Origin of the sequence: Capnocytophaga canis (assembly GCF_000827555.1) — a bacterium.
In the GTDB taxonomy this organism is placed as follows: Bacteria; Bacteroidota; Bacteroidia; order Flavobacteriales; family Flavobacteriaceae; genus Capnocytophaga; species Capnocytophaga canis.
Genome location: NZ_CDOI01000134.1, coordinates 1 through 57,671, shown reverse-complemented (window position 1 = coordinate 57,671; position 57,671 = coordinate 1). Strand labels below are relative to the sequence as shown.

Annotated in this window: 50 protein-coding genes and 3 tRNA genes (1 of these 53 running past the window's edge); 26 read left to right on the top strand and 27 right to left on the bottom strand. The window is 35.9% G+C overall.

Features of this window, described 5'->3' with window-relative positions:
* Together purL and CCAND38_RS04320 are read left to right on the top strand one after the other, a co-directional pair.
* On the top strand, positions 1–90 hold the 3' end of the coding sequence (gene purL / locus CCAND38_RS04325) for a phosphoribosylformylglycinamidine synthase (protein WP_042344023.1). The gene continues 3,573 nt to the left of window position 1, outside the view; 90 of the gene's 3,663 nt are visible here — the last part of the coding sequence; the start codon falls outside the window, past its left edge; its stop codon occupies positions 88–90.
* A gap of 102 nt (positions 91–192) precedes the next feature.
* Positions 193–708, top strand: coding sequence for a DUF4431 domain-containing protein (locus CCAND38_RS04320; protein WP_042007237.1), 516 nt, complete (start codon positions 193–195; stop codon positions 706–708).
* A 293-nt stretch (positions 709–1,001) separates the two neighbouring features.
* Here the strand turns inward: CCAND38_RS04320 and CCAND38_RS04315 are convergent, their stop codons facing one another.
* From CCAND38_RS04315 to CCAND38_RS04270, 10 genes are all read right to left on the bottom strand, one after another.
* Positions 1,002–1,325: a DUF3784 domain-containing protein gene (locus CCAND38_RS04315; RefSeq protein ID WP_052458118.1), complete on the bottom strand. Its 324-nt coding sequence runs from the start codon at positions 1,323–1,325 to the stop codon at positions 1,002–1,004.
* A gap of 64 nt (positions 1,326–1,389) precedes the next feature.
* Entirely contained in the window at positions 1,390–2,580 is a 1,191-nt protein-coding gene (locus tag CCAND38_RS04310) for a glycoside hydrolase family 57 protein (RefSeq protein ID WP_042344022.1), read from the bottom strand.
* A 216-nt stretch (positions 2,581–2,796) separates the two neighbouring features.
* A complete protein-coding gene (locus CCAND38_RS04305) occupies positions 2,797–3,396 on the bottom strand; it encodes a hypothetical protein (RefSeq protein ID WP_156129762.1) in 600 nt (199 codons plus the stop codon).
* Positions 3,397–3,566: 170 nt separating this feature from the next.
* Positions 3,567–4,856 carry a glycosyltransferase family 4 protein gene (locus CCAND38_RS04300; RefSeq protein WP_041999556.1) on the bottom strand — a complete coding sequence of 430 codons (1,290 nt, stop codon included), beginning with the start codon at positions 4,854–4,856 and terminating at the stop codon, positions 3,567–3,569.
* A 109-nt stretch (positions 4,857–4,965) separates the two neighbouring features.
* On the bottom strand, positions 4,966–5,985 hold the full coding sequence (locus tag CCAND38_RS04295; RefSeq protein ID WP_042344020.1) for a PDDEXK nuclease domain-containing protein: 1,020 nt from the start codon (positions 5,983–5,985) through the stop codon (positions 4,966–4,968).
* A 169-nt stretch (positions 5,986–6,154) separates the two neighbouring features.
* Positions 6,155–6,466, bottom strand: a complete 312-nt coding sequence (locus tag CCAND38_RS04290; protein ID WP_013996524.1) for a hypothetical protein — start codon at positions 6,464–6,466, stop codon at positions 6,155–6,157.
* 335 nt (positions 6,467–6,801) lie between these two features.
* Positions 6,802–7,818, bottom strand: coding sequence for a PDDEXK nuclease domain-containing protein (locus CCAND38_RS04285; protein ID WP_042008285.1), 1,017 nt, complete (start codon positions 7,816–7,818; stop codon positions 6,802–6,804).
* A 122-nt stretch (positions 7,819–7,940) separates the two neighbouring features.
* Positions 7,941–9,890, bottom strand: a complete 1,950-nt coding sequence (locus tag CCAND38_RS04280; RefSeq protein ID WP_042344019.1) for a glycogen debranching enzyme N-terminal domain-containing protein — start codon at positions 9,888–9,890, stop codon at positions 7,941–7,943.
* A gap of 16 nt (positions 9,891–9,906) precedes the next feature.
* On the bottom strand, positions 9,907–10,893 hold the full coding sequence (locus CCAND38_RS04275; RefSeq protein WP_042344018.1) for a virulence RhuM family protein/type II toxin-antitoxin system death-on-curing family toxin: 987 nt from the start codon (positions 10,891–10,893) through the stop codon (positions 9,907–9,909).
* Positions 10,894–10,949: 56 nt separating this feature from the next.
* A complete protein-coding gene (locus CCAND38_RS04270) occupies positions 10,950–12,929 on the bottom strand; it encodes an alpha amylase C-terminal domain-containing protein (protein ID WP_042344017.1) in 1,980 nt (659 codons plus the stop codon).
* A 355-nt stretch (positions 12,930–13,284) separates the two neighbouring features.
* On the opposite strand from CCAND38_RS04270, the gene CCAND38_RS04265 reads away from it, so the two are divergent.
* From CCAND38_RS04265 to CCAND38_RS04250, 4 genes are all read left to right on the top strand, one after another.
* Positions 13,285–14,070 (top strand): DUF3108 domain-containing protein, encoded by a 786-nt coding sequence (locus CCAND38_RS04265; protein WP_042008293.1) that lies wholly within the window; start codon positions 13,285–13,287, stop codon positions 14,068–14,070.
* A 119-nt stretch (positions 14,071–14,189) separates the two neighbouring features.
* Positions 14,190–15,002 carry an RHS repeat domain-containing protein gene (locus CCAND38_RS04260; RefSeq protein WP_042344016.1) on the top strand — a complete coding sequence of 271 codons (813 nt, stop codon included), beginning with the start codon at positions 14,190–14,192 and terminating at the stop codon, positions 15,000–15,002.
* A 22-nt stretch (positions 15,003–15,024) separates the two neighbouring features.
* Entirely contained in the window at positions 15,025–15,381 is a 357-nt protein-coding gene (locus tag CCAND38_RS04255; protein ID WP_042008335.1) for an SPOR domain-containing protein, read from the top strand.
* Positions 15,382–15,398: 17 nt separating this feature from the next.
* Positions 15,399–16,838: a sensor histidine kinase gene (locus tag CCAND38_RS04250; protein WP_042344015.1), complete on the top strand. Its 1,440-nt coding sequence runs from the start codon at positions 15,399–15,401 to the stop codon at positions 16,836–16,838.
* 112 nt (positions 16,839–16,950) lie between these two features.
* Here CCAND38_RS04250 and CCAND38_RS04245 read toward each other — a convergent pair whose 3' ends face one another.
* Positions 16,951–17,589 (bottom strand): lysozyme family protein, encoded by a 639-nt coding sequence (locus tag CCAND38_RS04245; RefSeq protein WP_369800751.1) that lies wholly within the window; start codon positions 17,587–17,589, stop codon positions 16,951–16,953.
* Between the two features lie 427 nt (positions 17,590–18,016).
* On the opposite strand from CCAND38_RS04245, the gene CCAND38_RS04240 reads away from it, so the two are divergent.
* From CCAND38_RS04240 to CCAND38_RS04205, 8 genes are all read left to right on the top strand, one after another.
* Positions 18,017–19,960: an OmpA family protein gene (locus CCAND38_RS04240; RefSeq protein ID WP_500681093.1), complete on the top strand. Its 1,944-nt coding sequence runs from the start codon at positions 18,017–18,019 to the stop codon at positions 19,958–19,960.
* A 304-nt stretch (positions 19,961–20,264) separates the two neighbouring features.
* Positions 20,265–22,052, top strand: a complete 1,788-nt coding sequence (argS, locus tag CCAND38_RS04235) for an arginine--tRNA ligase (protein ID WP_042344012.1) — start codon at positions 20,265–20,267, stop codon at positions 22,050–22,052.
* Between the two features lie 121 nt (positions 22,053–22,173).
* Positions 22,174–22,246, top strand: a tRNA-Gly gene (locus CCAND38_RS04230).
* Positions 22,247–22,267: 21 nt separating this feature from the next.
* A tRNA-Leu gene (locus CCAND38_RS04225) sits at positions 22,268–22,353 on the top strand.
* A gap of 388 nt (positions 22,354–22,741) precedes the next feature.
* Positions 22,742–23,164 (top strand): SufE family protein, encoded by a 423-nt coding sequence (locus tag CCAND38_RS04220; RefSeq protein ID WP_042008327.1) that lies wholly within the window; start codon positions 22,742–22,744, stop codon positions 23,162–23,164.
* A 2-nt stretch (positions 23,165–23,166) separates the two neighbouring features.
* Positions 23,167–23,490 (top strand): DUF59 domain-containing protein, encoded by a 324-nt coding sequence (locus CCAND38_RS04215; RefSeq protein ID WP_042344011.1) that lies wholly within the window; start codon positions 23,167–23,169, stop codon positions 23,488–23,490.
* Between the two features lie 3 nt (positions 23,491–23,493).
* The gene (locus CCAND38_RS04210; RefSeq protein WP_042344010.1) at positions 23,494–24,006 is read left to right on the top strand and encodes a DUF2480 family protein; all 513 of its coding nucleotides are present in this window, start codon (positions 23,494–23,496) and stop codon (positions 24,004–24,006) included.
* Positions 24,007–24,033: 27 nt separating this feature from the next.
* Complete coding sequence (locus CCAND38_RS04205) at positions 24,034–24,879, top strand: DUF3078 domain-containing protein (protein ID WP_042005384.1); 846 nt, start codon at positions 24,034–24,036, stop codon at positions 24,877–24,879.
* A 71-nt stretch (positions 24,880–24,950) separates the two neighbouring features.
* Here the strand turns inward: CCAND38_RS04205 and CCAND38_RS04200 are convergent, their stop codons facing one another.
* From CCAND38_RS04200 to CCAND38_RS04190, 3 genes are all read right to left on the bottom strand, one after another.
* Positions 24,951–26,093, bottom strand: coding sequence for an aminotransferase class I/II-fold pyridoxal phosphate-dependent enzyme (locus CCAND38_RS04200; protein WP_042344009.1), 1,143 nt, complete (start codon positions 26,091–26,093; stop codon positions 24,951–24,953).
* Positions 26,094–26,187: 94 nt separating this feature from the next.
* Positions 26,188–26,724 (bottom strand): SanA/YdcF family protein, encoded by a 537-nt coding sequence (locus CCAND38_RS04195; protein ID WP_262481999.1) that lies wholly within the window; start codon positions 26,722–26,724, stop codon positions 26,188–26,190.
* Between the two features lie 289 nt (positions 26,725–27,013).
* Positions 27,014–28,177, bottom strand: a complete 1,164-nt coding sequence (locus tag CCAND38_RS04190; RefSeq protein WP_042005387.1) for a sigma-54-dependent transcriptional regulator — start codon at positions 28,175–28,177, stop codon at positions 27,014–27,016.
* A 209-nt stretch (positions 28,178–28,386) separates the two neighbouring features.
* Between CCAND38_RS04190 and CCAND38_RS04185 the strand changes: the two genes are divergently transcribed.
* From CCAND38_RS04185 to ddpX, 10 genes are all read left to right on the top strand, one after another.
* Positions 28,387–28,848: a septal ring lytic transglycosylase RlpA family protein gene (locus CCAND38_RS04185; protein WP_042344007.1), complete on the top strand. Its 462-nt coding sequence runs from the start codon at positions 28,387–28,389 to the stop codon at positions 28,846–28,848.
* A gap of 92 nt (positions 28,849–28,940) precedes the next feature.
* The gene (locus CCAND38_RS11345; RefSeq protein WP_052458115.1) at positions 28,941–30,794 is read left to right on the top strand and encodes a DUF8457 domain-containing protein; all 1,854 of its coding nucleotides are present in this window, start codon (positions 28,941–28,943) and stop codon (positions 30,792–30,794) included.
* Complete coding sequence (rsmI, locus tag CCAND38_RS04175; RefSeq protein ID WP_042344006.1) at positions 30,791–31,459, top strand: 16S rRNA (cytidine(1402)-2'-O)-methyltransferase; 669 nt, start codon at positions 30,791–30,793, stop codon at positions 31,457–31,459. Before CCAND38_RS11345 ends, rsmI begins: the two co-directional genes overlap by 4 nt.
* A gap of 473 nt (positions 31,460–31,932) precedes the next feature.
* Positions 31,933–32,556 (top strand): cytochrome c nitrite reductase small subunit, encoded by a 624-nt coding sequence (nrfH, locus tag CCAND38_RS04165; protein WP_042005392.1) that lies wholly within the window; start codon positions 31,933–31,935, stop codon positions 32,554–32,556.
* A 20-nt stretch (positions 32,557–32,576) separates the two neighbouring features.
* Positions 32,577–34,049, top strand: a complete 1,473-nt coding sequence (gene nrfA / locus CCAND38_RS04160) for an ammonia-forming cytochrome c nitrite reductase (protein WP_042344004.1) — start codon at positions 32,577–32,579, stop codon at positions 34,047–34,049.
* A 94-nt stretch (positions 34,050–34,143) separates the two neighbouring features.
* Positions 34,144–35,103: a YheT family hydrolase gene (locus tag CCAND38_RS04155; RefSeq protein ID WP_042344003.1), complete on the top strand. Its 960-nt coding sequence runs from the start codon at positions 34,144–34,146 to the stop codon at positions 35,101–35,103.
* Positions 35,104–35,542: 439 nt separating this feature from the next.
* A tRNA-Asp gene (locus CCAND38_RS04150) sits at positions 35,543–35,616 on the top strand.
* 452 nt (positions 35,617–36,068) lie between these two features.
* Complete coding sequence (locus tag CCAND38_RS04145) at positions 36,069–37,418, top strand: lytic transglycosylase domain-containing protein (RefSeq protein ID WP_042005396.1); 1,350 nt, start codon at positions 36,069–36,071, stop codon at positions 37,416–37,418.
* A gap of 61 nt (positions 37,419–37,479) precedes the next feature.
* A complete protein-coding gene (locus CCAND38_RS04140; RefSeq protein WP_042344002.1) occupies positions 37,480–38,592 on the top strand; it encodes a TlpA family protein disulfide reductase in 1,113 nt (370 codons plus the stop codon).
* Positions 38,593–38,872: 280 nt separating this feature from the next.
* Positions 38,873–39,436 carry a D-alanyl-D-alanine dipeptidase gene (gene ddpX / locus CCAND38_RS04135; RefSeq protein WP_042344044.1) on the top strand — a complete coding sequence of 188 codons (564 nt, stop codon included), beginning with the start codon at positions 38,873–38,875 and terminating at the stop codon, positions 39,434–39,436.
* A 326-nt stretch (positions 39,437–39,762) separates the two neighbouring features.
* On the opposite strand, the gene gldC is transcribed toward ddpX, so the two are convergent.
* The 5 genes from gldC to CCAND38_RS04110 form a co-directional block, all read right to left on the bottom strand.
* The gene (gldC, locus tag CCAND38_RS04130; RefSeq protein WP_042344001.1) at positions 39,763–40,089 is read right to left on the bottom strand and encodes a gliding motility protein GldC; all 327 of its coding nucleotides are present in this window, start codon (positions 40,087–40,089) and stop codon (positions 39,763–39,765) included.
* Positions 40,089–41,042 carry a gliding motility lipoprotein GldB gene (gene gldB / locus CCAND38_RS04125; protein ID WP_042344000.1) on the bottom strand — a complete coding sequence of 318 codons (954 nt, stop codon included), beginning with the start codon at positions 41,040–41,042 and terminating at the stop codon, positions 40,089–40,091. Before gldB ends, gldC begins: the two co-directional genes overlap by 1 nt.
* Positions 41,043–41,166: 124 nt before the next feature.
* Positions 41,167–41,661 (bottom strand): hypothetical protein, encoded by a 495-nt coding sequence (locus CCAND38_RS04120; protein ID WP_042343999.1) that lies wholly within the window; start codon positions 41,659–41,661, stop codon positions 41,167–41,169.
* Positions 41,662–41,862: 201 nt separating this feature from the next.
* Positions 41,863–44,166 (bottom strand): TonB-dependent receptor, encoded by a 2,304-nt coding sequence (locus CCAND38_RS04115; protein WP_042343998.1) that lies wholly within the window; start codon positions 44,164–44,166, stop codon positions 41,863–41,865.
* Between the two features lie 197 nt (positions 44,167–44,363).
* A complete protein-coding gene (locus CCAND38_RS04110) occupies positions 44,364–45,062 on the bottom strand; it encodes a DUF4198 domain-containing protein (protein WP_042005419.1) in 699 nt (232 codons plus the stop codon).
* A 408-nt stretch (positions 45,063–45,470) separates the two neighbouring features.
* Between CCAND38_RS04110 and CCAND38_RS04105 the strand changes: the two genes are divergently transcribed.
* Both CCAND38_RS04105 and CCAND38_RS04100 read left to right on the top strand, forming a co-directional pair.
* Positions 45,471–46,862, top strand: coding sequence for an exonuclease domain-containing protein (locus CCAND38_RS04105; protein WP_042343997.1), 1,392 nt, complete (start codon positions 45,471–45,473; stop codon positions 46,860–46,862).
* Entirely contained in the window at positions 46,855–47,379 is a 525-nt protein-coding gene (locus CCAND38_RS04100; protein WP_052458113.1) for a hypothetical protein, read from the top strand. The genes CCAND38_RS04105 and CCAND38_RS04100 overlap by 8 nt, the downstream gene beginning before the upstream one ends.
* A 10-nt stretch (positions 47,380–47,389) precedes the next feature.
* Here the strand turns inward: CCAND38_RS04100 and CCAND38_RS04095 are convergent, their stop codons facing one another.
* The 8 genes from CCAND38_RS04095 to CCAND38_RS04055 form a co-directional block, all read right to left on the bottom strand.
* The gene (locus CCAND38_RS04095; RefSeq protein WP_042343996.1) at positions 47,390–48,421 is read right to left on the bottom strand and encodes an RluA family pseudouridine synthase; all 1,032 of its coding nucleotides are present in this window, start codon (positions 48,419–48,421) and stop codon (positions 47,390–47,392) included.
* Entirely contained in the window at positions 48,421–49,020 is a 600-nt protein-coding gene (locus tag CCAND38_RS04090) for a PASTA domain-containing protein (protein ID WP_042005407.1), read from the bottom strand. The genes CCAND38_RS04095 and CCAND38_RS04090 overlap by 1 nt, the downstream gene beginning before the upstream one ends.
* A 75-nt stretch (positions 49,021–49,095) precedes the next feature.
* The gene (locus tag CCAND38_RS04085; protein WP_042343995.1) at positions 49,096–49,449 is read right to left on the bottom strand and encodes a phage holin family protein; all 354 of its coding nucleotides are present in this window, start codon (positions 49,447–49,449) and stop codon (positions 49,096–49,098) included.
* 59 nt (positions 49,450–49,508) lie between these two features.
* Positions 49,509–50,759, bottom strand: a complete 1,251-nt coding sequence (locus CCAND38_RS04080; protein ID WP_042005409.1) for a hemolysin family protein — start codon at positions 50,757–50,759, stop codon at positions 49,509–49,511.
* A gap of 594 nt (positions 50,760–51,353) precedes the next feature.
* Positions 51,354–55,364, bottom strand: a complete 4,011-nt coding sequence (locus CCAND38_RS04070) for a glycoside hydrolase family 2 TIM barrel-domain containing protein (protein ID WP_156129761.1) — start codon at positions 55,362–55,364, stop codon at positions 51,354–51,356.
* A gap of 101 nt (positions 55,365–55,465) precedes the next feature.
* Positions 55,466–56,752, bottom strand: a complete 1,287-nt coding sequence (locus tag CCAND38_RS04065; RefSeq protein ID WP_042343993.1) for a M56 family metallopeptidase — start codon at positions 56,750–56,752, stop codon at positions 55,466–55,468.
* Positions 56,752–57,123: a BlaI/MecI/CopY family transcriptional regulator gene (locus CCAND38_RS04060; RefSeq protein WP_018278204.1), complete on the bottom strand. Its 372-nt coding sequence runs from the start codon at positions 57,121–57,123 to the stop codon at positions 56,752–56,754. The genes CCAND38_RS04065 and CCAND38_RS04060 overlap by 1 nt, the downstream gene beginning before the upstream one ends.
* Before the next feature lie 165 nt (positions 57,124–57,288).
* A partial coding sequence (locus CCAND38_RS04055) for a pirin family protein (protein WP_042343992.1) occupies positions 57,289–57,671 on the bottom strand: 383 nt, incomplete at its 5' end.

Here is a 57,671-nt window from a genome sequence, read left to right as displayed (position 1 = left end):
CATTACCCCGAAAATCGACACGATGAGGTTTCACCTTGGTTAGAGGCTTTTGTAAATGCACGAAAGTGGATTGAGGAAAGGAGTAAATAATGTTTTAAGGTGCGTAAACACGCACCTTTTTTCATATTTTCAACTTAATAATTATTTTGTAACTTTGTGCTGATTTTCAGCAAAAACTAAAAATATTGTGTTATGAAAAGTAATAATCTAATTTTTCTGGGACTTATCGGACTGGTGCTTTCCTTTGTAGGTTGTAAAGACAACTCGAAGCAACAAGCTACCCAACAGAATGTACAAAGCAATATTGCATCTGATTTTCATAAACCAGATGAAAATATCAAAAAAAATGCGGAAGGTTACAAGGAATATTTCTATGAACCCTCTATATCGGTAATTTCTGGTATTATAAAGATCAAAACATTTTTCGGGCCTCCGGGGTATGGTGAAAGTCCAGAGGTAGATGCAAAGGAGGAGGTATTTATATTAGAACTCAGAAACCCTATAAATCTTGTTGCAGACGAAGAAGATGACGGGTTTAATCCTGCACAAACTAATATTTTAGAAGTTCAATTAACCTCAACTTCCGATATTAAATTTACAAATTATATTGACAAAAACGTCCGTTTGACGGGAAGTTTCTTCGGAGCACATACAGGACATCATTTTACTGATGTTTTGATGGATGTTGCACAAATTAAGAAAGAATAGATTGATTTATAAAAATACTTCAAATAAAGTTGTTTGTCATTTTGTTTTTAGAAGTAAAAATGGAACGTCTAAATTTTATTTTTGTCAGCAAAATAAAATTGCTAATTATTAAATAAAATCTTAATATTCTCAAAAAATAGACAGCGAAAACGTTTATCAGGTAATAAACTTTTGTTAAAGTTGAAATTAACTATTGTGTATTGAAAATTATTTGTACCTTTGCAATGCAATGAGGGTGGTAGCTCATTGCAAAACTTCAAATAATAGTTTTCATAATTTAAAGTTTTGGTTGGTTAATGGAAAAGTCCGGTATTATTATCGGACTTTTTTCCTTTCCAAATAAAATAAGGGTAAATGACAAGAGGGTAAAATATAGTGAAAAGTATACCCCAATGTTCGTTTATAAAATAAAGAATCATTGTTCCACCAATGAACGATGAAATTCCCAAAAACAGATGAAATCTCTTAAAAAATGGAATATAAGTCCTTATATCCACTCTTTTGCATTCTTCTTCTGACATTGTATTGTAGCCTGAAAGGGTTTGTTCAGCATTCTTTTCTGTAACTAAAAAAGCTACGACAATATAGCATAAACTTAAAATAACTATCGCGATCATTAGTATATAAATTTATTGTAAAAAAAAACTGCCATAGCGTTCACAACCACAGCAGTTCATTATATTACTTTTCTTCCAAACGTACCTCAAAATCACTCAAAACGTTCATATAGTTGATAAACGCCTCGTAAGGAGAATCATACGGAGTGAAATACTTATGATAATCCGAAGTAGAGAAGAGTTTAGTCCGCATATGATAAAAATGTTCACTTGCTTGTAATCGTCCGTAATCGTCGGACAATTCTGCGTTCTTTTTCTTCTTTACAATAGACTGAATTCTAAATAATTGGTTGAACGCCTCTTTCTGTAATTCGTTTCCGAGCCACGAAGTAATGTCACGTTCTTCGTCTGTCCACGAAATTGGAAAAGGAACGGGCAAAACATCTTTCGCAGTATGTTTTTTAACAACTTCTTTCGGAAGAAGAAACTGATAATCATCATCTTCCATCATATTTTTTACAAAATACTCCAAAAAGTCGAAAATACCACTTTCTTTGCGATTGTAATGACCGATAACATCGTAATTCATAAACAGATTAAGCACTTCGGTTTCTGCCAAACTATGTTTTACCCACGAAGCATATTTCTCGGAAGTAAGCGGATATTCGCTCCATTGTCTGTCAGAAAATCGAATGGCAATATCATCACTTAATTTGCTGTTTTTCAGTAGTAAATTTAGATTTTCATCTATCGGATTTTTATACACAAAGTTAGGACTTTTCCAACCCAAAACGTGTTTTGCTCCGTCGGTAAGCATCGTTTTGAAACCCAATTTGGCTACTCGCTCTCCGATTTTGTCAGAATAAATCAAAGACGTATTTCGGAAGGTTACGGGCTTCTTCCCAAAAAGACTTTTTACCACATTTACGTGGCGTTTTACTTGTTGTTCAAATTCGTCCGAATCCTCTGAAAGAGAAGCCAATGAATGCGAATAGGTTTCCGCCAAAAATTCCACATTACCAGTTTCAGCAAGTTCTTGAAACGAGCGGATAACCTCAGGAGTGTGCATATTTAATTGGTCGATTGCCGAACCTGAAATCGAAAAGGCAACCTTGAATTTTCCGTCGTATTTTTTGATTAAATCCAACAGCAATGCATTGGTTGGGAGATAGCAATTTTCGGCAAGTTCCTCCAATTCAGAACGATTGGCGTAATTGTCAAAATAATTATGTTTCTTTCCTATATCAAAAAAATGATATTTTCTAAGTCGTTCGGGGTGATGTATTTGGAAATAAATACAGATTGACTTTTTCATAAATAAAGTTGTTTTTTGCTGTTTACACTGATTTTTATGCTAAAAAGTTAGTCTTATCAGATTGGTTTTTGATTTTGTCATTCAACGCTCAAAATTATAAATTTTTAATGATTAAAGCAAGAGATTAACAAAAAAAGAAATTATATTTTACTGAAATAGAAAGCCCAGATCGCATTTCATTGTAATCTGGGCTTTACTATTGACTTTTTAGTTTTTTTAAAAATTATATATTAAAGACAATTTCAATAGATTATAATTTTTCATTATGTATTTTTTGGTTTTATTTCCTACAAAATAATTATTCTGTGAATAAATACCAAAGCTACAATCTTTTCCTAATGGAATTTCTACACCAATTTCTAACGGAAAATCAACGTACCAGTCTGTTTTAGGAGGTTCAAAAGTTACACTGTTGATTTTTTGATGGTATTTTATCGCTTTATTGAACTGAAAACCAGCACTAAGTGTAAATTTTATATTTGTTTGTTCAAAATTCCATACGTATCCTCTTAATTTAAAAGGAATTTCTATGAATGTAGCTTTTACACGACTATAACCATCGGGAAGTAGCGCTCCATTGTTGAAATGAGTAACTCCAACACCAGTTAATATACCTCCTTTTGAAGAGAGTTTGTAAAATAATAAAGTGTTTATATTGTTTACATTTCCTGTGATTTCAAAGGCTTCTCCTTTGAGTTCTGCTGAACCTAATCCAAAAGAGATTTCACCTTTCCACTTCGACTTTTGTAAACTTTCATTCTGACTGTACATTACAGAAAAACAAGACAAAAATAAAATTGCTAAAAAGTATTTCATATGTATTTTATTATTTTAAACCTAAAGTTATCTGAGAAAATGATTTGGATATATTGAAGAGTCTGGAATCGGAATTTAATAATTAAATGTTTTCAACTCTTTTTCGTATGATAAACTACTTATCTTTCTCTCTATCATATCTTGTATATGCATTAATTTTTTATCTTTCCTTATTCCACGAGCTTTTCGTAAATGGTTTTGAGTTTCAAAGAGGCGTTTTCCCATTTGAGCTGATTTACCTCATCATAGCCTTCGCGTGACATATATTCGGCAAGAGTAGGATAGGAGAGGATTCCGTGAATGGCATCTGCCAGGGCGTCAATATCCCAATAATCGACCTTGATGGCGTGGTCTAAAACCTCAGCCACACCCGATTGCTTCGAAATGATAGTAGGCACACCCGAACGCATCGCCTCCAAAGGTGAAATCCCGAAAGGCTCTGAAACCGAAGGCATTACATAAACATCACTATAACGGAACATTCGTTGTACTTCGCCACCTTTTAAGAAACCTGTAAAATGAAATTTCGTTCCGATACCCAATTGTGCCACACGTCGCACCAACGGATTCATCTTCTCGCCACTTCCTGCCATTACAAAACGCACATTGGGAGTCCGTTTGAGTACCTTAGCTGCAGCTTCAACAAAGTATTCCGGACCTTTTTGCAGGGTAATTCTTCCTAAGAAAGTTACGATTTTCTCCTTAACGCCTCGTTCTTCCTTTTCGGTAGTTTCAGCAGAAAAATCAACCGCATTATGCACCGTGATAACCTTTTCCGGATTGATGCCGTACTTCTCCACCACGATGTTACGCGTCCAATTACTCACTGTAACCACAACGTCAGCAGCTTCCATTCCGCGTTTTTCGATATCGTATACCAATGTATTACGGTTGTGTTCGCCACCTCGGTCGTATTCGGTAGCGTGTACGTGAACCACCAATGGTTTTCCCGATAGTTTCTTGGCAACAATTCCTGCACTATACGTGAGCCAATCGTGAGCGTGTATAACATCAAATTGGTGATTTTTAGCCACCGTTCCGGCAACCAACGCATACCGATATACTTCCTCCATCAGGTTGGCACCATACTTACCCGAAAATTGGAATTTATTTCTGAAAGAAATGGTTTCTTTGTTTTCGCCCGTTTTCAGATAGGCTTCGCGTTCACGAGCAAAGGTTTCGGGGTCTAAATACGGAACTAAATTCGAACCGATTTCCATAAAGTTGATGTTCTTCCAAAACTCCTCAATATTTTCCATATTTTGGAGCATTTCCACATCACTTGCGTTTATAATCTGTGCGACGGAACTATCCTCATCACCCCCTGCTTTTGGCATCACGAACAAAACATTTACGTTGTGCTTTGCTAATCCTTTGGCGATTCCATAACAGGCTGTGCCAAGCCCTCCACTGATGTGGGGCGGAAACTCCCAACCGAACATTAGTACTTTTACACTCATATCATTCTTACTTATTTGGCGTTTCTATTTAAAATTTTATTGATTTTGCTAATTTTCTCTATTTTCAAGCTGAATTAATCTGTTTTTTTTTGTTTATGATGAAAGATTTTTATTGTACTTCATCAGGTTTTTCATCTTCTTCATTGATTTCAAAATTTTCAATTTCTTTACGTATTTCATCTAAAAGTTGTTTTTCTGTTGGCAGATACAATTGGTATTTACTTGTTATAATATGCTTTTGATTCTCAGGAAGGGTATATTTTACCACAGCGTCATTTTTGTCGGCACAGAGCAAAATACCAATGGTTGGGTTTTCGTGGCTGAGTTTCTGTGTGCGGTCATAATAATTGACGTACATTTGTAGCTGCCCTATATCCTGATGGGTAAGTTTATCGGTTTTGATTTCGATAATCACAAAACTTTGCAATAAACGATTGTAAAACACTAAATCTACAAAAAACTCATCTCCCTCAATATGAATGCGTTTTTGCCGAGCTACAAACGAAAATCCGTTGCCTAATTCCAACAAAAATTCTTGTAAATGAGAAAGCATTTTAGTTTCTAAATCCTTTTCATAATAGGTACTTTGTTGTTTCAAACCCAAAAACTCCAAAACCATAGGGTCTTTGATTATTTCCTTTGGGTCAGAAGGTTGCCTTTCATTTCGAGCAACGGCAAGTACGCTTTCTTTATCGTTCGAAAGCAAAAGTCTTTCGTACAAAGAAGCGTTTATTTGTCGTTCCAACTGCCGAGAAGTCCAATTATTTTTTGTTGTTTCGGCGATGTAAAACTCTCGTTTATGTTGGTCATCTATTCGCATAAGTATCTTATACTGAGTCCAACTCAATTGTGAATGCAGTGCGTTCACAATTGGGAAAGTTTTGTAAAATTGCCTATATAAGTTCAGTTGTCGAAATGAACAAAGGCTCCCGAAGTCGGGTTCTAACTTGGCAGAAAGCTCCTTAATGAGGTAACTTCCGTAATCTGCTCGTTTTTTACCTTGCTGTTCTTCCTCAAAAATACGTTTACCAATATGCCAATACATCAGCGTACGTGCGTTATTGACTGAGCGTATCGCCTTTTCACGAGCCTGTAAAATAATATCTTTTATATCGGTAAATAGCTTCATTGTTTAATAACTTCATCTTATTGAATTTCAGTGCTATTGCTGAAAATACCTATTACTTGTGATTCATTTCGAAAATATTACAATAGCAACTTCACATCCGCCCTCACATTGATACGTTACAACTACGGAAGGGATGTATCCCCTCCCTACATTGTGCAATCTTTACCGCCTATCGTTTATCCTCGAAACCAAACTCTCGCCAACGTTCTTGCGGTTCGCCCATTTTGATGTATTTTTTCAAAAAGGCATATACCTCTTCCGTTTCGGCAATATGTTTTTCTAACTCGGCGGTTTTTTCTTTGAGTTGAGCTTTAAGTTTTTCCTGTTCTACATTGACCTCCGCTGCTTTTTGGTAGGCAGTGTTTAGTTTGTCACGCATTTGAGCGGTAACACCCACAGGCAAATTTTCACCTCGTTCGGTAAGGGCTTTTACTAATAGTTGTGCCGATGTGATGATTTCGGCAAATGACCTTTTTCTCATCTTAATTTGTCTTTTATATTATAAAAATAGTTATTCTTGTTGATTTTACAATAAAACAGATGTAGAATTAAAATCTTCTTTAGTAGAACTTTTATATTCTAATGAAGAATTAAATAATTCATCAGTAGCATTATATTATCCATAAGAAGAAATATTTTCTTCATCAGAAGATTTTGTTTCTTCACGTGTAGAAGTATTTTCTTCTTATGAAGATAAAGATTCTACGTATTATCTGTTTTATTCTTTATTATTATCATTTATATTTACTTATAAAAAGGTTTTCTTCTGAACATTTATACGCTTTTTCGTAACGTACATATTCACCGATTTCGTTTTTATTTATTCAATAACCCCTTGTTTTCAAACTGCTCACGTGCTTCAATGAAGGCTTCGTGTAATTTTTTTTCCAATTGTTTTTTAGGAGGTAACTCTGTCCAATACTCGGCAACCATAATACCATCTTTATGGATTTCCAAAAGTTCCACTTGTTCCTTGCTATTTTCAGCACACAAAATCAGTCCGATAGGAGCTTCTTCGCCCTCTTGACGTTCGTATTTATTTAACCATTTGAGGTAAAGTTCCATTTGTCCTTTGTGTTTGGCTTGGAATTTACCGATTTTCAGCTCAATGGCAATCAATCGCTTTAATTTTCTATGGAAAAACAAAAGGTCTAAATAGAAATCTTCTCCATCAATAATCATTCGTTTTTGGCGTTCTACAAAGGCAAATCCTCTTCCAAGTTCTAAAATAAAGGACTCTAATTTATGTAAAATAGCCGTTTCAATGTCTTTTTCCAAATAATCACTTCGAAGTCCTAAAAAATCCAATAGATAGGGGTCTTTGAAAGTGTTTATAGGAATAATTTCCGATTGTTGAACCTGTAAATTAGCAATTTGCATTCTCTCAAAGGCTTTGGTAGTGATTTGCTTACGAAGTTCTCGTTTTCCTAAATTTTCAGATACTGCCAACTCAGCATAAAACATTCTTGCTTCGTGATTTTTAAGGGGGATAAGTATCAAAAAATGCGACCAACTCAATTGTCGTGCCAGTGGAACGACAATTTGAAAATCAGGAAATACCTCTGCAAACTGCATCATTCTTCGGATATTTTTTTCCGTAAAATTACGTCCGTATTTAGATTCCAACTCATTGGCAATCATTGGTACAATCCGTTTTCCGTAAGTAGCTCGTTCATTGTTTAATACATCTTCATTGATACGCTTTCCAACCTGCCAAAAGACAAGGGTAAGGGTGCTGTTGGCATAATAAACTATCTGTTGCTGACCGTTTTCTATTAAGACGGAAAGCTCCGAAAGTAAATTTTTGTTCAATGGTTTCGTATCTTTTTTCATTCCTTAATCGTTTATGGATTGTGTTTTATCGTAGGGGCGAAAAATATTTCGCCCTTACTTACATTGTACACATCATTGATTACATTTTATCGTAGAGGCGAAAAATATTCCACCCTTACATTTTACGACTCATAATTCATTGTCAGTTGTTTGGCTCGAAGGATTTCGGCTACATTTCGGGCTTTGGAAATGCAACCTCGCGAACGGAATGGCGGATTTCCATCGTAAATTGCCGAAATGGTACTTACGCCGTGTCCGCTTAATTCTTCCTCGAAATCAGCTAAAATTACTTCTGCATCAGGGATATAGGTTTTTCCGTAAATTTTTAAATGAGCTTCTATATAAAATCCTATAAACCAAGGATGTACCGACCCGTTAAACGTAGCTCGGTCGCGGTCGTACACGTTGCCAATACTTACGCTTTCGTAACTTTTATTTTTAGGTGACAACGAACGTAATCCTCGTGGAGTGAGCAATTCTTGTCTGACAATGTCCAAAACGCGTTTCTTACTTCGCTCATCAAGAGGAGAATATGCCAACGCACAAGGTATCAACTGATTGGGGCGAACATCACGATTTTGATGAGCATAATTCACATAATCTGCCAAGTATTTTTTGTCAGCAATCCAAAAGGTTTGATTGAAATTTTCAGCAATCATCGTAGGCAAATCGCTCCATTCTTTCAGAAAATCTTTATCCTTTGAGGCTTCTGCCAAAGCAATTGCGTAACACACGGCATTGTACCACAACGCATTGACTTCGACCACATAACCGTTTCGCGGAACAATGGCTCCGCCATCAAATTGAGCATCGACCCACGTTAGCGGACGACTAATATCTTCCGACCAAATCAGTCCGTTGTTATCCATTCGTATGGATTTATGCTGTCCATTTTTGTAAGTTTCCAAAATGGTTCGCATCAACTCGCCAAAGTCTTTCCAAAGTTGTTTTGGCGTTTTTTTGGTGTATTTTTCATACTGCTGAATTGTCCAAAAAAACCAAAGTGAAGTGTCGGCATCATATTGACGTTCAGCTACGTGCGTACTTACTGTTTTTTCAAAAAGTCCATTGGAAAAATATTTTTTAACTGATGTAAGTACCTCATCGAACGTCTTTTGAGTGTTTTCTGCCAAAGCAATTCCCGGTAAAGCGATGAACGTATCGCGTGTGTTGCTATTGTACCAATGATAACCTTCTTTCACACGAATTTCTCCTGCTTTCTGAATTAGAAATTGTGTAGCAGAATAGTTAAGGCATTCCTCAAACGAGTTTCGCTCGCGACGCTGATTGATAAGTCGGGTGAATTTCTGTTTGAGTTGTTTGCTGTTGTTTTCCTCCGTACTTGCCGAAAATACAACGCTTTCGCCTTTTTTGATATTCAACTCGAAATAACCAAGCGTGAGTAAATCTTCCGTATAATCGTATCCACGTTCTTTTTCTTTTTTATAAAATATATTACAATTCCAATTCGGTTGGTATTCAAAATCAGTATCTTGGCTTAACTGCAAATGCAAATACGGAAAATCAGGATAAAGTTTGGTTTTGATTCCGCCTTCAATTTTCTCAATATTTTTGTTTGCTAAATCATTGACTTTACTTAACGAATGAATATCACGAAATGCCAATAACGGATTCAACCTCAACTTAGTAGGGGAGTGGGCTTCGAGCAAGGTGTAACGCACCAAAACCTGAGGTTCGTTATGCACCATCAGAATTTCTTTTTTGAGTGTTACACCCCCCACCTGATAGATAACGGTAAAGGCTTTTTCGTAGGAAACATCCACGATATATTTATGTCCGCGAGGTTCGTACGTTTCGGGATATTGATGCACGGCAAAGTTGAAATCGCGTCCGTGTTGAATGATGGTTTCATCAAGTGAAGACAACAAGACGTGATTCTGTCCTCTGAAATTTTCGAGTGGAACTACCAAAAGTCCGTGATATTTTCGTGTATTGCAAAAAACAAGGGTAGAAGAGCTGTATCCGCCCCCGCGATTGGTGCCAAGAAACTCTCTGTCAAGAGAATATTCCAAATTGATTAATTCTTTCTTTTTGAATGTTAAATAACTCATTATCTTATTTTTTTATTCAGACGTTAATGAAATGTTCTGTTAAACGTATTATTAATTCTTTTTGTTCAGGTTTACTTTCAGCAACTAATAAAGCTAAAGCAACCAATGTATTGTCGTTGATTAAGTTTTCCACAGGTTTTTGCAAAAGATGTTGATTGATACGCAAATACCATAAAAACAAAAATGCTCCCGTACGTTTGTTTCCATCAGCAAACGGATGATTTTTTATGATGAAATAGAGTAAATGAGCCGCTCTACTTGCTACATTGGGGTAAAAATATTCCTCACCGAAACCTTGCTCAATGGTAGCCAATGCCGACTCAAGTCCGCTACTGCGTATTTGTCCGAAAAGTTCACTAGCCTCACCCTTTTCAACGAGTGATTTTTTGAGTTGGTCAATGGCTTTTAAAACGTCTTCATACGGCAAAGCGTTCATTTCTTGGTTTTTTAAAGAACTTTTTGGTAGGCTCTGTTGGTCGTAAGCTTGTAATAAACTCCAACTTTTTGCATATTTTTGCACAACTTTCAGTACCGCAACACCTTCATCGTTTATCAAAGTTTGATTTTCCAAAGTGGAACTCAATAGCGAAAGGACCTCATTAAATTCGATACCCCGCTCTTTTAGGCGTTGCTCATTAATGGTATAACCTTGAACCAAGTGTTGTTTTAGGGTTTGTGTCGCCCATTTGCGGAATTGAGTTGCTCTCTTAGAGCTAACTCTATATCCAACAGACAAAATTGCGTCAAGATTATAATGTTTTAACGTTCTCTTAACCTGCCTTTTTCCTTCTTGACGAACTACCGAGAAATCCTCGGTAGTTGAAAATTCATCTAATTCCTCTTCTAAAAAAATATTCTTCAAATGCAAACCGATATTGTCCGTACTTGTATCAAACAAAAAAGACATTTGCGACTGCGTAAGCCACACTGTTTCCTTCTCCAAGGAAACCTGCAATGAAATTTTTTTGTCGTCAGTGGTAAATATTTTTATTTCATTTATCATTTAATTTTGATTATTCATTATCTTTTTAATTGTATAATAACTCTACAATTAAAAAACTACTCATTCATTTTCAAAACAATAGCTAACCTTGACGGAATGTACAAACTTATTAAATTCTTCTCGTGTTTGTACTGCGTAAAATGCTCGACATTTTCATCAATACGATTTTGCCCTCCAAAGTTCGGATTGTCCGAATTTAAAACATAGGTGTATTTTCCTGCTTCTACCTCAAATTCATAATTATTAAACGACTCTGACGGATTGAAATTAAACACAAACAAAAATCCACCTCGTTCAAAAGCTAAAATTTGACGTTCGTTATCACGAACCAAAATATTAGGCATTTCTTCGAGTAAATTATTCTTTTTCACAAAATGAATCATCGCCCTATCAAAATTATTCAAATATTTGAATTTCAGATTTTCATCATCAAGCAAACTCCACAAACGACGCGCGTGATTGTAGCTCCAACTATTTCCTTCACGCGGAAAATCAATCCATTCAGGGTGTCCCCATTCGTTCCCCATAAATGCCAAATAGCCATTTCCTGCTGTGGCAATGGTTACCAAACGAATCATTTTATGCAAAGCGATGGCTCTGTCAATCACCAAATTTTGGTCGAAAACGCTCATTCCTGAATAAATTTCCTTATCCGCCAAACGGAAGAAAATCGTTTTGTCGCCCACTAAGGCTTGGTCGTGGCTTTCGGCGTAACTAATAGTTTTTTCTTCTAAACGTTTGTTAGTCAGTTCGTAATAGATATCGCCCACGTGCCAATCTTCGTCTTTGTAATCTTCCAAAAGTTTAATCCAATAATCGGGAACACCCATATGCATTTTATAATCGAAACCCATTCCGCCTCCTTCAATAGGAAACGCCAAACCCGGAATTCCGCTCATTTCTTCGGCAATGGTGATGGCTTTTGGATGTATTTCGTGAATAAGCTGATTTGCCAAAGTCAGATATGTTATCGCATCAATATCCTGATTTCCATCATAATACAAGGAGTAATTAGTGAAGGCTTTTCCTAATCCGTGGTGAAGGTAAATCATACTTGTAACGCCATCAAATCGGAAGCCATCAAACTGAAATTCTTCCAACCAATATTTACAATTAGAAAGAAGAAAATTAAGCACTTGTGGTTTTCCGTAATCGAACAAACGGGAATCCCACTGTGGATGTTTTCCCCTTTCGCCCGAGTGGAAATACAGATAATCCGTGCCATCAAAATAGCCCAATCCTTCGGCTTCGTTACTTACCGAATGCGAATGCACAATATCCAAAATGACTTTAATTCCTAATCCGTGAGCCTTGTCTATCAACTCTTTAAGCTCTTCAGGCGTTCCAAAACGAGAACTCACAGCGAAGAAATTTGCTACCTGATAGCCGAACGAACCATAATAAGGATGTTCCTGAATTGCCATAAGTTGAATGGTATTGTATCCCAAAGAAGCAATTCGAGGCAACACAAACAGACGAAATTCGGTAAAAGAAGTCACTTTTCTTTGTTCGGAGCTCATACCAATATGAGCTTCATAAATTAGAGGAGAATTCGTTTGGGAAGGTCGAGTATTTTTCCATTGATAGGGCTTTTCAGGCTGCCAAACTTGGGCGGTAAAAACTTTTGTATATTCGTCCTGAACTACTCTTTTTACGTGTGAGGGAAGTCTTTCTGCTCCACCACCTTGCCATTCTACATATAATTTATACAAATCGCCGTGCGAAAGTTCCGATTTTGGCAAACGAATTTCCCAATTTTCGTGGTCTATTTTCGTAAAATCGTATTTTTCAGTTGGTTGCCAATCGTTTTTGTCAAAAAGTAGATATATTTTTGTTGCATTCGGAGCCCATTCTCTTAAAATCCATTCATTTTCCGTAAAATGCAATCCGTAAAACAAGTGAGAATTTATATTATCAGACAGACGGGCACAATTTCCTCGCATTTTTTGGCAAATTTTCAAAAAATAGGAATGTCGAGCTTGAATTTTGTCGGCAAATCGTTGTAACAAAGAGTCTGTTTTTAGGATCGGAAGCATAGGCGGTTAATGGGTTAATATTTATTCTATGTTTGTTGGTTTTCAATGTTTTAAATAAAAAACACTTTCGCGGATAAAATTAATATTTTTTTAGGAAAAAAGCAATTATTTTATGAAAAAAAATAACGATGAATTTCAAAACCTTCATTGAAAAGAGATAAAATTCTTCCAAAATTTACGTATTATAAAGGATTTCGTAAGCTAAATGGGACTAAAAGTTTTTTGCTTATCAGGGGGTATGTGGTGAGTTAATATATTTTTCTATCTTTGCAAATGAAGTAATTTATGGCATAATGATTGTTAAAGGTTCATGAGTCGAGAATAAATTTACATAAAACTAAAAAAAACATACAATATGAAAAGAATAATTTTATATATCCTTTTTTTATTTCCTGTTTTTGGAACACAGGTGATTGCACAAGATAATGATTTGCCTTTCAAAGGAGGTGAATGGCTAAAATTTAAGGTGAAATACGGAATTTTTAACGCCAGTGAGGCTACTCTGTTGCTTAAAGAAGCTGATTACAACGGAGAAAAGGTGTTTCATTCTGTAGGAAAAGGAGCTACAACGGGTTTGGCAAGAGTGTTTTTTAAGGTTGATGATACCTACGAAAGCTATTTTGGTATCAGTGATGGAAAACCTCGTCATTTCATTCGTAATATTTATGAAGGAGGGTACACTAAGCACCTAAAAATGGATTTTAATCACGATGTTAATAAAGTGAAAATCAAAAATATGGAGAATGGAGAATTGTCTGAAATTTCAGTTCCAATACATATTCAAGATGTTATTTCAGCTTTTTATCAGTTGCGAAGTAATCCAAAGATTAGTAATATCCAAAAGGGAGAGGAAATTGCGATGGATTTGATTTTTGATGATGATGAGGTGTTCAAATTCAAGTTACGTTACTTAGGTAAAGAAAAGATAAAAACTAAATTTGGAACTCAAAATACTATGATTTTTAGACCGTTAGTTCAAGATGGGCGTGTGTTTAAAGAAGAAGAGAGTATCACAATGTGGATTTCGGATGACAAAAATCGCGTTCCATTGCGCATCAAAGCTACTTTACGTGTAGGATCTTTAGTGGCTGATTTAGATTCTTTTAACGGGTTGAAACATCCACACCAATTGGAAAAATAGAGAATTAAAATTTCATTAAGCAAATGAAATTTTAAGAATATTTATTCTCTGAAGATTTATAAAAAAACAATCTCAAATTTGAAAATAATTTGTATTTTTGCCTAAAATACTAAAAAACTATGAAAAAAATCACGCTTCTATTGGTGTTTCTCGTCAACGGAATTGCTTTAGCGTTAGCACAACCTAAAGAAACTCATTGGCAGACTGCGAAACTTAAAGGTAAAGTGAAATCGGTTATTTCCATTGAACGTTCTATAGAAAACAGTCAGGCTTCTTCTTCGTTCAAAACATCATTCACAAACGAGGGTTTTGTGACGGAAATTAATGCATTTGACGCACAGAATAAACAGATGATGCGAGTAGAGTTTGATTATGATTCAAAAAAGAATCAGACTGAAATTCGCAGTTTTTCCGAAGAAGGAAAAATGTACATGAAGTTAGTTGCTGTGTTTGATGCCAAAGGAAACAAGATTGAAGATACTACTTTTGAAGGAGAACAGCCTGTACAATATGGCAAATATCTGTATGATGAAAAGAGAAATTTGGTAGAGAAAAATTTATGTCTAACAGATGAAATGTGTGTTGAAAAACAAACATATGTGTACGATTCTAAAGGAAACAAAACCGAAGAAATTATTTTAAATCCTGAGGGAGATATAGTGTACAAAACACTATTTTCTTACGATAAAAAAGGAAATGTTACTGAGGTACGTCAATTCGAAGGAGGAAGTAAATTTGTTGCTAAGATAAACTACACCTATGACAAACATGATAACCCAACGTCCTCTTTGTCTTATGATGCTGAAAATAAATTGGTTGAGCAGACAAACTCTTCCTATATTTATGACAAAAAAGGAAATTGGATAAAGAAAACTATCTCGAAAGAGGGACGTGAAATTTACGTATCAGAACAAAAAATTGAATATTACTAGAGGAAAATATATTACAGAAATTATGAATCAGAAAAGAAATATTTTAGGGTTTGTTTTTGCATTTTTTGTATCGTTTGCTTATTCGCAAGTGGTTGTAAATCAAAATGATAATATTACTGAAATAATGGAACTGAAAAAAGACGTCGCAAAAAACGAAGTTCTTTTCCAAATTCAAATCTATAACGGCACTATTTCAGGAGCTAACGAAACTATGAAGTCCGCTAAAGAGCAATACAAGATGCCACTTTTCTTAGTTTTTGAAACTCCAAACTACAAAGTACGTTTAGGAAGTTTCAGAACTCGTTTAGAAGCAGAAAAAAACTTAATTGAGATAAGGAAGGTATATCCCGCAGCCTTTGTTATGTCTCCTAAAAAATAGGTAACTCCTTTTTAGGCATGTTAAAAAAAGATTCGCTTCGATTTCGTATATTTTTGAGTATGACCTTTTTGGTTGTAATTGCTTTTGCTGCCATTGCGGTTGTAATGGTGTTCCAATACCGAAAACAGGCGGAAGAATATCATATTGAGCGGCTTATAGACAAAGAAAATCAAATTAAAACGCAAATCCAATATGTACTTTCACAAACCACTTATCCGGTGGAAACGGCTTATGTTCCGTTGATTTTTAGGGAATCTATATACAACATTGCCAATATTTTAAATGTTAATTTTGACTTATACGACCTTAATGGAAGTCTTTTGAAAAGTTCCCGTGCTGTAATTGATAGTAAGGATACGCTCAGTATTCCCACCCCTGTTTTGAAACAGTTAGCCTCCACTTTGAATAAACGACTTTCCGAACATCATTATCTTGAAGATGGGAGGGGATACCAAAATTCCTACACCTATGTAACGGATCTCCAATTCAAACCCATTGCAGTACTCAGCATTCCTCATTTTGAAGACGACACATTTAATGAAAAAGCTCTCCAAGGCTCACTTTATAATATATCTTTAGTCTATTTTTCTTTATTGGTGTTAGCTTTAGGATTTGCTTATTTCATTTCGAGTTATATTACCAAATCCCTAAAAACGATTGAGAATCGTTTGGAGAAGACTCGATTACTGGAGCGTAATGAAAAAATCATACTGAAATCACCGAGTACTGAAATTGGACAGTTGGTGGGGGCTTATAATAGTATGATTGACGAAATTGAACGTAGTAAGGTATTGTTGGCAAAATCCGAACGGGAACAAGCATGGCGTGAAATGGCGAAACAGGTTGCCCACGAAATCAAAAATCCGCTGACTCCCATGCGACTCTCCGTACAGAGTTTTCAACGTCGATTTGATCCTAATGACCCCGAAGTAAGGGATAAAACCAATGAGTTTTGCGAATCACTCGTTCAACAAGTTGATATTCTGAGTAATATTTCTTCGGCATTTTCAGCCTTAACTAATATGCCTGCGAAGCAAGAGGAGTTTTTCAATGCTGTTCCTGTGGTAAAACGAACCTTGGATATTTTTGATTCGAAACATATTTCTTTCATTACCACCGATGAGCATATTTCTTTATTATTTGATAAAGATCAATTGGTTCGTGTGGTAACTAATTTAGTCAAAAATGCTATTCAAGCTACTGAAAACAAAGAAAATCCAAGGATTGTTGTTTCTCTGAGTAAAAAAGAATTTCAAGTAGAACTTACGGTGAGTGACAATGGTGTAGGCATTCCAACCGCTGACCAAGAAAAAATTTTTGAACCTCAATTTACTACCAAAACAGGAGGTACAGGTTTAGGCTTAGCCATGGTCAAAAGTATCATCACAGCTGCAAATGGATCTATCAAAATTCAATCACAGGTAGGTAAGGGGAGTACGTTTATTGTTCATCTTTAAGTGTTTTCTTGTACCTTATGCTGTTTTGATAAATGGTTGTAACTCAACTTCAAATTGATGTAATTACTATTGAACCCTAAAATAGGATAGTTCTATTTTTAGCAGACATGTATCAGAATCTGGGTCTTTCCTCTGGAATTATATCTGTCACATCATAATCGGCAAAATTTCGTAAATAGTTTTGTAGCGTTGTACCGTTAGCATCGGCGAAGGAGTAATTACCTTTACGTTTAAAGTATTGTTTCACACTTTGCGCTCCTGCTAAATGGGCAGCCGCTAAAATCCCAGATTCTGTGATGTTTATGCCATTTATTTTCTTACCCACAAAAAGATCTATTTCTTCGCGTAAAACCCATTTGTTTCTTTTTATACTCAATGTGAACAATCGTTCTTGTTGCTCAGGAGAATTCAAAAATTCATAAGTGTCTGTAACTCCGTAGAATCGTAATGCAGATTTCCCGAATTGGTATTTACCCATATATCCAAACGGATTTACTACAAAATAATTGCCTCTTGACTCTCTGTAAGCTAAAGCCTCTTTGAATCCGACAAATGTTCTACCAATAAAAGGAGGGGTTACTTGCTCTTTGAGCTCCGACTCAGGGGGAATAACAACCAATAAAGGTTCTTTCACTATAAAATCCTTGTGGATACTAATTTTTTTAGTACTAACTTCTATGATGGTGAGGGTCATTAGTAAAACGCTCAACATCCCCAATAACATAAATAAATACTTCTTTTTACTTTGTATCATTCTGTCTATTTTATTTAAGACTTATCGTGAATTTGTAGTAAAATTACACTGCTTAAAATTTTCAGGCGGCAAAATTACATCTTTTGTATTGATACACAAGTTTATATGTTATCGAAAAGTTAAAGTAAAAAGAAAACGATAACAAACTTTAACACGCTTATTCAGCTCCCAAGCATAATTTTATACGTCTGTTAAGATTTCTGACACTAAATGTTAATTTATTTTCTGAGCAATCTCAGCAAATAGAGGTAGTTTCTTGTGTTTTTAGCATATTTAGTAGTCATTTGTATGTAAAAAATCGTATATTTGCGGGTGATTCTCAAGTTACTTAATGCGAGAGTTGGGAGAAGATAAAGAATAGCATTACATATCCATTGCTATTTCCTGAGAGTTATGGAATAAATTTGTGAGGAGTACTATGAAGATGAAATTTTTAAAAACCCTTTTGGTGTTTTTTGGTGCACTGTTTTTTGGGTTTTCGCAGACAAAAGAGTTAATAAAAGCTCATAAACTCTATAAAAACTATGATTACGTAGGAGCGATAAAGGCATATGAAAGCATTGCTAAAAAGGGGTTTGTCAACCAAGATTTATTACAAAATTTAGGCAATGCTTACTACTATAATGCTGATTATGAGAGTGCTAATATTTGGTATGAACAACTTTTCTCTAAGGAGGAATATAAGAAATCATCGGAATATTATTATCGATATGCCCAAACACTAAAGTCTGTTGGAAAGTTAGAAGATTCGGATAAGATAATGGATAAATTTGTAGCTATGGTTGGTAAAAGTGACGCTAGAGCTGTCATTTTTAACAAAAATAGGGGCTATCGAAAAGACATAGAGCTTAACTCTAATCGACTCGAATTACAACCATTGAAAATAAATTCCCCAAATTCAGAATATGGAACGGCTTTCTACGGTAAGAAGATTGTATTTTCAAAAAGTTCAGGCCTTTTCAAAGGAAAATCGACATGGACGGGTGATGCTTACTACGATTTATATGAGGCCAAGAGGGATTGTATGAATGTTTCCAAGGTTTCAAAAATGAACAAAATAAACACCCGATTCAATGAATCTACAGCCGTTTTTACCAAAGATGGAAATACAATCTATTTCACACGAAACAACTTCCTCAACAACAAGATAAAAACCAACGGCGATGATACGGTCTTACTCAAAATATTCAAATCCACAAAAGACAAAAACGGAAAATGGAGTAAGGAAAAGGAAATGCCATTCAACAGCAATATTCACAATGTAGCACATCCTGCATTGAGTCCTGATGAGAAATATCTCTATTTTGCTTCGGATATGCGAGGTTCGTTCGGCGCTTCGGATATCTACCGAGTAGAACGCCTTGAAAAAGGAGGCTATGGAAAACCTGAAAATTTAGGCAATGTAGTAAACACTGCTGGTCGGGAATCTTTCCCTTTTGTAAGTAAGGATAACATTCTTTATTATTCATCTGATGGATATCCTGGATTAGGAGGGTTAGACATCTTTGCTGTAAAAATAAACGAAGATGGGTCTTTTTCAAAACCCGTAAACATAGGTGCACCAGCAAATAGCTCTAAGGATGATTTCTGTTTTGTTATTGATAGTGATACAAAAGTGGGATTCTTGACATCCAATCGGGTAGGAGGGAAAGGAAAAGATGATATTTATGCTTTTCAAGAACATAGACCTGTGTCTTTCAGTTGCACAAAAAATATTTCAGGAATCGTAAGAAATGCTACTACACGTGAAATTATCAAAGATGCAGGGCTAGTTTTACGAAATGCTGATGGTAAACCCATTGAAACTAAGCTTTCTGATGTTGACGGGAATTTCTTTTTTGCATATGAGATTGATTGTACAAATGGAAGTACGTTTAATATAAACGCTGAAAAACAAGGTTTTATACCTAAGAAACAGGAAGTTATCATTAAGGAAAAAGACGAGCTATTCTACGAAATTGCATTAACACCTATTGAACGCCGAAAAATAGAAAAAGGAACAGACTTGGCAAAAGTTTTGAAGATTGACAATATTTACTTCAATTACGATAAAGCAGATATTCGCCCCGATGCTGCAGAACAATTGGCAAAAATCGTGGATGTAATGAAGGAGTATCCTACGATGAAAATTGATGTTCGTTTGCATACGGATAGTCGTGGTTCAGATAAGTATAATTTGGCACTCTCCGACCGACGAGCCAAATCAACCATCAAATGGTTGGTGAAGCACGGTATCAAAAAATCACGTATAACTGGTAAAGGCTATGGAGAAACTCAATTGACCAATCACTGTGGTAATGGTGTTAAGTGTTCAGAAGAAGAACATCAGGCAAACCGAAGAAGTGAATTTATTATCATTTCAATGTAATAATAGAGAAGAAAATAAAATATGTGATTATTAATTCATTGTGTTTGTAGTAATTTAAACACCTATTACTTTTATACGGAGTTATCTATGCGTTTTGGAATATACAGAATTTTTAAAATTCCGTATCTTAGTTTCTTCGTTTAAGCATCCAAAATATACAAAAATGATCGTTGTCAGTCAGAAATAGTGAAAAAAAATGCTTTTGAGCATTCAGTCTACCGATTGTAATTTTTATAAATATGGCAAAGCATCATATCTTAAAAATCATTACCTTTGCCTCCATAATTAATTTTTGTTTACACCCATGCTAGATCTACAAGATATTTTAAAACAACATACACAAAAGGCTGTTGAGCAACTTTTTAGTGTTCAACTCGAAAACATTGAACTTCAGCAGACTAAAAAAGAGTTTGAAGGCGACATTACTATTGTAATTTTTCCGATGTTACGTCAGATTAAAGGAAATCCTGAACAAATTGGACAACAAATCGGGACTTTTCTGCAAGAAAATGTAAAAGAGGTAGAGAGCTTCAATGTAATCAAAGGATTTTTGAATTTAGTAATTTCGGATTCTTATTACATTGATTTTCTGAAAAGTATAGAAAACGAAACCCATTTTGGCTTGGCTAAGCCCAATTCCAAAAAGACCATAATGGTTGAATATTCATCACCTAACACCAACAAACCCTTGCACTTGGGGCATATTCGCAATAACTTGTTAGGATATTCAGTCGCTGAAATTCTAAAAGCAGCCGGACATAAAGTATATAAAACTCAGATAATCAACGACAGAGGGATACACATCTGTAAATCAATGATTGCTTGGCAACGTTTTGGCAATGGCGAAACGCCTGAAAATTCAGGACTTAAAGGCGATAAACTTGTCGGGAATTACTATGTAGCTTTCGATAAAGCGTATAAATCTGAAATTGAACAACTTATTTCAGAAGGAAAAACCAAAGAAGAAGCTGAAAAACAAGCACCCATATTTTTGGAAGCACAAGAAATGCTTCGAAAATGGGAGGCCGGAGACGAGCAAGTTATTTCCCTTTGGAAAGAAATGAATCAGTGGGTTTACAACGGATTTTCAACTACTTACAAAAATTTAGGTGTCGATTTCGATTCATACTACTACGAAAGTGACACATATTTATTAGGAAAAGACATCATCGAAGAAGGCTTACAAAAAGGTGTTTTCTTTAAGAAGGAAGACGGCTCGGTTTGGTGTGATTTAACCGCTGATGGTTTGGATGAAAAATTAGTGCTTCGCTCTGACGGAACTTCGGTGTACATTACCCAAGATATTGGTACCGCAACCCAACGCGTAAAAGATTATCCTGACGTAAAAGGAATGGTTTATACCGTTGGAAATGAGCAAGATTACCATTTCAAGGTTTTGTTTTTAATTCTGAAGAAATTAGGCTTTGATTGGGCTGAAAATCTGTATCATTTGAGTTACGGAATGGTGGATTTACCAAGCGGAAAGATGAAAAGTCGTGAAGGAACTGTGGTCGATGCCGACGATTTAATTGCAGAAATGGAGCAAACAGCTGAAGAAATTTCGCAAGAATTAGGCAAATTAGACGGATACGATAATAATCAGAAAAAGGAATTGTATCATACCATCGGTTTGGGAGCTCTGAAATACTATATTTTGAAAGTTGACCCCAAAAAACGTATTCTTTTTGACCCAAAAGAATCTATTGACTTTCAAGGCAACACAGGTCCTTTTGTGCAATACACTTATGCCCGAATTAAATCTATCTTACGAAAATACAACGAAATAGAAATCTCAAAATCAGAAAGTCTTTCAATTTCAGAATTACACCCTAAGGAGAAAACGCTTCTTAAAAATATGGCACTTTTCCCCGAAGTTGTGCAAAACGCAGCAGATTCGTACAGCCCTGCGGTCATTGCCAATTATGTGTATGATTTGGTAAAAGATTTCAATTCTTTCTATCAGAATGTATCCATTTTGGGAGAGGAAAATGTAGCAAAAAGAGAGTTTCGGGTGTCGCTTTGTAAAAAAATAAGTGAGATTATTGCATTGGCTTTTGCAATGCTTGGGATACAAGTTCCTGAGAGAATGTAAAATGCTTTTCAGACAGAAAAATATTTTTCAAAAAAAAGAGAAAATATTTGCCAAGTAAAAAAATGTTGTTATCTTTGCACTCGCAATCAGTTAGGGGTTGCTTTTGAAAAATATTGTTCTTGCGAAAATAGCTCAGTTGGTAGAGCGCAACCTTGCCAAGGTTGAGGTCGCGGGTTCGAACCCCGTTTTTCGCTCTTTTATTGCCTTAATAAAGGGCTCGGATGGTGGAATCGGTAGACACGCTGGACTTAAAATCCAGTGGGCAGCAATGCCTGTGCGGGTTCAAGTCCCGCTCCGAGTACAACAAAAAATCGTAATGCTTTTATAGTGAAAGTGTTGCGATTTTTTTATTTCCATTTTTGCTGATATCCATCAAAAAATCAATCATTAAATTTGTAGAACAAGTGAAACAGGGGATGTTTACCAATCCTTGTAAGACGTGATTTATCATTAGTAAAGATGAATCAGAACTCCAAGATATAACTATAATGATTCATAATTTGTTTTTCAAAATCACCAACATAAAAAGTAAAAAATGCTTTAATCTTGAATATTATAAAAAGATTTTTATTGCAGTAAATTAAAAAACAAATGGGTATTACTTACAATTTCTGTATGAAAAGAAAAAATTAAGATTTTTTTAGAATAAAATAAAGATACATTTCTTACATTTGCCCAAATTTTAAAATATGACGATTCAGCAAGTTCAGAATGAGATTATAGAAGAATTTTCATTTTTCGATGATTGGATGCAACGTTATGAATATATGATTGAGCTTGGAAAGTCGCTCCCTTTAATTGATGAGAAATATAAAACGGATGATTATCTGATTAAAGGATGTCAAAGCAAAGTGTGGCTTTTTGCTGATTTTGAGGATGGTAAAGTAAAATTCACTGCCGACAGCGATGCAATCATTACTAAAGGAATCATAGCATTGTTAATACGTGTTCTTTCAAATCAGAAACCGAAAGATATTGTTGAGGCTCCGTTGGATTTTATTGAAAAAATTGGGTTAAAAGAGCATCTTTCGCCAACACGAGCTAATGGATTGGTTAGTATGCTTGAGCAAATGAAACGATATGCTTTTGTATATCAACTAAAAGAATCATAATTATGTCAAATATTATAAATACCGAAGACTTAGGCGAAAAAATCGTTGATATGCTCAAAACGATTTATGATCCAGAGATTCCTGTTGATATCTATGAATTGGGACTCATATATGACGTTTTTGTCAATGAGAATTACGATGTAAAAATATTGATGACCCTCACGACTCCTAATTGTCCTGTGGCAGAAGTATTACCTCAGGAGGTACAAGAAAAAGTTAAGAGTATAGATGAAATCAATGAGGTGGAGGTGGAAATTACTTTTGATCCACCTTGGCATCAGGATATGATGAGTGAGGTTGCAAAATTAGAACTAGGATTTTTGTAAGATTTGACAGAAGAAATCGTAAATAGAGTAACTAAAAGTGCGTTGGAAATCTTCGACTTGGAAGATTATTACCCAAATGAAAGACGTTTACTGCTTGACATTAAGGAATTCCTTCATGAGGGATTTATTCTCAGAGAAAAGGAATTTAGAGAGGCTTTGGACAGCTACTCGTGGGAAACGTATGAAAACGCTTATGTAGCGATATATTGCTCCACCGAAGCTATTTTACCGGCGTGGACGTTTATCCTTATCGCATCAAAGTTACAGCCTTATGCAAAGAAAATTGTACAAGGTGATTTGCAGAATTTGGAGGTAGCTATTTTTCAGGATATTATAGCAGGGGTGGATATCTCCTATTTAATGGACAAGCCTGTGATAGTGAAGGGTTGTTCAAAAAAACCTATCCCCGAAGAAGCATATGTCATGGCGGTGCAACGTATTCAGCCCATAGCTCGAAGCGTCATGTTCGGGGAAGCGTGTTCAGCAGTGCCTATTTACAAGAGAAAAAATATGTAACATTTTTAAAATTAATTATAACAAACAATGAAAAAACTTTTATTATCGGTTTTATGCTTATCTTCATTAAGCATTTTTGCACAAAACGAAGAGTCAAATTGGAAAAGGGGAGGTAATGCTTCTTTGATGTTTAACCAAGCTGCATTCAATAACGAATGGACAGGAGGAGGAACAAGCAACGTTGCGGCAAATTTGGCTATCAGCTATGCTGTTAACTACAAAAAAGATGCATGGACATGGGATAACAACTTCTTCATTGACTACGGTATCACAAAGTTGAAAAATGATGAGTTTGCAAGAAAAATCAATGACCGTTTTGAAATTAATTCATTATTAGGTAGACAAGCATCAGAGTTTTGGTATTATTCACTTTTTATGAATTTTAAAACACAGTTGAGCAATGGATATAAGTATTCTGCTTCTGACAAAACACTTATAAACAGATTTTTATCTCCTGGTTACTTCCAGTTAGGGCCTGGTATGTTGTGGAAAAAAAGCGATAATTTAAAAGTGAATCTTGCTCCTGCAACATTAAAAGTGACTTCTGCAAGAAAGCAATTTACAAATTATGTTGATAGTTTTTACGGGGTGAAAAGAGGTAAAAATTTCAATTACGAGCTGGGTCTTGCTGTTGGAGGATATGCTAAATTCAATTTAATGGATAACGTTTCTATGGAGAATATCTTGAATTTGTATAGCAACTATTTAGACAAACCACAAAATATAGACATAGACTACACTGCTAATTTGGTGATGACTATTAACAAATATTTATCGGCGAACTTTACTTTCCAAGCGATTTATGATGATAACGCTGTAAAAGGATTCCAAGTTCGTGAAGTATTAGGTTTAGGAGTTAACTACAAGTTATAATATTCTATTAAAAGATTTGCAAAATGAGGCACTCGAATTCGATTTGCCTCATTTTCATTTTACTAGGAACCCTAACACAATTCATTTAAGTATAAGATGTTGTTTACGAGATTCAGAATTTCTTCCTCTGTGTTAAAACTATGTAGGCAAATTCGTAGGCGTTCCTCTCCTTTTGGAATGGTAGGGGAGAGTATAGGCATCACGCCAAAACCTTTATTTTGAAGTTGTTCAGCTACCGATTTCACAAAATCATTCCCTGATACAATCATCGCTTGGATTGAAGAGTCAGAATGAATAAATGAATAATTTTTTTTGTGTTTTTCTAAGGTATTTTTGAAAAGAGAAATGTTTTCCTGTAATTTTTTAATATGTGTTGTTTTTTTTAATTGCCTATATCCTGCTACAATATGAGCAACACTCTGTGGAGGCATTGCTGTAGTATAAATCAGTGAACGGGCGAAATTTATTAAATAATCTTTTACTACCCCAGAGGAAAGTATAGCAGCTCCGTGACATCCTAAGGCTTTTCCATAGGTTACGATACGAGCGAATACTCGATTCTCCAACCCCAGATGTTGTACCAAGCCACAACCAAATTGACCGAAAACTCCTAAAGCATGAGCCTCATCCACAATTAGGAAGGCTCCATACTGCTCACATAGTTCTGTCATTTTTAATAAATCAGGAGAATCTCCATCCATTGAAAAAACAGATTCGGTGGCTACAAAAGTAGTTTGTTTGGAAGAAGAAAATTTCTTGAGGAGTTTTTCCAAATCGGATAAATCATTATGTTTAAATTTGTATGATTTTGTCAATCCCAACGAAATTCCATCACGAATGGAAGCGTGTATATAACTGTCATACAACATAATATCATTCCGTTGAGGAATACATGAGAAAAAACCAACATTAGCATCATAACCCGAATTAAATAACAAAGCACTTTCCGAATTGTGAAATTTAGTAATCTCATTTTCAGCAACTTCATACAATGAATGATTCCCTGACAGTAAGCGAGACCCTGTTGCCCCGTGTTGCCATTTTTGTTCAGCTAATATTTTTTCTACTTCGGCATGAATTGCTTTTGACGAGGCAAAGCCAATGTAGTCATTGGAGAAAAAATCTATTGTGAACAAATTGTCTTTAAGTGTCCGAAAGGCATTATCTGCTTTTCTATCCGCTATTTTTTTATGTATATGCTCAGGAATACGCATCTAATTAAGTTGAATATGAATGTAACACCATTAATTTTTGAATGGACAACAAAAGTAAGCGAAAAGTTTAATTTCTACAATTGCTTGTAAATTTTTATGGTATTTCAATTTTTTCTCCTAAAAATTTTGGTGTAACACCAAACAAAAGATCTATGAAGAGTTTTGTTCTGGCTAAATATTCACGAATTTGGGTTTTAAAGCCTAAATGTGTAGGCAAATCTTTGGCATTAAATCCAATGGCATCTATATTATTTTTCAGAGCGATATAAATAGCCCGTTCATTATGAAATTTTTGTGAAATAATGGTAATTTTTTCTTGTCCAAAGATAATCTTGGCTCTTACTACTGAATCCAAGGTTCTGAAACCAGCATAATCTAAAAAAATACATTCTTCGGGAATTCCTCTTTCAATCAAAGCTTCTTTAAAGGCTTGTGGTTCATTGTAATTACTATTGTTGTTATCGCCACTCACCAAGACATAATCAATTTTCTTAGCTTCAAATAAGGCTAGTGTAGCGTCAATCCGATATGTAAAATAAGGGTTCTCGGCTCCGTTAGAAAGTTTTGGGATTGTTCCTAAAACTAACCCTACTTTATTGTGTGGAATCTCATATAAGTTATTGTATGTCATGTTTTTAGTTCTTTTTACAATAGTTGTATTACACATGAGAATACCTAAAAAAAGTAGTAAAGCTGAAAAAACAACCCATTCGAGTACTTTTTTTATTTTGAAAGAAGAAAAGTATGTAGAAAATGTTTTTTTCATGATTGATAGACGTTTTATCATAGGCGTTCCTACACTAATGATTCGAAAAATACAATTCACCTACAGCCAGATATAACTCAACTGTTAACTTCTATGAAGATTAGAGATAATGGATCACATCATCAACTTAGATTCTCTTATATTGGGTTTGTTGCTACTTTCCTGCAAAAATTTTGACATCTGTTTCTGAGATTTCTTTGCCTCCTAAAATAATAAGTCGTTCTACCACATTTCTCAATTCACGTATGTTTCCTGTCCAATCTTGTTCTTTGAGTAAATTGATGGCTTTTGTACTGAATTTTTTAGGTGAAATTCCCTGTTCTTCGGCAATTTTTTGAGAAAAATGCTCTACCAGCAGAGGGATGTCATCACGACGTTCGTTCAATGACGGTACTCTGATCAGGATTACTGCCAATCGATGGTACAAATCCTCGCGGAAGCGACCTTCGGCAATTTCTTTTTTCAAATCTTTGTTTGTGGCAGCAATGATACGAACATCCACATTGATATCCTTGTCGCTCCCCACGCGTGAAATTTTGTTTTCTTGCAATGCACGTAGCACTTTTGCTTGAGCTGAAAGACTCATATCACCAATTTCATCTAGAAAAATAGTTCCATTATGGGCAGCCTCAAATTTTCCAGCACGGTCCTTCACCGCAGATGTGAAAGCTCCCTTTATATGTCCAAAAAGTTCACTTTCAATAAGTTCTGAAGGTATGGCAGCGCAGTTTACTTCCACCATTGGCGCTTCGCTTCTTTCGCTTTTTTCATGTAGAGCATGAGCTACAAGTTCTTTTCCTGTTCCGTTGGATCCAGTGATCAGAACTCGAGCTTCAGTGGGTGCTACCTTGTCGATAATCTGGCGGATTTGTTCTAAGGCATCACTCTTGCCAATCATCTCGTAGTTTTTATTAATTTTTTTCTTAAGGCGTTTGTTTTCAATTACTAACTCCTTTTTGTCTAAAGCATTTCGAACAGTGTTAAGTAGGCGATTTAAATCGGGAGGCTTGGAAATATAGTCATAAGCCCCCAACTTCATTGCATTTACGGCGGTTTCCAAATCTCCATGGCCTGAAATCATTACAAAAGGGATTTCAGGCTTTATTTTTTTAGCTTCGGTCAGCACCTCCATACCATCGAATTTTGGCATCTTAATGTCGCATAAGACCAAATCAAAATCGTCTTTTTTTATTTTTTCAAGTCCTTCCAATCCGTCTGGAGCTTCTTCAATTTCATAGTCTTTACTTTCCTCCATGAGTATTTTTCCAAGCACTCGACGGATGGCAGCTTCATCTTCAATGATTAATATTTTAGACATAGGGTCAATATTTTTTGCGAAAGATACGTTTTTATTCGTAAAAAGCAACGGTTTTTAGAATTTTTAATATTCGTAAAAAGGAAAATTGGAAAATAATATAAGTTTGTTTTTCAGTGAAATATATATAATAAACAGATGTTTTATTGATTTTTATTTATGATAAATTTAGTATTTTCTTATCTTTGCGATAATAATCAAAATAATCAATAATGAAAAATAAACGTATTTTAGTTATTTTAGGAAGTTTACTTCTAGTGGCCTTTTTGTTTCAATCTTGTGGAGGAACCAAGAGAGCTAAGCACTCGTCTCATGCATCACAACGTAAAACAATTTCGCACACTTCAAAGTCAAAAACTTCTGTGGAGACAGGAATTTACAAACGGAATGTGGTGGCTGCATACTATCACGACAAGTTCAATGGTCGAAAAACAGCAAGTGGAGCTATTTTTGACAATAATAAACAAACTACAGCACATCGAAATTTGCCTTTCGGGACGCAATTGAAAGTTACCAATCGAGTGAATGGAAAATGGGTGTATGTAGTAGTTAATGACCGAGGTCCTTTTACAAAAGGAAGAGAACTTGATATGTCAAAAAAGGCGTGGATGAGTATTACACATGACACAAAAATAGGATTATTAGATGTTGATATAGAGATAGTTAAAAATTGATTAACGGACATTTAAGAATATATTATTTGATAATGACACATATTATTTGTACCTTTGAAGCAAGTTTTTTAAATTGATCAAAAATATACGTCATGAAGGAGCAATTAGAAAGAGAGATACGCATACTCGCTCAAAATATCGTTAATTCCGTGGGAAGTTGGGATTTAGTTTTTTTAAAGAAAGAAGCTGAGAAGTTGCATGAAAAGATAACGATATTGAGTTTTGTTGAAAAATATTACGTTACCTTAGGTGTTACAGAAGGTAGAATGGATTATACGATGCGAAAAGTCGCTAATTTCATTGAGGAACACCAAGATGACGAAGATATTTTCGCTGTTCCTCCTCAATATTCTGAGCCTATAGCTACTCCTGCTTCATCGAAAGTGGAGAGAACTCAACACACCGAAGATCCCGTTCAAGTTCAGTCTGATTCTACGGTCGCAGAACATGCCATACAACCTCAAGAAAATAAATTTGCAGAACCTGTTTGGAGTAAGAATCTTGAGTGGGCGAAACCTGAACCAAATGAACAACCCGCAGAGAATCAATCATACGCTACCGAAATAGTACAATTATCTGAAAAACAAGAGGTTCTTCCAGAGGAATCTGTTAAAGATCATTATGCAGATTGGACAAAACGCTTTCAAGAAGACGAACCTACGAATGTTCAATCACATGAGACAGAGACAGTGCAACCTGTTCAAACACAAGAGATTCTTCCCGAGGAGCCTGTACGTGATCATTATGCAGATTGGGGAAAACGCTTTCAAGAGGACGAACCTACGGACGCTCACCCTCATGAAACAGAGGTAGTAGAGTCTGTTGAATCACAAGAAGTTCTTCCAGAGGAACCTGTACGTGATCATTATGCAGATTGGGGAAAACGCTTTCAAGAAGATGAGTCTACGGATGTTCAGTCACATATGACAGAGGTGCCACAGCCTGTTGAGAAACAAGAGTTTACTCCTGAAGAGCCTGTACGTGATCATTATGCAGATTGGGGAAAACGCTTTCAAGAAGATGAATCTACGGATGTTCAGTCACATATGACAGAGGTGCCACAGCCTGTTGAAAAACAGGAGTTTACTCCTGAAGAACCTGTGCGAAACCACCATATCGAATGGGCAAAACCCGCACAATTGCAACAATCCGTTGAGGAAGAAGAGCAGTATACAGGATTTCAATCGCAGTTTCCTGAAACAGAATCCGTTGCCGAAACAAAAGAAGTTTCTTCCGAAGAGCCTGTACGAGATCACTATTCTGATTGGACAAAACCCGTAGAAACAGCACAACAATCAGATGTTCAGCCGAATCCTACAACGATGGAGCAATCAACAGAAGTTCCGTTTGAAGAATCTCCACAGGATTACCATATTGAATGGGCAACACCAGCGCAGGAAGAACAACAGGTTGATTTTCAGTCCTATTTTGTGCAACAAGAGCAGCAGGAGCGACAAGAGGAAATTCAGCAAATTTTAGAAACTCCTGTGGTGCAAGAGCCTGTATTACCAACAGTAAATGAAACGAACGAGAGTAAAAACGAGTCTGTCATAGATTCCATATTCTCTCAAACTCAACAATTAGAATTTGAGAAAAAGGAAGAAAAACCGCGAGAATTGATATTCGAAACACCGCCTACGCAATCATTTGTTGTTGAAAAACGAGAGGATACAGAGGCAAAAACTCCACCATCGTTGAATGACCATCTCGGAAAAAATATGCCAATTGGTTTGAACGACCGCCTAGCATTTATCCGCTATTTGTTTTTAGGCAGTGAAAGTGAGTACAATGCTGTTTTGCAACGATTGAATGAAATGAATAGTATGTCAGAGATCGTACTCTATTTAGAGCAAAATGTCAAACCAATTTACAATCATTGGAAGGGTAAGGATGAGTATGAAGAGCGATTCTTGAAATTGATTCTTAAACGGTTCGAAATCCAATGAGTAAACTATATCTGATTCCTACGCCTATCGGAAATTTGGAGGACATTACTTTACGCGCATTGCGATTACTCAAAGAGGTTGACATGATTTTAGCAGAGGATACTCGTACGAGTTCTAAACTGTTAAAACACTATGATATAGCAACTCCGATGCAGAGCTATCACATGCATAATGAACACAAAGTGGTAGACTATTGGGTACAGCGGATTAAAAACGGCGAAATAGTAGGCCTCATCACTGACGCTGGAACGCCAGGGATTTCTGATCCGGGTTTTCTCTTGACAAGGGCTTGTTTGGAGCAGTGTATTGAAGTTGAATGTTTACCGGGAGCTACAGCTTTTGTCCCTGCTTTGGTTAGTAGCGGTTTGCCTAACGATCGTTTTATTTTTGAAGGGTTTCTGCCCGATAAAAAAGGAAGACAAACCCGATTACAAGCACTTATAGAAGAGAAAAGAACTATGATCTTCTACGTATCTCCACATAAGTTATTGAAAACCATTGATGACTTTATTTCTGTTTTTGGAGAAAGTCGAAAGGCAAGTATTTCGAGGGAACTAACTAAATTACATGAGGAGACTCAACGAGGCACTTTGTCAGAATTGAAATCGTACTACGAGAAGAAATCTCCAAAAGGTGAAATCGTGATGATTGTTCAAGGGAAATAGAATTTTATAGACAACGAAAGTTCACAACCACATCTATTTGATAATGGATGTGGTTTTTTGTTTTTACAGGAGTAGAGAAATGATCTGTTTCATCTTTATTGATGTATCCGTTTTTCTTATCAAATATATCTAACGCCTGTGAGTTAAATAAATGTAAAAATATTGTTAAATGGATATTTTTCATGTTTTGAAAATATTAAACAGGATTTTTTTTGTTTTAAAATGATTTTATTAGTGAAATAATCATGCTGTTTTGCTTTAAAGTGTATGAAATTCTATGAAGTAAAAAATCATGGAAAACTATTCTTACTGATAAAAGTCAGTTTTTTGTCATATACGCAAAACTACAACGTTTTCGTTTAACATATGTATATTTAGATTGGGTATAAATTGATTATTTAATACAAAAAGCTCTTTTTTATTACGCGTTAATGTTGTAATTTAGTCCTCGAAAAACAAGATAATGTACTGATATGGCAACTGGAAGTAAAGAAAAAAAGAAGTTTTCGCTAATCCCACCACCCCAGTGGCGATTGCCAGCATTGATTGTTATAGGAGCGATGTTTGGTTTAGGGTTCTATGCATTGTATCTCAGTAGGGCTACATCCTATATGTCAGATGATCCCAAAGCCTGTATCAACTGCCATGTGATGACACCTCATTATATGACCTGGAATAAAAGTTCTCACCGTGAAGTAGCAAGCTGTAACGATTGTCATGTTCCACAAGACAATATGTTCAGTAAGTACTACTTTAAAGCAAAAGATGGGCTTTGGCACTCTTATGTATTTACCACGAGAAACGAACCAGAGGTCATTCGAGCTAAAGATGCTTCAGTGGAGGTTATTCATCAGAATTGTGTGCGTTGTCACATCGATCAAGTAACCGATGCTAAGCTGGAAAGCGATGTAGCTAATCATATTCACAGTCGCACTGACCGACTCTGTTGGGAGTGCCATCGTGAAGTGCCTCACGGAGCAGTCAAAAGTCTGTCGTCCATTGGATTTCAGATTGAACCCACTCAGTTTGATAACGGAAGAGATAGTGTTCGCGTGATGGAGTGGATTAAAAAGAGTAACGAAAGTAAAAGCAAATAAACATTTTAAAACTGACAACAATGAAAAATTGGGTATTTTTTATCGTAACAATAATTGTAGTGTTTGGACTGGGATGGTTAATCTCAAACATCACTGACAGAAAGGCAGAGGCAAAGTTTGCCTATAAGCCAAAAGTAGAAATTAGAACGGACAAAATTGAGCCACGAGACTCTATTTGGGGATTGAATTATCCACGCCAGTATCAATCATATATGAAAACAGCAGATACTACCTATAGAAGTCCATTCCGTTCAAGTGGTCGTTTAGATGCACTTGAACACGAACCAGATTTGGTGATTCTTTGGGCAGGATATGCGTTTAGCAAAGACTATAATCAACCTCGTGGACATGCTTATGCAATTCAAGATTTAAGAAAAACCTTGCGTACGGCTTCTCCTAAATTTGATGGAGATGGACCAATGCCATCGGCTTGTTGGGAATGTAAAGGACCAGATGTGCCTCGTATGATGCAAGAGCTTGGTTTACCAGAATATTACAGTAAAAAATGGTCGGACTTGGGTAGTGAAATGGTTAACTCTATTGGTTGCGCTGACTGTCACGACCCCAAAACAATGAATTTGACGATTACCCGTCCAGCGTTGGTGGAAGCGTTCAAAGTGCAGGGATTTGACATCAACAAACAATCTCATCAAGAGATGCGTAATTTAGTGTGTGCTCAATGCCACGTAGAGTATTATTTCGATAAGAATAAGGTGGAAGGCTCTATGTTTGTGGTGTTCCCTTGGCACAATGGTATGACAATGGAAGGAGCTGAAGAGTATTATGACAAAATCGGTTTCTATGATTGGGTTCACCCGCTGAGCAAAGCTAAAATGTTAAAAGCTCAACATCCTGATTATGAAATATATAAGACAAGCGTTCACGCAAAACGTGGGGTTTCTTGTGCCGACTGTCATATGCCTTACAAATCAGAAGGAGGACAAAAATTTACAGATCACCATATAGGTTCACCGTTGGCTAATGTTGAAAATTCTTGTTTTGTTTGTCACAGAGAGAATGCCAATGATTTGATAGGAGATGTTTATGAGCGTCAAGCAAAAGTACAAGAAGGAACGTCACAATTAGCTCGTCAAGTGGCAATCGCTCATATTGAAGCTAAAAAAGCATGGGATTTGGGTGCAACAGAGGCACAAATGGCTCCAATTTTAGCCAATATCCGTAAAGCACAATGGCGTTGGGATTATTCAGTAGCTTCGCATGGAGGTTCTTTCCACGCTCCTGTGGAAACACAACGTATTGTAAATAGTGGTTTAGGATATGCCCGTGATGCCCGTTTAGGACTTTCTAAAGTGCTTTCTAAGCTTGGATTTGAAGGCGAGGTGCCTCTACCTGAATTCAAAAAAGAAGTACTACAGGCTTACATCGGGTTGGATATGGAAAAAGAACGTGCTAATAAAAAAGAATTCTTGAATACTTTAGTTCCTGAGTGGATCAAAAAAGCTAAAGAAAGAGAAGCTAAAATGAGTAATTAATTTTGTTAGGACTCCATAGCTGGACTATCCGTGGGATTACGTATCTTTGTTGCCAGTCAGCAAAAATAGGTAATTTTACGGATAGTTTTTTAGTATGCCACTCGTCACATCAGTTTATAATCCTCCTTTGTTATTCCGTCAAGCGGATATTTCAACGATTTATTCGGGCAAAATACGCCAAGTAAAAGGCATTTCTCAGTCGAGAGAGTGTATCGAACTTCCCGATGGTGATTTTTTAGATTTGGATTGGAGCTATGCCTTTGAAAAAACTAATCGGTGTATTGTTATCCTTCACGGATTGGAGGGTTCAGCAAAGCGTCCTTACGTTTTAGCAACAGCTAAGTTATTCAATCAAAATGGATATGATGCCTGTGCGATGAATTTTCGCGGGTGCGGTGGCGAACCTAATCGTTTGTTTTCAACGTATCATTCAGGAAAAACAGATGATTTAGAGGCTGTCATACTAAAAGTACTTCAACTCGGATACTCCCAAGTTTTCATAAAGGGATTCAGTATGGGAGGAAATATTGCATTGAAATATGCAGGAACGCATTCACTCCCCACTGAAGTAAAAGCCATTGTAGGGGTGTCCGTGCCTTGTGACTTGAAAGGGGCTTCGCTTAGGTTGTTAAGTAGTCGTAATTGGCTTTATGCCAAGCGGTTTCTTAGGACACTTATTGTAAAAATTAAAGAAAAACAACAGCGATTCCCAACAAGAATAACCCTTGATGAAATACAATCTATCAGAAATTTACGAGATTTTGACAATGTTTATACTTCTAAGGCTCATGGCTTTAAGGATGCGGATGATTATTACGAACAATGTAGTTCTTTACCTAATTTAGGAAACATTCAAGTACCTACGTTGTTGCTTAACGCTAAAAATGATTCGTTTCTTTCGCTAAGTTGTTTTCCATACGATATTGCTAAAAATCATCAATTTTTGTGTTTAGAGACTCCAAATTACGGAGGGCATGTGGCTTTTTATGACGCTCAGAACATCTATTATAATGAGAAAAAAGCGTTACAATTTTGTGAAAGTCATTGTTCCTAAAACGACAAAACGTGTATTCATTCCAAATTCGACTTGATAACATTTGTTACAAATCGGAGATTCGCTATAGAGATAATTTTTTATGTTTAGTTCTGATGATCATAGTTCAAGTAAGGCGTTTTGCAATATAATACCCATATTTAGGGGGAGTATTGACACTTACAATATCATGTCATTTGAATGGTTAATACATTCAAAATAGGATGCACTAAACGTTGTGTTTCTCAATTCAGTACCACATCGAAATGACATGACTAATAACAATTGCTGCTAGTTTTTTTATCGAAATACCTTTACAGTAATAGCTATTTAATTTCCTTGATTATCAGTAATTTAACTTTGTATCTAAACAAAATAAATGGTATGTTTACTTGTTTTTTTTATAGAAAACTTGCATGATAAAAAAAATATACATACATTTGCAACGCATTCACATTAAGGTTTGGTAGTTCAGTTGGTTAGAATACCTGCCTGTCACGCAGGGGGTCGCGGGTTCGAGTCCCGTCCAGACCGCAATTAAAATTTAGTTGTGTTGTTTTGTGTAAAAACTTTTTACACAGGTTTATGGTAATAAACCAATGGAGGCTTTCCTAGTTTAGGAAGGCTTTTTTTTGTGATATGAAACACCTTTTCTTTTAAAAATCAAAGATTTAAAAGTAAATCACATAACGCTACATAGTTTTTCTACACATCTATCGTGATTTTTTGTTTAACTCTTCACAGATTAGTAATTACGGATAATGAATGTAAATTCTGATTAAAAACGAAAAATTGACGTTTTTAAGTTTTATGTACTTCTTACTCATAATGGATTTTGATATACATGAATCTTCTCAACATACGGCTGTTTAGGAATGCTACGTTTTTTGTTTTTATACTTCTTTTAACATCAGAAATTTGTTTCTTTTCATGTAAATATAGATTTTTGTAACTTGAAATAGTATGCGTATTAAAAATATAAATTTATGAAGAGATATAGCTTAAGTGTTTTATTTGGTCTGTTAGTAGGAAATCTGGTGGCTCAAACACCTCAAAACGTGCCGAATGACACTATCAACAAAATAGAACAAAAATCTGATGAGATTTTTGACAATTCGCAAGAAACCCCCATCTACATACGTGAAGAAACAACAACTCTTAAAGATCATCCGAAGGCTGAAAGTTATGACAAAAAATGGTTGAAAGAGCTATCTAATTCCGATCTCTTTTTTCAGATGAGCGAGGTTATTCACAATGAACCTATTGAAGATGTGATGTTCGAGGAACTTTCTACCGAAGTATTGAAACAACGCTTAGAAAAACTTAATCAGAAAACGCCTTTTAACGTGGAATACAATCCTATTTTGGAACGAGTTATTAAATCATTCCTAAAAAATAGACGCAGTTCGTTGGAGCGATTAATGAGTTTGAGTGACTACTACTTTCCTATGTTTGAACAGGAAATGAGTAACCACAAAATCCCTTTGGAAATGAAATACTTGGCAATTGTAGAGTCGGCGTTAAATCCTAAAGCACGTTCCCGAATGGGAGCGACTGGTTTGTGGCAATTCATGTTTACAACGGGAAAAGCATATGGTTTGGAAGTGAGCAACTATGTGGATGAGCGTAGTGACCCAGTACGTTCCACCAAAGCGGCAGCTCGTTTCTTGAGCGAACTCTACAAGATTTTTGGTGATTGGGATTTGGTGTTGGCGGCATACAATTCGGGGCCAGGCAACGTAACCAAAGCAATGCGACGCTCAGGAGGCAAGAAAAATTATTGGAATTTACGTCCTTATCTGCCACAGGAAACCGCTGGTTATGTACCCGCATTTTTGGCGACACTATATATTTTCGAGTATGCCAAAGAACACGGATTCAGACCACAAAAACGGGCAAACCATCATTTTGTGACAGATACTGTGCGAGTGAAACAGGCTGTTCCGTTCAAAAATATCGCTGAATTGACAGGAATGGACATCCAAGAGATTCAATTTTTCAACCCTTCTTATCAATTAGATGTGGTGCCGTATGTGGAAGGTCGAAATTATGCGTTGCGTTTGCCAATTGAAGAAATAGGTAAATTCGTAGCAAATGAGGATATGATCTATTCCTACATCAGTGAGGAAATTTCCAAACGTGAAAAACCGCTTCCCGCATTGTTGAAAGGGGATTATGTACGTGGAGGTAAAAAAACGACCTATATAGTCAAAAAAGGAGATGTGTTAGGGAAAATTGCATCCCGACACGGTGTTACAGTTTCAAACCTTAAAAATTGGAATAAAATTAAGGGAAATAACATCAGAGTAGGGCAAAAATTAGTGATTTACAAGTAGTTTAGGAAATCGTTTGTTTTGGTAAGCTTTTTGATAAGCTATTTGAATTAAAATATTTTTTATGAAACGATTGTTTTTCACTTGTGCGTTTTTTATATATTTGTTAGGCTCTGCTCAGATGACTTTCTCGGAACGAGTTGAGTATTCTGAATTAGCTACTTCGAAGGACAAACAACTTTTTTTTGTTGATTTTTGGGCAACATGGTGTGTGCCATGCATTCATGTGTCTACCTATTTGAATACTGTACAAGAACAATTTCGCGAAGAGCTTTACATTGTTTCTGTTACTCAGGAAAATTCAGATGTTGTACGTCCGTTTTTGATAAAGCATCCGACAAAATTGGCGGTAAGTATTGATTATGATGGTCAGAATTTTAAAAAACACAATGTTCGTGCGTTGCCTTACGGGGTGTTGTTCAATGCTGAAGGAAAAATCTTATGGAAGGGAAATCCCGCTGATTTCACTCCCAAAATAATCCGTGAACAATTGGCAAAAAACAAGAAAACTACTCCGATTTATGATTTCCTAAAGTACGCTTCTTATCAGAATGAAGTAGAAATAACGCTTGATTTTAACGGAGATTACAAGATCCAACGAGCAAATAACCCGTGGGGGTCGTCGCCCGTAGTGGAACGTAATGGAGATATTACAATAATCAAAGGCTCTATCACTCAAATCATAGGATATTTGCTTAAAGTTAGTAGTCGCCAAGTGACGATGAAAGGTGAAAATGCCCAATATGAGCTATTGATAAAGAAAACAGTAAACAAAGCAAGGCAAGAAAGGCAGATAGCCGAGTCTATCGTCAAAGAATTGGGGTATAAACTTCGAAAGGAAGAGCGGTCGGGACAAATTTTAGAAGTGCGTTTGCCCGAATCTACCGCCAACTATTGGAAGACTGACCAGATTGATTGGGGAACAAAAAATTCTAAATTTTTAGTGGATGATAATCAGTTTTCTGCTGACAATATCTCAGTACATGATTTTCTGTATAAATTGTCGGAAGTGGTGGGTAAACCCATCTCAGTCAAAAATTCACATCACGCAAATGACCAGTTGTTTGACTGGCAAATGCATTATTGGTTTCGAGATTTAATGGTTGACAATCTATCTCAATTGGGAATCCAAGCTCAAGAGACATCTGGAAATTTTACGAGATATTTTTTGGAGTAAATTACGGTTTTATAATTCACCAATTTTAAGGCATATAATCAATATGAAGCATTCAAAACAAAAAATCACGGTTCTTTTGCAATTGTTTTTTATAGGATTCGGACTTGTTTCATGTAAAAACAATCAACATCCCGAAAAAAAAACAATCGTCTTCGAACAGAAAGTGCTTTCTGCTCCTGAGGAGGTTGCAAAAACAGAGGGTATTGAAGACAATAGATTTGATATTGTCGAAGTAAAAACCACTCCAGAGGGTGTCACCGTTGAAAAAGACTCTTTAGAAATAGAAAAACAAGCTATTTACGATGATTTTATAAACATCAAAAGCCTCTCTGGAGATTTTGTTTTAGATATAAAATATGCTACTGAGGATAATTTTTTAGGACAAGCCGTATACGATTGCCCTGAGTGTTTTCTACGTAGAGCAACAGCTCAGGCGTTACACAATGCTAATGAAGAGTTTAAAACTTTGGGCTATCGTATTAAAATCTTCGATTGTTACCGACCTCTTTCTGTTCAAAAAAAAATGTGGAACATACTTCCTGGAACGAACTATGTTGCTAATCCAGCAAAGGGTTCAAAACACAATCGAGGAGCAGCAGTGGATCTGACATTGGTTGACAGTGAGGGCAATGAACTGGATATGGGTACACCTTTTGACTTCTTTGGAAAAGAAGCGCATCACACCTATACTAAGCTCCCGAAAGAAGTTTTACAAAATCGTAACTTACTAAAAATCACTCTTAATAAACACAACTTCAAGTCTATTTCCTCCGAATGGTGGCACTATGAATATCGTCCTGAAATGGAATCAAAAGTAGAAGATTTCGTGTGGGAATGCAATTAGCCCCATTCGTAAAAACATTCAGTTTTTCCAAAGGTTAAATTTTGCTTTCCTAAAACCTAAATGGGCCAATGGGTTTTATCCAATAAAGAGTCCGATGAATACTTTTTAAATAGCTTTAGAAAAAATTCCTCTTGAAAATTTCAAATTTTCCTCAGGAAAGGCTAAAAAATAGTTTGTCAGGTCGAGACTTTTGCGTTTATAGCAATTAATACTTTTAATATAAACTCTTTATTTTGATATTTTCACCAAATATTGAGGCTTGTTTATAGTCAGCGTACGAACTACCTATTTGAAATAAAAATAGTTTAGAAGTTTTATTAAAGTACTTATTTGAGTTCCATTTTTTCGGCAAAATACTCACAAAAATCGCGCATCGTATCACGCATTTTTTCATCTTCCGTAGCACGGTAAAACGTTTCGGCCATCGATGAAAGCGTTTGATAAAAGAAAAGTTTCATTTCATCAACAGGCATTTCTTTCGTCCATAAATCAATGCGTAGTGCTTCTTTATTTTTAGAATCCCAAACCGACAAGAAGATGGCTTTTGCCTCCTCATTGTAAATTCCTCCATCTTGAGCATTCCAAAAAAGTTTTTCAGGAATTTTATTTTCGTCCAACGCTACGGTTAATTCAATTTTTGATGTGTTTGCCATTATTTTTTAGGTTTATAAAATGATTGTTTAAAAATTTCATCTGCATCCATTGCTAATAGCTCAATGAGCGATTTACCGTTATTTTTTTGAGCATAACTTTTTACGATTTGCAACCCGATGTATCGTCCGATTTGACCCGGGGATTCATTGTCAAGCTCTAAATAGAATTTGGAGAATGGAGCTGGATAAATGAATCGGTTGAGTAGCTGTTTGTTAGTTTGGTAAAGCAATTCGTTTTCAATGAAGTAACGCCATATTTGACTTTCATTTTCTGTAGCCCATTGTGTTTTTTCCGAATCGTACTTCAACAAATCACCATCCGATTTCTTTGGGAGTAATTGTGATAGTAAGTAGAGCTTCTTACCTTCGTAAATCATATGATCTAAAAAAGAAAGGTGTTGATTCCGAGGGACTAATTTTTCAGCGAAAGTTTCGGCTATATCTGTAACAATATGTTCTTTTTTGAGCTCCGAACGTATGTATTTCTGAATATTCTCGTAAAAATAGTGTTCTTCGCCTAAATAGTTATCCAACTGAATAAATAAAAGAGAATCGGCATAAATGACTCTGGAGTGATAGTCCACCTCCGATGTCACTGTAATTACCTTAGGAGCTACAAACTTCGGGAAATAGTATTTTACGTGTTGGAACAGGTGTTTTATTGCTGTTTTTTCATTGGAGAAATCACCAAAAACCTTGTTGATTTCTCTTACAATCTCTTGATTAAGAGTGTCTTTTTGGTATTCTTCCCATTTTTCGTCCTCTGTATAGGCAGAAAACAAATAAGGGTATTCTTTTTTTAATTCGGATAATTTCCCAGCGGGTGATAAAAAGAACAAAGAATCGAAGCGGATGGTTTCAAACTCCATAGGAATCTGAGCGATTTCTCGTTCTTTTTTATCACCGCAGGAAATAAAAAATAAAATAACGACAGCGAATAAGATTTTTTTCATGGAGGATACCTTTTGTTCGTGCAAAGATATATTTTTTAGGAAATAAACGCAAAAGAAATGCACTCACTAATAGAACTATAACTAAAGTAGCTCAAGAAAAAGTTCCTGTCATGATAATAAAATCCTAAATTGCATCATTTTTTGGGAAAGCTACGATATAATTCCCTTTCTCTCTGAAAGCTAACTCTACGTCATTAAAGTAAATTTCTTTCAGTTTTCCCACAAAACCACAATGATTTTCAATATAACCTTTAATTCTCAAAGTGTCTGTCTTTTCAGCTTGTCTGATTAAAAAACGCACTTCTTTCCCTGTGTATATATATTCCACTACATTTTTTTCCCAAGCAAATACCACTATATTACCTTTATAAAGAGCTACCTCTGCAATATCTTTGATAAGAAGACTGTCTTTTTGAAGAAAAATCGAAATATCCTTCTCAAAATTACGATGGGCAAGGTCATAAAAGCTGTAAGGAAGGTTTTCATTTTCTTGGATGATTAGTCTCAAGTCAGCAGGAGGGGGGGAACATCTTTTCTTTTTCTCTTCGAGAGAAGAATCTTTCTTACAGGCAACAAAGCCAATTAAAACTAAAAAAATATATAATTTTAATTTTTTCATAACAAAAATATTTTGATTACGTTGCGAAGCTAAAAATAAAAAATAGAAAAAACAAGAAACCGAAAAATTTTAACATATATCCTTACTTCACTGTAAAGGGTTAGTATATAGGTTACTACACGGTTTATGACTGATTTTCGTAATAAAAAAAGAGGCTGCCCTAAATTTTTAAGACAGCCTAATTTTCGTATGTTATTTTTACTACATTTTGATTTTTACACCCGCAAAAATAGTTCTTGGCAATGCTGGGCCATAAATGTACGTTGGGTCACGTTCCACGCCTTTGTCGAAATCTTTTTGATATTCATTAAAGATGTTTTTTACTCCTGCACTTAGCTCCATATCAAAAAAGTCATTGAAAGAAAGATTGTAAACGGTGTTAAGACCAAAATCGAACATTCCTTTAGAAGTTTTTAATGCGTTTTCACCTTCGTGGAATAGTTCCATAGCTCCTGTGTAAACGCTTGTTAAATTCAGAGTCCATTTTTCTGTAGGTCTGTACGAAGCGGTTAAGTTTCCATAGATGGATGGCGAACGCAATATTTTATCGGTTTCCGCTATAACGGTTCCATCTTCTTCTTCAGCAACAACTTGAGACTTGCTAAATCTTGAACTTTGGAAAGTACTTCCCAATTGGAAAGCAAATTTGGAGTTAGGAGCATATTTGAACTCAACATTGATTCCTTTTACAGTAGCTCCATCGCCATTTTGTTTTTGTTTGATGTCTAATTCGTCGTGTTTTCCTACCGAAACATAATGGAAAGGGTCGTTCAAATTGGTGTAGAAAGCTTCAAGCATCGCTACAATTTGGTGTCCATCATGCGAATGGTTATATTCCAACGAAGCCGAGAAGCTATCAGAAGTTTCTTTTTTCAGATCCGAAGCAAGTTCCACACGGCGTACTTCTCCTGTAATAAGTTCAGAGTGAACATCTTCTGAGTAAAACAATGGAGCTCTGAACCCTCGTGAGTATGTTCCTCGTGCGATTACCTCTTTGGTGATGTTATAAAGTAAACTTGCTCTTGGATTCAAAGCTGATACTGATTTTGCTAATAAATTAGAATTGATATTATCCAAACGCAATCCTGCTAAAACCTTAAATTTCGGTGTGATTTTCCAATCCACTTGTGAATACACGCCTAAAATATGCTGATCTTGATTTACCCCTAAGATTTCAGGATTACGACGATTTTCTGCGATTTCATCATATTTATACTCTGCACCTGAAGTCCATTGTAAACTATTTTCATTTACATAGAATTGAGCGGTATGTTGTCCACCTAACACCCAAATGTTTTCACGGGTAATTCCGTAGTTAAGCCCTTCCAAATCATAGGCATCATTTTCAACGTCGTATGCTCCGTAGTAATTGTTTGCTCTTGTGCGTTGTCCACTAATGAATGCCGACCATTTGTTGTTGTACGTTGGTGAATAATAGTCATAAGTAGCATTTCCTCCGATGTTGTTAGTTCTGATGGATTCAGCGATGTCCGCCATATGTTCAGGCATGTCGAATTTATTTCCTCCACGACGATCTTCATTCCCGATGTTTAACTCTCCAACTAATTTTTTTCTTTCAGAAATATTATTAAAAAATTTGGCTCCTACGTTCAGATTTCTCAAGCGTGTTAATTCCGAAAAACCATCGTCATTAGCATCGTAAGGTTGTCTCCAACGATTTACCCCATAGAAAGAAATTCCTCTTTGCAAATCATCGCTCACTAAGGAGGCATTGAATGATGCTACTAAATCTTCTGACTTTCCTGCAATCAATGAAGAGGTAATTCCTGCTTGCATCGAATTTTCAGTTGGATTTTTAGTAATAATATTGATTGTTCCTGCAACTGCACTTGCACCGAACAAAGCTGACCCTCCTCCACGAATTACTTCAATGCGTTCAATCATACTTGTTGGAATTTGCTCCAAACCATAAACTCCGTTCAACGAACCAAAAATCGGGCGACTGTCAATCAAAATTTGTGAATAAGCCCCTTCCATTCCGTTGATTCTTACCTGTGAAAATCCACAATTTTGACAATTAACCTCAGTTCGCAATCCAGGCTGAAATACCAAACCTTCCATCAGCGTGGTAGCACGTACTTTTACTAAATCCTTTTGGCTGGTAACACTCACTAAAACAGGAGCTTCTTTACGATTTAGATGAGTTCTTGTTGCTGAAACAACTACCTCTTCAATCCCTAAAACATCTTCCTGTAATTGGATGTTTTTTTCAACAACTTTGTTTGAGGCAATATGAATTTTTTCAGAAAAAGGCACAAATCCTAATGAGTTGATTTTGAGTGTGTAATCGCCATTAGGAACTGAGAGTTTAAAAGCACCATTTTTGTCAGAAGTCGTCCATTTTTTCTGATTTGCACTTTCCAATACCACCGTTACGGATTCTAACCGAGCTTTGTTGGAGGAAACGACTCCTTTTAAAACACCTTCTTGGGCATATATTATTAAGGAAAAAAGAAATAAAATAAGCGTAGAAAATACTTTCATAAATCTATTTTTTATTTGTTAAACTAAAATTTTCGGCAAAGCTAAAAAATATATTTGATATGCACAAAATAAAATTAGAATTATTTTAGATAAGATTTTTTATGTGCGATTTTTACTTTTGAAGCAACCAAGAAAGGCTGTTAGAAAAAGTTTCCAACAGCCTTCTAATCATGGTGTTTCTAAAATCATGATGGATACTACTTAGCGTAGATTACATACGTAATTGTTTGATAATCCGATTTGTAATCAGCTCCGTTATGCGTTCCTGTCTCCTTTTTAGAGTATGAATATTCTACAATGTACTTTCCTTTCCAAGGTAATGTGAATGAAATTTCACCTTTGTTATTGGAACGAAATGATTGTCCCCAACCATTTTCATACGAAATGTTCACACGCTCTTTTTCTGCCACATTTCCTTCTTTCAAGATTTTGATTTTATTTTTTTGTCCAACTTTAAAATCCGTATTTTCAGCCGATAGCTGTACAGGCAGATTTCCAAATTGTAAATCCTTTTTTTCCTTAGAATTTACATTTACAAAAGCTACCGATTGATAAGTGATTTTCATCTCGCGAAATACATCTTTCACCAAATGAGCCACACTCACAGTATATGTCCCTTTTTCAGTAGGAGTAAAAAACGCAACATAATGACTTTCACGTTTCGTTTTTTGTAAACTTTCAACTTTGCCTGACGGATAAGTAACTTTCACATCAATATCTCTGATATCAGAGAACCATTTTTCACTGAATGTTGGACTCTCTAATTCTCCAAAAAAGATTTTTACTTCGTGTTGTTTGTTGAGTTTTCCTGAAGTGTTGGTTTCCAACCAAACGGTATGTGCTTTAGCAGTGATTGCCAAGCAGAATAAAACGATAAAACTGATTGTTTTCTTCATCATAATATGTATTAAAGTTAATAAGTTACTTATATAAAAAACGTTTGCTTTTCTGAGGAATCTATCACTACAGCATCTTTCAGAGATATACAGATTTAGATAACATGTAGCCAGCCAATCCTCTCGAGTTAAACTGAGAAAATAATACCTAAGATAGATGTTTTTTCTATGTGTATCTTCTCAATGAACTGATTTTAAACAAATGAAATTCATAAATAGGAGGCAAATATAACAAATTATTTTTATTTAGAACAAATGTAGATAAAATTAATGTTATTTTCAGGCATTATTTTTACTCATCTGAAATCGGTTAAGATTAGTTGTATGCCATATTTTTTGGAAAAATTCATATATTTGCACTCAGATATAAACTTAATTTATCTATTCTAACATAAATAAAACATTCTCTTGTACGCAATTCTTGACATTGAGACCACGGGCGGGAAATTTAATGAAGAAGGCATCACTGAAATTGCCATCTATCGTTTTGATGGACACGAAGTTGTTGATCAATTCATAACCCTTATTAATCCTGAACGCGAAATACAAGATTTTGTAGTGAAGCTCACAGGTATTAACAACAAAATGTTGCGAAATGCGCCAAAATTTTATGAAGTGGCTAAACGAATTATCGAAATCACGCAGGATTGTGTGATTGTTGCCCATAATGCAAGTTTTGATTATCGCATTTTGCAGACGGAATACCGACGCTTGGGGTACGATTTTTCTCGTACCACACTCTGTACAGTTGAATTAGCACAACGATTAATTCCGGGTAAAGAATCTTATAGTTTAGGTAAGTTAGCACGTTCTTTGGGAATTCCAGTTAGTGAGCGACATAGAGCTTGTGGTGATGCACTTGCCACAGTCAAACTCTTTAAATATCTCTTAGAAAAAGACAGCAAAAAAGAGATTATCACTACGTATTTGAAAAGCAATGCCCCTACAATAAATGTCCGCCATATTCGTATGCTGGATGAGTTACCCGAACGTTTGGGAGTGTACTATATGTACAATGAAGCGGGAGAAATCATCTACATCGGAAAGAATAAGAATATCAAAAAACGAGTGACTCAACATTTTTCCTCACCCTTGAAGCGAGATGTTTTATTGCAAAAACAAACATATAAAATTACATACGAAGAAACAGGAAATGAACTCATTACACGATTGAAGGAGCTACACGAGTTGGAGCATAACAACCCCAAATACAACAAAAATAATAAGTCAAATACAACAAAAATTAACTATGTTTTGACTTCGCACTTTAATCGCAGTGGATATCTTTGTTTTTCAACCGAGATGTTTCAAACACAAAAAACATCGTTCATAACTACTTTTGAAACAATTCACCAGGCTCAAAATTTTCTGTATCAGATTACAGAAGAATTTGGATTATGCCCCAAACTGCAGCGGCTGTCGGAGGCTAAAAAAAATTGTCATAACTACACTATCAAAAAATGTAATGGAGCGTGTATTGATGAAGAAGCTGTGGAAATTTACAACCAACGTGCCGAGCAGGTAATAAAAAAGTATGGCTTTGTAAATCAAACCATTGCTATCATTGACAAAGGACGTACATTTGATGAGAAGAGTGTGATTTTGGTCGTGAACGGAATCGTCAAAGGTTACGGATTTTTTAATTTGAATTATCAACTATCACAGGTAGAAATCTTGGAAAATTTGATCACGCCTTTGTCTAATTCGTTAAAAAACAGACATATCATACAATCGTACGTTCGAAATCATAAAGTAAAAATAATACCAATAAACACACAAAATTCAATATCTTATGAATAAGCAAACCTTACTTGTAATTTTACTACTTATCTCATTGGGGATAAATATTTTCTTCCTATTCCGTGCGGAAAGAAACGAAATCGAATTTGCTGAGGTTCCCAAAGTGGACTCTGAACAGGTTGCTACAGCCGATGGTGACCGACAATCATTGTTGGACTCAATCCGTTCATTAGTGATTAAAAATAGTGATTTGCAATATTTTGATTTACAATATAATAACACTGCAAAGGATTATTTTATTGAACAAGGAATTGATAATCCTGAGGAGTTAGTGATGAATCAAATTTTGAAAACCAATACTGTGAAAGGAAAACACCCTTTGATTCGTTTTGCACCTAAAAATGAGAGTTTCCAAACTAATAAAATCAAAATCTTAAACCACAAATGGGCAATTTGTGATTTTTCTGATGGCAGACTTTGGGGAGAATTACTTATAAAATATTACATCAACGAAGACAAAACAGTAGAATTGACTGTGATGGATGATTTGCTTTATCCCGAAGAAGGCAGAGATTAGCGTCTGATAATCATTCTCCCACAAACTGACGATATGTTCTCCACTTTTCGATACAATCAACCATATCTTGAGGCAGTTCCGAATCAAAACGTAACATATCGCCTGTCACGGGATGCTCAAAGCCTAAGGTCTTTGCGTGTAATGCCTGACGGGGCAACACTTGGAAGCAATTCTCAACAAATTGTTTGTATTTAGCAAAAGTAGTACCTTTCAAAATTTTATCACCTCCATAGCGTTCGTCATTGAAAAGAGTGTGACCTAAATGCTTGAGGTGTACGCGAATTTGGTGTGTACGTCCAGTTTCTAACCTGCAAGAAATCAGTGTTACATATCCAAAGCGTTCCAAAACTTTGTAATGTGTGATAGCCTCTTTACCGTGACTTCCATCTGGGAAAACAGCCATTTGCAATCGGTCTTTTAGGTGTCGTCCGATGTGTCCTTCTATCGTTCCTTCATCGTCTTTAACGTCACCCCATACCAAAGCAACATACTCACGTTCAGTTGTTTTGTGGAAAAATTGTTGAGCCAGATGTACCATCGCTGTTTCTGTTTTAGCGATGACTAAAAGTCCGCTGGTGTCTTTGTCAATACGATGCACCAGCCCTGGTCTATTGCTGCTGTTATTTGGCAGATTATCAAAATGATATACGAGAGCATTGATGAGTGTTCCACTATAATTTCCATGCCCTGGATGCACGACCATTCCCGCGGGTTTGTTAACGACTAATAGCTGATCGTCTTCAAACAGAATGTCGATTGGGATATTTTCTGGGGTAAGTAGCTCCTCATGTGGAGGGTGTGCAAACATGACTTTAACCTCGTCGTTAGCTTTAACCCGATAATTCGATTTGACAGCGATTCCATTAACGAATATATTTCCTTGTTTTGCAGCCTGTTGTACCTTGTTTCGGGTAGCATTTTCTACAAAATTCATCAAGAACTTATCCACTCGTAAAGGTTCCTGCCCTTTACCAGCCTTGAAACTGTAATGTTCGTAAAGCTCATCGCCTTTTTCAATATCTTCTTCCTCAAATGTAATCATTATTCCAATTCTTCCAAAGGTATAACAATCTCTTCAACCGCTGTAGAGTCAATAGGTTGTCCTGTAAATCCATTGCCACATGTCAAATCTATCTTTGAAGTTTTAATGAGTTGATCCCCAGGCTCTACTTTTTGTCCGTTATGCGAAAGTTCTAACACCATGTCCTTACCGATGTCATCGACATAGGTGACTTTTCCAATTTCTAACCCAACCGATTTTAGTATGGCTTCAGCACTTCGTCTCGTAATTTGAATTACTTTTGGTATGGTTACTTTACGGTAGCCAGATGGATTAATCGTCAGGTAGATTTTACGCCCCTCTTTCACATGCTCCGTAGCTTCGGGATTTTGGCTGATTACCGAATATTTTGGAAATTTAGGATCATAGGTAGCCGAGTCAAGTACCTCGTAACGTAGATCAATTTCTTTAAGCATAAAATCAACTTCGGTCAGTGTTTTCTTAGATAGGTCAGGTACAACTACATACTCACCATGGTTTGTCCATACTTTCAGTATTGATAGGGATATAAATCCTAAAAGGACTAACAAAATACAGGCTAAAACAACGTGTATGGCTAATTTTTTGACGTGCTTTTTCATTTGATTGTTTTTTTATTCTTAAATTTTTAAGGATTCGGAATTTGTTGTTACACTCTCCTAAGTTCTACATTTGGCTTATCTCCTTTGCTCTTGCTTGTCTAACAAATTTTGAGCTACGGATTGCACTAATGAAAGACATAAACTGAATAACAAAGCTCCTAAAAATCCGTTTACTTTGAATCCTTCAACCAATTGAGCTGCTAATAGGATAATGACCGCATTAATTACGAACATAAATAGACCTAAAGTAAGAATGGTTATAGGAATGGAAATAATTGCCAACACTGGTTTTACTAAAACATTCAGAATTGACAAGACAAAAGCTACTAAAACAGCTGAAAAATAATCAGTTATATGCGCTCCTGGCAATATATTTCCCAAAAGAAATATGATAACTGATGTGATTAATAAACTTACGATATATTTCATTTTAGCTATGAATTTACAATTACAGATAATAGAAAAGCCCTTTCTCGAGATTTTTTTTCCTATCGCTCTTGAATTAAAACACGCACACGCTCAATTTTGTTTGCTGAGCATTCTTCAATAACAAAATCAAATGGAGCAAGTTCCACAATTTCGCCTTGTGAGGGAATGCCTTCGTTAGAGGAAACTATCAACCCGCCAAGAGTTTCATATTCCTCACTTTCAGGCAGATTAAGTTTATAAGTTTCGTTGATATACTCCACCTCCAGACGTGCAGAGAACACAAACTCATTGTCCGATATTCTTTCCTCCACAAAGTCATCTTTATCGTGTTCATCTTCAATCTCCCCAAAAAGTTCCTCGACTATATCCTCCAGAGTGAGCATCCCTGAAGTACCCCCATATTCATCTAAAACCACGACCATACTTTTCCGTTTTCGTGTGAGCATATTGAGGATTTCGTTAATGAGCATAGTTTCAGGAATGTACGGAATTGGAATCAAAATACTTTTAATATCTTTAGGTTTTTTGAACATATCAAACGTATGTACATATCCCACAATATCATCAATATTTTCGTTGTAAACCAATATCTTAGAAAACCCTGAAGACACGAATGTATCAATGAGAACCTCTGGTTTTTCATTGATTTCGACTGCCACAATCTCAGTACGAGGAACCATAATTTCACGTGCCTTTACCCCCGAGAATTCTAATGCATTCTGAAAAATCTGTACTTCGGCATCAACTTCCTGTTTCTCTGGAACATTTTCCATCTGTTCGGAAATATAATCCACAAGTTCCAATTTTGTGAACGATAACGGGACATAATCACCCTTAGTTTTAAAGAACGTTTTCAGTATAAAATCTGAGATCCAAATAACAAAATTCGATATTGGAGAGAACAACCAATAGAAAAAATAAGCTGGAATAGCCAATATTTTTAATAATTGATTGGCGTAAATTTGAAAAAAAACTTTCGGCATGAACTCTGCCGTGATAAGGATGATCAGCGTAGAGATTACGGTATGCCACAACACATTTTGAAAAAAAGGAGGTAACGTAGCTGTCATCACGCGCCCCATCTCGAATCCGTATAGTACTAATGTAATGTTATTGCCCACCAACATAGTTGTAATCAACTTCGAAGGTTTACGCGTTATTTTGGTCAACACATCGGCCAATAATCCTCCTTGCTTTTTTTGGATTTCGATATGCACTTTATTAGAGGATACGTATGCAATCTCGAAACCTGAAAAAAAGGCAGATAAAATCAAGCATATGATTATTATAATGATAGAAATTGGTTCCATTGTTTCAAAATGATAGTGTTACCCAAATTAGTTGCAAAACTAAAAAAAACTTTGCTAAAATCTTAGTTTTTAATAAAGTTTTTAAGCAAAACGCATAATCTTTTTATTTCTGTAAGCTGTGTAAGGTTTGTATAATCAGCTTTTTAGTTGGCAAAATAAACTCTCAAATGAAGCATTTAAAAAAATCATTGTGGGGTGACTTAAAAAATGAACTTTTAGCACTATCAAAAAAAGTATCTTTCGTAGCACAAGGGGTAAGCGAAAACAAAATCAACATTACCCAAGAGACGAGTTTAATTTTTTTGATATGTAAAATCAACTCTTTCAAGCATTTTGATAATTTGTTGTTAAGAAAGTGTACTTTTTTTGTAACTTTTTCTTCTTTCATTTGTCTCAAGAGTAAAAATCAATATTATATGAAGACCATATTTTTTTTACCACTCTCGACAAGTTTCTGGACAATAAAATCCGAAAGCGTCTCTATCCCTTTGCTTATAGTTGTTTTTATTCCTCTTCAAATGAAAAAAAATGATATAAAAATCAAAAAAACCTCAGAAATTTTCTGAGGTTTTTGGTTAGTATTCTTGAAGATTTTTACTCTTCTAAGACTGAAAACTCTGCTCCTGAAGCAAAATCTTGATTGTAGAGCTGTGTTAGTGCCGTAAATCGGATATAACGGGCTTTGACAGGTTTTTCTAAAAGTACTCGTTTGAGTTCCGCACTGGAATCAAATGTTCCCTTCTGAATTTCAGTCCAATTTTTACCATCTGTGCTTACCGAAAAGCTGTATTCTTTCACTTTGCTGCTCCAACTATCGTAAGGCAAATACGTAAATCCTTTAATGGTGCGTATTTCGCTCATATCAAAGTCCACCCAATGCGGATATTTTGCTACTGTAACTGAGTACATCGTGTGCCATATCGTATTCGGATTACCATCAACTAAGTTCTGAGCATCACCTTCGCCTGATTCCTCACTACTTGCAGAAATTACTCGGATAGGAATATTTTCTATACGATTGAAAATCATTTCTACTTTTGAGTCTGGTTTTCCTTCAAACCAAGCGGTTACTTTTCCCCCTTTTCGCAATGGAATGGGTAGATTATATTTTGAAGGTTTTCCTTTTCCGTCAATGGTATAAACGATTTTAGCAAACTCGTCTGCTGAATTAATACTCACATTTCCAAAATAATCGTGTGAAATGGAAATAGGAATTTCCCCTGAAGCCTTTATGTTTACCATTGCTTCGATATTTCCACTAAGAACTGGACGAATTATAAAACCTGTGATATGCGAACCTCTGGATAAAACACGATCTTTTGAAAGAGGTGCTCCTTGTCCGCAACTATTTCCGCCTAAGCCTGTTACAGCAATATCTAAATTCAGATATGTGTCCTTAGCCTTAGGCAATTCGTGTGGATGCCCTGCTAAAATCATATCTTTCGCAGTATATTGCAATGCAGAAGCTGACATTGGCTCATTCGGAATGAAAATCGCTCCATTTCCTTGATTGTCAGTAAGCGAAATCCAACGTACTTCTTCGTGATTGCCCATATCTTGTGGTTTTGGGAAATGTACGAATTCGTCCTTGACTTTTCCTGAAAATTGCTCAATAAAAGCTCCCGTTTTTCGGTCGTTATAGTTGTCGTGCTTTCCACGTCCGTAATAAGTTAAATTTTCGTACTTCTGCGGAATAGTCATCACGTATCCTAAGCGTGGTAATGTCAGCCACAAATCGTTAGATGTAATAGCCGATTGCAGTTCTATACTTCCGTCAGGATAAATCGTATATATCTGATTTGTAATAAATTTGAAGTCTTTTTCTCCAAATTTTCTATCGGTTAATTCCTCAATTTTATTTTTTCCTGAACTTGTCCCTCCGTGAATTTTCGCTGCATTCGGAGCTTGTGAAACCACTGTGAAATATACTGAAAATGAGCCATTTTTGTTTTCAACTACTTTGTTGGAAGTGGCATTGTGTTTCAAATTATGTAACCCTTTTTCAAACCACTTTTCATAAAACCAATTATCGTTATTCACGAAAGCCCGTAGTGCATTGATTTGTGGTCCGTTGCCGTCAGTGATAATACTTTCATTTCCGTATTGAAGACTAAAAATACTTCCTGTTTTAGTGTCAAATTTTGCCGTAAAATTGCTGTTTTTTAATACTTTCAGATTTCCTTCATCAGAAAGTTCAATTTTCCCGCCTTTGGCAATTTGCAAAATAGAAGGTCGTTGTGTTGGTGATTTCAGCAAAAATTGTTCTTCTGCTTGGACGTATCCTTTTTCTGCCCAAGGTTTATCTTCTTTCAATTTGAATTGAATTTTTAATAAATATTCCGAAGTGGGTTTTAAAAGCGATTGATTATAAGGTACTTTTACAGATTTTCTGCTTCGTGCTGGAATGTTGCCAATGGCTAAATTCCCTTTTTCAATTGATTTTCCGTCTTCAAACAAAGACCACTCTACATCATAATCCGATAAATCCTTGAAATAGTTTTTGTTAAAGATTTCAACTTCATTGCCTATATTTTTCAATCCAACATATTGATACACTTTTTTCACTTCGTAATATTGCGGTTTGGGCGTCATATCTGCGAAAACAATTCCGTTCATAACAAACTGACCGTCATTTGGATAGTCGCCAAAATCACCTCCGTAAGCAAAATAGCGTTTGCCGTCTTTGGTGTAATTGTACATCGCTTGGTCAATCCAATCCCAAATTGCACCACCGCAAATGAAATTGCTCGACTCAATAGCTTCCCAATAATCTACCAAATTTCCAACGGCATTTCCCATAGAATGAGCGTATTCCGAAATGTGGAACGGATATTTGATATTGTGTGTTCCTTCCGAAGCTCCTTTCATCCAAGCAATTGACGGATATTGATTTGAACCCATATCCACGATATCGTTATTTCGCTCATACTGAACAGGTCGCGAAGCATCAAATTTTTTCAGAGCGTTGTAAGCCGTAACGAAGTTTTCGCCTGGTCCTGCTTCATTTCCAAGCGACCAAATAACAATCGAAGGGCTATTTACCGTTGCGTGAGCCATTTCCAACACCCGAGCAACGTGTGCTTTTTCCCATTCTTTGGGGTGTGAAAGCGATTCTTTTCCGTAGTAATACTGATGCGATTCGATGTTGGCTTCATCTTCCAAATAAATACCATATTTGTCGCACAAGTAGTACCAATATGGGTCGTCAGGGTAATGTGAATTTCGCACGTGATTGATGTTCGCTTTCATCATCAATTTTACTTCGTCTTCCATTTGTTGGCGTGTAATGGCGTGACCCACAGACGGATTAGTTTCGTGACGATTTACTCCTTTGAATTTCACCGTTTTTCCGTTTACGTAGAAATATCGTCCTGCTTTGCCAAACTCGTCATCTTCGGCTTTCGTGTCTTTAATTTCTACTTTTCGAAAACCTGTATAAGTCGAAATGGTTTCTACGACTTTTCCTTTGGCATCTTTGAGCTGAGCCACCAAAACGTAACGATTCGGAAATTCACTCGACCATTTTTTCGGATTTTCTAACGGAAATTTCGTTTTAATGACCGATGATTTTTGAGAAGAAATATCAAATGAAGCAGAAAAAATAGGTTTTCCAACTTCTTTATTTTCATCAGAATAGAGCTTGTTTTCGTATAATGAATATTCTATTTTGTAGCCTTTGGCTTGTTTTTTGTCCAAATTGCGGATTTCTGCCGAAATGTTCAATTCTCCGTTTAGGTAGTTTTTATCTAAATCAGGAATTACTTGCAAATCACGGATTTGTACTTTTGGAACGGAAGTTAAAGCCACCGTACGGAAAATTCCCGCCAAGCGGAACATATCCTGAGCTTCAAGGAACGAACCATCGGAATTTCGGTACACTTCCACCGCAACTGTGTTTTTGCCTTTTTGCAGATATTTGGTAATGTTGAACGAAGCCAAATTGCGTGAATTTTTGGAAAAACCAACGTATTTTCCGTTTATCCACAGATAGAAAAAGGAATCCACACCATCGAAATTGATAAAAACTTCACGATTTTTCCAATCCTGCGGAATAGTAAATTCGCGTCGGTACGAGCCTACTTCGTTGCGGTATTCATAAGTTGTCCAATTTGTTGGTGGAGTTCGCATTACGCCTTTTCGCCAATCGTCCACTTTACGTTCGTGGTAGAAAATCACAGGCTGATTCACGTAAATCGGTACACCATATTTTAGTGTTCCATCTTTTTGAATGCCGTAGATATTCCAATTGGAAGGCACAGGAATTTCCTCCCACGCAGTTATGTCATAGCTCGGTTTGAAGAAATCCTTCGGACGCTTATCGGGTGTTTTTACCCAATGAAATTTCCAATTTCCGTTGAGCGATTGCCAATATTTGGAATTTTCGGGCAATACTTTTCGTGCCGACTGTTTATCAGCAAACGAGAAAAAATAGGCTTTGGGCTGTTCTTTGTTAAGTGAGAGTTCTTCCACTGATTCCCATTCCTTGCCCGTGGGAGCTTGTTGGTCGCCATAGGCATAGCCAAGGAGAGACTGCTGTTGAGCGAAAATAAAATTGGAAAACACCAATCCTACAATCAAACTTACTTTGTTAATGTGTTGTATCATAATTTTAGTTGAAAAAACAATTCGCACAAAGGTAATGAAAAAATTGACGGTTTCCAATGAAAAAAAGACAAAGCCCAAAAAAAATGAGCTTTGTCAAAATCCTATTTACCTAATTTAAAACTTATTGGATAAACGAAATTTACTGCAATATTTTTACCTTTGTGTTTTGCTGGAATAAGTTCAGGTAGCATTTCTATGAGACGTTTTGCTTCTTCTTGAAGTAGCTTATCGCCTCCTTTTAACGATTTTACAACAACCTTTCCTTCAGCGCCTATGACAAAAACCACGGTTACCTTACCTTGTAGATTATTTTTTAAAGCAGCCTCTGGATATTTGAAATTACGTGCTATGTGTGCGTCCATTTTTTTTCTGAAGCAATCTAAATTTTCACTTTCAGAAACATTCTCACACTCCTTAAAGCGAGGTGTTTTATCTACTTTCGTAAAGGGAAGTGTGTCATTCACAACTTGATTGTTTGTAAGTTGAGGTTCAGCCACTGAAATTTTTGGAAGGTTTTCCGATAGATTGTTTTGCGGAGCATTACCTGCCGAAAGCATCAGCACTGAAACTGCCAATGCAGGGATTGCCAATAAGTATTTTGACATTCCTTTTGTCGATTTTTGTTTTTGTTGTAACATACTTAGTCTTCGTTTGATAAGTTTGGGGGCAGACCAATAACTGGTAAGTAAATCAATCTTCGTTCCCAAAGCTTGGTTAATAAGTGTTTGATAATAATAGTTTTGAAACTTAGGGTAGGTTTGCCTATCGGCTTCAAATTCGTGTGCTTCTACCAATCGCTTCTGATAGAAATACAACAACGGATTAAACCAAAAAACAATCTTCATCAGTTCCAAAAATAACAAATCAAGCGAGTGCCACTGCTTTTGATGCACTTTTTCGTGTTCAATAACACAGGTTTCTTCCGCTTGTTCTTTGCCTACATAAATGTTATTCATAAATGTAAAGGCTTGGGTCAAATCCTCTAATAGGAAAATACGAGTTCCGTTCAGAACCACCCGTTGTGAACGGTTCAATAGGTGGCTCAACCGTATTATTTTTATGATGAAAAGCAATCCGAAGCATACTGCCCCGATACCGTAAATCATTTCATACCAATTGATAGCATTCGTGTTGGAAGCTATAACCATATTTTCTGAATTTGTATTGGCATAGGCGACAAATTCTTCCAAACGGATAGCGGCTGTAATATTATCGTTTGCCAAAGAAATCGGGAAAAAAGGCAATATTAATGAAAGTGCAATTCCCGATAGCAGGAAAAAGCGATTTATCCTAAAATAAGGTTCGTTTTTGAAAAACGCTTCGTAAAGCAATAAAAACAAAAGCTGTACGAACATCGTTTTAACTGAATATATTAAAAAGTTTTCCATCACTTTTCCTTTTTAAGTTTTTGCAATAGGTCTTCTACATCTTTTAAGTCGATGTCCTTTTTTTCAACAAAGAAGGAAAGCATTGATTTAAAAGAACCTTTAAAATAATTTTCAGCCAAGTCTTTAAGTGATTTGTGACTGTAAATTTCCTTCGATACTATTGGAAAATAGATAAATCCTCTACCTTGTGGCTCGTGACTTACAAACCCTTTATTTTCCAATATCCGAACCACTGTTGATACCGTGTTGTAGGCAGGTTTGGGGTCATTAAGTTGTGCAATGATATCATTGACTGTACCTTTACCCAATTGCCACAATACTTGCATAATTTCTTCTTCAGCTTTAGTAAGCGTTTTTATAGATTGAGACATTAACTTATTATTTTTATACGGCAAATATACAAACTATTTTTTTAGTTACAACTATTTTTTTAGTTTTATTGGATAAAAAAATTTGAATTAAGCACAAAAAAACACATAATAAAAAGAAAATCAATTTATTAAGTGTTTATTATTTTGTTAGGTTTCACATTTTCGTTACTTCAACTCTCCAAACTTGCCTTGTTCAAAATCTTGGAAGGCTTGTATGAGTTCTTGGCGGGTATTCATCACAAACGGACCATAAGCGGCAATGGGTTCGGCAATGGGTTCTCCACTAAGTACTAATATCAAGGCATCAGAAGTGGCTTCCACAGTGAAATTTTCACCATCGTTTTTGAACAAAACAAAGTGGTCAGCAGCGACTTCCTCCTGTTCGTTTACGCGGATACTTCCCTCCACCGTTACCAAAGTCGTGGTGTAATGTTTTGGGAAAGAAAGTGTGGTTTTTCCTCCTCTTTGCAAACTCACATTATACATATGGATAGGACTAAAAGTAGAAGCCGCACCTTTCACGCCGTTGTATTCCCCTGCAATAACTG

Coding starts and splice junctions, on each gene's coding strand:
- CCAND38_RS04320 (WP_042007237.1), top strand. CDS start 193: ATGAAAAGTAATAATCTAATTTTTCTGGGACTTATCGGACTGGTGCTT.
- CCAND38_RS04315 (WP_052458118.1), bottom strand. CDS start 1,325: ATGATCGCGATAGTTATTTTAAGTTTATGCTATATTGTCGTAGCTTTT.
- CCAND38_RS04310 (WP_042344022.1), bottom strand. CDS start 2,580: ATGAAAAAGTCAATCTGTATTTATTTCCAAATACATCACCCCGAACGA.
- CCAND38_RS04305 (WP_156129762.1), bottom strand. CDS start 3,396: ATGAAATACTTTTTAGCAATTTTATTTTTGTCTTGTTTTTCTGTAATG.
- CCAND38_RS04300 (WP_041999556.1), bottom strand. CDS start 4,856: ATGAGTGTAAAAGTACTAATGTTCGGTTGGGAGTTTCCGCCCCACATC.
- CCAND38_RS04295 (WP_042344020.1), bottom strand. CDS start 5,985: ATGAAGCTATTTACCGATATAAAAGATATTATTTTACAGGCTCGTGAA.
- CCAND38_RS04290 (WP_013996524.1), bottom strand. CDS start 6,466: ATGAGAAAAAGGTCATTTGCCGAAATCATCACATCGGCACAACTATTA.
- CCAND38_RS04285 (WP_042008285.1), bottom strand. CDS start 7,818: ATGAAAAAAGATACGAAACCATTGAACAAAAATTTACTTTCGGAGCTT.
- CCAND38_RS04280 (WP_042344019.1), bottom strand. CDS start 9,890: ATGAGTTATTTAACATTCAAAAAGAAAGAATTAATCAATTTGGAATAT.
- CCAND38_RS04275 (WP_042344018.1), bottom strand. CDS start 10,893: ATGATAAATGAAATAAAAATATTTACCACTGACGACAAAAAAATTTCA.
- CCAND38_RS04270 (WP_042344017.1), bottom strand. CDS start 12,929: ATGCTTCCGATCCTAAAAACAGACTCTTTGTTACAACGATTTGCCGAC.
- CCAND38_RS04265 (WP_042008293.1), top strand. CDS start 13,285: ATGAAAAGAATAATTTTATATATCCTTTTTTTATTTCCTGTTTTTGGA.
- CCAND38_RS04260 (WP_042344016.1), top strand. CDS start 14,190: ATGAAAAAAATCACGCTTCTATTGGTGTTTCTCGTCAACGGAATTGCT.
- CCAND38_RS04255 (WP_042008335.1), top strand. CDS start 15,025: ATGAATCAGAAAAGAAATATTTTAGGGTTTGTTTTTGCATTTTTTGTA.
- CCAND38_RS04250 (WP_042344015.1), top strand. CDS start 15,399: ATGTTAAAAAAAGATTCGCTTCGATTTCGTATATTTTTGAGTATGACC.
- CCAND38_RS04240 (WP_500681093.1), top strand. CDS start 18,017: ATGAAATTTTTAAAAACCCTTTTGGTGTTTTTTGGTGCACTGTTTTTT.
- argS (WP_042344012.1), top strand. CDS start 20,265: ATGCTAGATCTACAAGATATTTTAAAACAACATACACAAAAGGCTGTT.
- CCAND38_RS04220 (WP_042008327.1), top strand. CDS start 22,742: ATGACGATTCAGCAAGTTCAGAATGAGATTATAGAAGAATTTTCATTT.
- CCAND38_RS04215 (WP_042344011.1), top strand. CDS start 23,167: ATGTCAAATATTATAAATACCGAAGACTTAGGCGAAAAAATCGTTGAT.
- CCAND38_RS04205 (WP_042005384.1), top strand. CDS start 24,034: ATGAAAAAACTTTTATTATCGGTTTTATGCTTATCTTCATTAAGCATT.
- CCAND38_RS04200 (WP_042344009.1), bottom strand. CDS start 26,093: ATGCGTATTCCTGAGCATATACATAAAAAAATAGCGGATAGAAAAGCA.
- CCAND38_RS04195 (WP_262481999.1), bottom strand. CDS start 26,724: ATGACATACAATAACTTATATGAGATTCCACACAATAAAGTAGGGTTA.
- CCAND38_RS04190 (WP_042005387.1), bottom strand. CDS start 28,177: ATGTCTAAAATATTAATCATTGAAGATGAAGCTGCCATCCGTCGAGTG.
- CCAND38_RS04185 (WP_042344007.1), top strand. CDS start 28,387: ATGAAAAATAAACGTATTTTAGTTATTTTAGGAAGTTTACTTCTAGTG.
- CCAND38_RS11345 (WP_052458115.1), top strand. CDS start 28,941: ATGAAGGAGCAATTAGAAAGAGAGATACGCATACTCGCTCAAAATATC.
- rsmI (WP_042344006.1), top strand. CDS start 30,791: ATGAGTAAACTATATCTGATTCCTACGCCTATCGGAAATTTGGAGGAC.
- nrfH (WP_042005392.1), top strand. CDS start 31,933: ATGGCAACTGGAAGTAAAGAAAAAAAGAAGTTTTCGCTAATCCCACCA.
- nrfA (WP_042344004.1), top strand. CDS start 32,577: ATGAAAAATTGGGTATTTTTTATCGTAACAATAATTGTAGTGTTTGGA.
- CCAND38_RS04155 (WP_042344003.1), top strand. CDS start 34,144: ATGCCACTCGTCACATCAGTTTATAATCCTCCTTTGTTATTCCGTCAA.
- CCAND38_RS04145 (WP_042005396.1), top strand. CDS start 36,069: ATGAAGAGATATAGCTTAAGTGTTTTATTTGGTCTGTTAGTAGGAAAT.
- CCAND38_RS04140 (WP_042344002.1), top strand. CDS start 37,480: ATGAAACGATTGTTTTTCACTTGTGCGTTTTTTATATATTTGTTAGGC.
- gldC (WP_042344001.1), bottom strand. CDS start 40,089: ATGGCAAACACATCAAAAATTGAATTAACCGTAGCGTTGGACGAAAAT.
- gldB (WP_042344000.1), bottom strand. CDS start 41,042: ATGAAAAAAATCTTATTCGCTGTCGTTATTTTATTTTTTATTTCCTGC.
- CCAND38_RS04120 (WP_042343999.1), bottom strand. CDS start 41,661: ATGAAAAAATTAAAATTATATATTTTTTTAGTTTTAATTGGCTTTGTT.
- CCAND38_RS04115 (WP_042343998.1), bottom strand. CDS start 44,166: ATGAAAGTATTTTCTACGCTTATTTTATTTCTTTTTTCCTTAATAATA.
- CCAND38_RS04110 (WP_042005419.1), bottom strand. CDS start 45,062: ATGAAGAAAACAATCAGTTTTATCGTTTTATTCTGCTTGGCAATCACT.
- CCAND38_RS04100 (WP_052458113.1), top strand. CDS start 46,855: ATGAATAAGCAAACCTTACTTGTAATTTTACTACTTATCTCATTGGGG.
- CCAND38_RS04095 (WP_042343996.1), bottom strand. CDS start 48,421: ATGATTACATTTGAGGAAGAAGATATTGAAAAAGGCGATGAGCTTTAC.
- CCAND38_RS04090 (WP_042005407.1), bottom strand. CDS start 49,020: ATGAAAAAGCACGTCAAAAAATTAGCCATACACGTTGTTTTAGCCTGT.
- CCAND38_RS04085 (WP_042343995.1), bottom strand. CDS start 49,449: ATGAAATATATCGTAAGTTTATTAATCACATCAGTTATCATATTTCTT.
- CCAND38_RS04080 (WP_042005409.1), bottom strand. CDS start 50,759: ATGGAACCAATTTCTATCATTATAATAATCATATGCTTGATTTTATCT.
- CCAND38_RS04070 (WP_156129761.1), bottom strand. CDS start 55,364: ATGATACAACACATTAACAAAGTAAGTTTGATTGTAGGATTGGTGTTT.
- CCAND38_RS04065 (WP_042343993.1), bottom strand. CDS start 56,752: ATGGAAAACTTTTTAATATATTCAGTTAAAACGATGTTCGTACAGCTT.
- CCAND38_RS04060 (WP_018278204.1), bottom strand. CDS start 57,123: ATGTCTCAATCTATAAAAACGCTTACTAAAGCTGAAGAAGAAATTATG.